This is a genomic window from Leucobacter sp. CX87, from assembly GCF_018682295.1.
Lineage (GTDB): Bacteria > Actinomycetota > Actinomycetes > Actinomycetales > Microbacteriaceae > Cx-87.
The window spans coordinates 170,599-227,555 of record NZ_JAFIRI010000004.1 but is presented as its reverse complement, the minus strand read 5'-3'; the positions used below and the strand labels follow the sequence as shown (position 1 = coordinate 227,555).

56 protein-coding genes and 1 tRNA gene (2 of these 57 only partly in view) are annotated in these 56,957 nt (G+C 67.6%); 22 read left to right on the top strand and 35 right to left on the bottom strand.

Going from position 1 to position 56,957, the window contains the following annotated elements; genetic code table 11:
* Both KOE53_RS06570 and KOE53_RS06565 read left to right on the top strand, forming a co-directional pair.
* Positions 1-701 carry the 3' portion of an MFS transporter gene (locus KOE53_RS06570; RefSeq protein WP_188057844.1) on the top strand. The gene continues 541 nt to the left of window position 1, outside the view, so only the last 701 of its 1,242 coding nucleotides appear in the window; the start codon falls outside the window, past its left edge; the stop codon is at positions 699-701.
* Positions 702-781: 80 nt separating this feature from the next.
* The gene (locus tag KOE53_RS06565) at positions 782-1,795 is read left to right on the top strand and encodes a YihY/virulence factor BrkB family protein (protein WP_188057843.1); all 1,014 of its coding nucleotides are present in this window, start codon (positions 782-784) and stop codon (positions 1,793-1,795) included.
* A gap of 27 nt (positions 1,796-1,822) precedes the next feature.
* Here KOE53_RS06565 and KOE53_RS06560 read toward each other — a convergent pair whose 3' ends face one another.
* The 5 genes from KOE53_RS06560 to dnaK all read right to left on the bottom strand — a co-directional run bounded on the left by KOE53_RS06560 (position 1,823) and on the right by dnaK (position 6,946).
* Positions 1,823-3,025: a class I SAM-dependent methyltransferase gene (locus KOE53_RS06560; protein WP_370566953.1), complete on the bottom strand. Its 1,203-nt coding sequence runs from the start codon at positions 3,023-3,025 to the stop codon at positions 1,823-1,825.
* Positions 3,022-3,450, bottom strand: coding sequence for a heat shock protein transcriptional repressor HspR (locus KOE53_RS06555; RefSeq protein ID WP_188045260.1), 429 nt, complete (start codon positions 3,448-3,450; stop codon positions 3,022-3,024). The genes KOE53_RS06560 and KOE53_RS06555 overlap by 4 nt, the downstream gene beginning before the upstream one ends.
* Positions 3,451-3,541: 91 nt before the next feature.
* Positions 3,542-4,489 (bottom strand): DnaJ C-terminal domain-containing protein, encoded by a 948-nt coding sequence (locus KOE53_RS06550; RefSeq protein ID WP_188057842.1) that lies wholly within the window; start codon positions 4,487-4,489, stop codon positions 3,542-3,544.
* A complete protein-coding gene (locus KOE53_RS06545; RefSeq protein ID WP_188057841.1) occupies positions 4,482-5,099 on the bottom strand; it encodes a nucleotide exchange factor GrpE in 618 nt (205 codons plus the stop codon). Before KOE53_RS06545 ends, KOE53_RS06550 begins: the two co-directional genes overlap by 8 nt.
* Positions 5,100-5,101: 2 nt before the next feature.
* Positions 5,102-6,946, bottom strand: coding sequence for a molecular chaperone DnaK (dnaK, locus tag KOE53_RS06540; protein WP_188057840.1), 1,845 nt, complete (start codon positions 6,944-6,946; stop codon positions 5,102-5,104).
* A 209-nt stretch (positions 6,947-7,155) separates the two neighbouring features.
* Between dnaK and KOE53_RS06535 the strand changes: the two genes are divergently transcribed.
* From KOE53_RS06535 to KOE53_RS06520, 4 genes are all read left to right on the top strand, one after another.
* The gene (locus tag KOE53_RS06535; RefSeq protein ID WP_188057839.1) at positions 7,156-7,731 is read left to right on the top strand and encodes a DUF2165 domain-containing protein; all 576 of its coding nucleotides are present in this window, start codon (positions 7,156-7,158) and stop codon (positions 7,729-7,731) included.
* A 22-nt stretch (positions 7,732-7,753) separates the two neighbouring features.
* Entirely contained in the window at positions 7,754-8,488 is a 735-nt protein-coding gene (locus KOE53_RS06530; protein WP_188045156.1) for an HAD family hydrolase, read from the top strand.
* Positions 8,489-8,512: 24 nt separating this feature from the next.
* On the top strand, positions 8,513-11,014 hold the full coding sequence (locus KOE53_RS06525) for a glycoside hydrolase family 65 protein (protein WP_188045155.1): 2,502 nt from the start codon (positions 8,513-8,515) through the stop codon (positions 11,012-11,014).
* 144 nt (positions 11,015-11,158) lie between these two features.
* Positions 11,159-12,607: an ATP-dependent DNA helicase gene (locus KOE53_RS06520; RefSeq protein ID WP_188057838.1), complete on the top strand. Its 1,449-nt coding sequence runs from the start codon at positions 11,159-11,161 to the stop codon at positions 12,605-12,607.
* 8 nt (positions 12,608-12,615) lie between these two features.
* Here the strand turns inward: KOE53_RS06520 and KOE53_RS06515 are convergent, their stop codons facing one another.
* On the bottom strand, positions 12,616-13,266 hold the full coding sequence (locus tag KOE53_RS06515) for a TetR/AcrR family transcriptional regulator (RefSeq protein ID WP_188057837.1): 651 nt from the start codon (positions 13,264-13,266) through the stop codon (positions 12,616-12,618).
* 76 nt (positions 13,267-13,342) lie between these two features.
* On the opposite strand from KOE53_RS06515, the gene KOE53_RS06510 reads away from it, so the two are divergent.
* Positions 13,343-14,734 (top strand): amidase, encoded by a 1,392-nt coding sequence (locus KOE53_RS06510; RefSeq protein WP_188057836.1) that lies wholly within the window; start codon positions 13,343-13,345, stop codon positions 14,732-14,734.
* Positions 14,701-16,188 (top strand): APC family permease, encoded by a 1,488-nt coding sequence (locus tag KOE53_RS06505; protein ID WP_188057835.1) that lies wholly within the window; start codon positions 14,701-14,703, stop codon positions 16,186-16,188. The genes KOE53_RS06510 and KOE53_RS06505 overlap by 34 nt, the downstream gene beginning before the upstream one ends.
* Before the next feature lie 74 nt (positions 16,189-16,262).
* Here KOE53_RS06505 and KOE53_RS06500 read toward each other — a convergent pair whose 3' ends face one another.
* From KOE53_RS06500 to KOE53_RS06490, 3 genes are all read right to left on the bottom strand, one after another.
* Complete coding sequence (locus tag KOE53_RS06500; RefSeq protein WP_188057834.1) at positions 16,263-17,453, bottom strand: MFS transporter; 1,191 nt, start codon at positions 17,451-17,453, stop codon at positions 16,263-16,265.
* Between the two features lie 73 nt (positions 17,454-17,526).
* Complete coding sequence (locus KOE53_RS06495; RefSeq protein ID WP_353055600.1) at positions 17,527-18,192, bottom strand: biliverdin-producing heme oxygenase; 666 nt, start codon at positions 18,190-18,192, stop codon at positions 17,527-17,529.
* 46 nt (positions 18,193-18,238) lie between these two features.
* Positions 18,239-18,538 (bottom strand): DUF2470 domain-containing protein, encoded by a 300-nt coding sequence (locus KOE53_RS06490; protein ID WP_241095465.1) that lies wholly within the window; start codon positions 18,536-18,538, stop codon positions 18,239-18,241.
* A 95-nt stretch (positions 18,539-18,633) separates the two neighbouring features.
* On the opposite strand from KOE53_RS06490, the gene KOE53_RS06485 reads away from it, so the two are divergent.
* Both KOE53_RS06485 and KOE53_RS06480 read left to right on the top strand, forming a co-directional pair.
* The gene (locus KOE53_RS06485; protein WP_353055599.1) at positions 18,634-19,944 is read left to right on the top strand and encodes a serine hydrolase domain-containing protein; all 1,311 of its coding nucleotides are present in this window, start codon (positions 18,634-18,636) and stop codon (positions 19,942-19,944) included.
* A 244-nt stretch (positions 19,945-20,188) separates the two neighbouring features.
* Positions 20,189-20,392 carry a cold-shock protein gene (locus KOE53_RS06480; RefSeq protein ID WP_188045150.1) on the top strand — a complete coding sequence of 68 codons (204 nt, stop codon included), beginning with the start codon at positions 20,189-20,191 and terminating at the stop codon, positions 20,390-20,392.
* Positions 20,393-20,461: 69 nt separating this feature from the next.
* Here KOE53_RS06480 and KOE53_RS06475 read toward each other — a convergent pair whose 3' ends face one another.
* Positions 20,462-21,412: a cation diffusion facilitator family transporter gene (locus KOE53_RS06475; protein WP_188057831.1), complete on the bottom strand. Its 951-nt coding sequence runs from the start codon at positions 21,410-21,412 to the stop codon at positions 20,462-20,464.
* Positions 21,412-21,780 carry an ArsR/SmtB family transcription factor gene (locus KOE53_RS06470; RefSeq protein ID WP_188045148.1) on the bottom strand — a complete coding sequence of 123 codons (369 nt, stop codon included), beginning with the start codon at positions 21,778-21,780 and terminating at the stop codon, positions 21,412-21,414. The genes KOE53_RS06475 and KOE53_RS06470 overlap by 1 nt, the downstream gene beginning before the upstream one ends.
* Before the next feature lie 125 nt (positions 21,781-21,905).
* On the opposite strand from KOE53_RS06470, the gene KOE53_RS06465 reads away from it, so the two are divergent.
* A tRNA-Gly gene (locus tag KOE53_RS06465) sits at positions 21,906-21,979 on the top strand.
* Positions 21,980-22,012: 33 nt separating this feature from the next.
* Here the strand turns inward: KOE53_RS06465 and KOE53_RS06460 are convergent.
* The 3 genes from KOE53_RS06460 to KOE53_RS06450 form a co-directional block, all read right to left on the bottom strand.
* Positions 22,013-22,711 (bottom strand): potassium channel family protein, encoded by a 699-nt coding sequence (locus tag KOE53_RS06460; RefSeq protein WP_215401679.1) that lies wholly within the window; start codon positions 22,709-22,711, stop codon positions 22,013-22,015.
* A complete protein-coding gene (locus KOE53_RS06455; protein WP_188057830.1) occupies positions 22,704-24,071 on the bottom strand; it encodes a TrkH family potassium uptake protein in 1,368 nt (455 codons plus the stop codon). Before KOE53_RS06455 ends, KOE53_RS06460 begins: the two co-directional genes overlap by 8 nt.
* A gap of 84 nt (positions 24,072-24,155) precedes the next feature.
* Positions 24,156-25,604, bottom strand: coding sequence for an MFS transporter (locus tag KOE53_RS06450; protein ID WP_188057829.1), 1,449 nt, complete (start codon positions 25,602-25,604; stop codon positions 24,156-24,158).
* A gap of 164 nt (positions 25,605-25,768) precedes the next feature.
* On the opposite strand from KOE53_RS06450, the gene dcd reads away from it, so the two are divergent.
* Both dcd and KOE53_RS06440 read left to right on the top strand, forming a co-directional pair.
* Positions 25,769-26,374 (top strand): dCTP deaminase, encoded by a 606-nt coding sequence (gene dcd / locus KOE53_RS06445; RefSeq protein WP_188057828.1) that lies wholly within the window; start codon positions 25,769-25,771, stop codon positions 26,372-26,374.
* A 90-nt stretch (positions 26,375-26,464) separates the two neighbouring features.
* On the top strand, positions 26,465-26,836 hold the full coding sequence (locus tag KOE53_RS06440; RefSeq protein ID WP_188045143.1) for a PGPGW domain-containing protein: 372 nt from the start codon (positions 26,465-26,467) through the stop codon (positions 26,834-26,836).
* A gap of 24 nt (positions 26,837-26,860) precedes the next feature.
* Here the strand turns inward: KOE53_RS06440 and KOE53_RS06435 are convergent, their stop codons facing one another.
* From KOE53_RS06435 to rpmB, 8 genes are all read right to left on the bottom strand, one after another.
* Entirely contained in the window at positions 26,861-27,631 is a 771-nt protein-coding gene (locus KOE53_RS06435; RefSeq protein WP_188045142.1) for an ABC transporter ATP-binding protein, read from the bottom strand.
* Positions 27,628-28,464, bottom strand: a complete 837-nt coding sequence (locus KOE53_RS06430) for an ABC transporter permease (protein ID WP_188057827.1) — start codon at positions 28,462-28,464, stop codon at positions 27,628-27,630. The genes KOE53_RS06435 and KOE53_RS06430 overlap by 4 nt, the downstream gene beginning before the upstream one ends.
* 21 nt (positions 28,465-28,485) lie before the next feature.
* Positions 28,486-29,496 carry an ABC transporter substrate-binding protein gene (locus tag KOE53_RS06425; RefSeq protein ID WP_188057826.1) on the bottom strand — a complete coding sequence of 337 codons (1,011 nt, stop codon included), beginning with the start codon at positions 29,494-29,496 and terminating at the stop codon, positions 28,486-28,488.
* Positions 29,497-29,801: 305 nt separating this feature from the next.
* Positions 29,802-31,850 carry a bifunctional copper resistance protein CopD/cytochrome c oxidase assembly protein gene (locus KOE53_RS06420; protein WP_353055598.1) on the bottom strand — a complete coding sequence of 683 codons (2,049 nt, stop codon included), beginning with the start codon at positions 31,848-31,850 and terminating at the stop codon, positions 29,802-29,804.
* 118 nt (positions 31,851-31,968) lie between these two features.
* Complete coding sequence (locus tag KOE53_RS06415; protein ID WP_188045139.1) at positions 31,969-32,247, bottom strand: HU family DNA-binding protein; 279 nt, start codon at positions 32,245-32,247, stop codon at positions 31,969-31,971.
* A 430-nt stretch (positions 32,248-32,677) separates the two neighbouring features.
* Positions 32,678-32,983 carry a 30S ribosomal protein S14 gene (gene rpsN / locus KOE53_RS06410; protein WP_188045138.1) on the bottom strand — a complete coding sequence of 102 codons (306 nt, stop codon included), beginning with the start codon at positions 32,981-32,983 and terminating at the stop codon, positions 32,678-32,680.
* Between the two features lie 2 nt (positions 32,984-32,985).
* On the bottom strand, positions 32,986-33,153 hold the full coding sequence (rpmG, locus tag KOE53_RS06405; protein WP_188045137.1) for a 50S ribosomal protein L33: 168 nt from the start codon (positions 33,151-33,153) through the stop codon (positions 32,986-32,988).
* Positions 33,153-33,389, bottom strand: a complete 237-nt coding sequence (gene rpmB, locus KOE53_RS06400; protein WP_188045136.1) for a 50S ribosomal protein L28 — start codon at positions 33,387-33,389, stop codon at positions 33,153-33,155. Before rpmB ends, rpmG begins: the two co-directional genes overlap by 1 nt.
* 246 nt (positions 33,390-33,635) lie before the next feature.
* Here rpmB and KOE53_RS06395 point away from each other — a divergent pair, with 246 nt between their 5' ends.
* Entirely contained in the window at positions 33,636-34,403 is a 768-nt protein-coding gene (locus KOE53_RS06395) for an SGNH/GDSL hydrolase family protein (protein ID WP_215401678.1), read from the top strand.
* A gap of 191 nt (positions 34,404-34,594) precedes the next feature.
* Positions 34,595-38,227: an efflux RND transporter permease subunit gene (locus KOE53_RS06390; protein ID WP_188057825.1), complete on the top strand. Its 3,633-nt coding sequence runs from the start codon at positions 34,595-34,597 to the stop codon at positions 38,225-38,227.
* 41 nt (positions 38,228-38,268) lie between these two features.
* Here the strand turns inward: KOE53_RS06390 and KOE53_RS06385 are convergent, their stop codons facing one another.
* The 10 genes from KOE53_RS06385 to KOE53_RS06340 form a co-directional block, all read right to left on the bottom strand.
* On the bottom strand, positions 38,269-39,402 hold the full coding sequence (locus tag KOE53_RS06385) for a pyridoxal-phosphate dependent enzyme (RefSeq protein ID WP_188057824.1): 1,134 nt from the start codon (positions 39,400-39,402) through the stop codon (positions 38,269-38,271).
* Entirely contained in the window at positions 39,399-40,226 is an 828-nt protein-coding gene (locus KOE53_RS06380) for an amino acid ABC transporter permease (protein WP_188045133.1), read from the bottom strand. The genes KOE53_RS06385 and KOE53_RS06380 overlap by 4 nt, the downstream gene beginning before the upstream one ends.
* The gene (locus KOE53_RS06375; protein WP_256434434.1) at positions 40,223-40,873 is read right to left on the bottom strand and encodes an amino acid ABC transporter permease; all 651 of its coding nucleotides are present in this window, start codon (positions 40,871-40,873) and stop codon (positions 40,223-40,225) included. The genes KOE53_RS06380 and KOE53_RS06375 overlap by 4 nt, the downstream gene beginning before the upstream one ends.
* A gap of 64 nt (positions 40,874-40,937) precedes the next feature.
* Positions 40,938-41,807 (bottom strand): glutamate ABC transporter substrate-binding protein, encoded by an 870-nt coding sequence (locus KOE53_RS06370; RefSeq protein ID WP_188057823.1) that lies wholly within the window; start codon positions 41,805-41,807, stop codon positions 40,938-40,940.
* A 69-nt stretch (positions 41,808-41,876) separates the two neighbouring features.
* Positions 41,877-42,653 carry an amino acid ABC transporter ATP-binding protein gene (locus tag KOE53_RS06365; RefSeq protein ID WP_188057822.1) on the bottom strand — a complete coding sequence of 259 codons (777 nt, stop codon included), beginning with the start codon at positions 42,651-42,653 and terminating at the stop codon, positions 41,877-41,879.
* 167 nt (positions 42,654-42,820) lie between these two features.
* Positions 42,821-43,222 carry a Fur family transcriptional regulator gene (locus tag KOE53_RS06360; protein WP_188045130.1) on the bottom strand — a complete coding sequence of 134 codons (402 nt, stop codon included), beginning with the start codon at positions 43,220-43,222 and terminating at the stop codon, positions 42,821-42,823.
* Positions 43,223-43,250: 28 nt separating this feature from the next.
* Positions 43,251-44,099 carry a metal ABC transporter permease gene (locus KOE53_RS06355; RefSeq protein WP_188057821.1) on the bottom strand — a complete coding sequence of 283 codons (849 nt, stop codon included), beginning with the start codon at positions 44,097-44,099 and terminating at the stop codon, positions 43,251-43,253.
* Entirely contained in the window at positions 44,096-45,016 is a 921-nt protein-coding gene (locus KOE53_RS06350; protein ID WP_353055597.1) for a metal ABC transporter permease, read from the bottom strand. Before KOE53_RS06350 ends, KOE53_RS06355 begins: the two co-directional genes overlap by 4 nt.
* Entirely contained in the window at positions 45,016-45,870 is an 855-nt protein-coding gene (locus KOE53_RS06345) for a metal ABC transporter ATP-binding protein (protein WP_188057820.1), read from the bottom strand. Before KOE53_RS06345 ends, KOE53_RS06350 begins: the two co-directional genes overlap by 1 nt.
* Positions 45,867-46,973: a metal ABC transporter substrate-binding protein gene (locus tag KOE53_RS06340; protein WP_188057819.1), complete on the bottom strand. Its 1,107-nt coding sequence runs from the start codon at positions 46,971-46,973 to the stop codon at positions 45,867-45,869. Before KOE53_RS06340 ends, KOE53_RS06345 begins: the two co-directional genes overlap by 4 nt.
* Positions 46,974-47,106: 133 nt before the next feature.
* On the opposite strand from KOE53_RS06340, the gene KOE53_RS06335 reads away from it, so the two are divergent.
* Positions 47,107-48,534, top strand: a complete 1,428-nt coding sequence (locus KOE53_RS06335; protein ID WP_353055596.1) for an amidase — start codon at positions 47,107-47,109, stop codon at positions 48,532-48,534.
* Here the strand turns inward: KOE53_RS06335 and KOE53_RS06330 are convergent.
* Complete coding sequence (locus tag KOE53_RS06330) at positions 48,531-49,751, bottom strand: glycosyltransferase (RefSeq protein ID WP_188057817.1); 1,221 nt, start codon at positions 49,749-49,751, stop codon at positions 48,531-48,533. The genes KOE53_RS06335 and KOE53_RS06330 overlap by 4 nt on opposite strands.
* Before the next feature lie 37 nt (positions 49,752-49,788).
* Complete coding sequence (locus KOE53_RS06325) at positions 49,789-50,979, bottom strand: FAD-dependent oxidoreductase (protein WP_188057816.1); 1,191 nt, start codon at positions 50,977-50,979, stop codon at positions 49,789-49,791.
* Positions 50,980-51,114: 135 nt separating this feature from the next.
* Between KOE53_RS06325 and KOE53_RS06320 the strand changes: the two genes are divergently transcribed.
* The 4 genes from KOE53_RS06320 (at position 51,115) to KOE53_RS06305 (ending at position 54,969) form a co-directional block, all read left to right on the top strand.
* Entirely contained in the window at positions 51,115-51,327 is a 213-nt protein-coding gene (locus KOE53_RS06320) for a heavy-metal-associated domain-containing protein (RefSeq protein WP_188045123.1), read from the top strand.
* Positions 51,328-51,401: 74 nt separating this feature from the next.
* Positions 51,402-52,361: a DUF8832 domain-containing protein gene (locus tag KOE53_RS06315; protein ID WP_188057815.1), complete on the top strand. Its 960-nt coding sequence runs from the start codon at positions 51,402-51,404 to the stop codon at positions 52,359-52,361.
* 50 nt (positions 52,362-52,411) lie between these two features.
* A complete protein-coding gene (locus tag KOE53_RS06310) occupies positions 52,412-54,727 on the top strand; it encodes a heavy metal translocating P-type ATPase (RefSeq protein ID WP_188057814.1) in 2,316 nt (771 codons plus the stop codon).
* A gap of 29 nt (positions 54,728-54,756) precedes the next feature.
* Positions 54,757-54,969 (top strand): YHS domain-containing protein, encoded by a 213-nt coding sequence (locus tag KOE53_RS06305; protein ID WP_188045120.1) that lies wholly within the window; start codon positions 54,757-54,759, stop codon positions 54,967-54,969.
* A 78-nt stretch (positions 54,970-55,047) separates the two neighbouring features.
* Here the strand turns inward: KOE53_RS06305 and KOE53_RS06300 are convergent, their stop codons facing one another.
* On the bottom strand, positions 55,048-55,422 hold the full coding sequence (locus KOE53_RS06300; RefSeq protein ID WP_188057813.1) for a cupin domain-containing protein: 375 nt from the start codon (positions 55,420-55,422) through the stop codon (positions 55,048-55,050).
* 123 nt (positions 55,423-55,545) lie between these two features.
* Between KOE53_RS06300 and KOE53_RS06295 the strand changes: the two genes are divergently transcribed.
* Together KOE53_RS06295 and KOE53_RS06290 are read left to right on the top strand one after the other, a co-directional pair.
* The gene (locus KOE53_RS06295) at positions 55,546-56,619 is read left to right on the top strand and encodes a cation diffusion facilitator family transporter (RefSeq protein ID WP_188057812.1); all 1,074 of its coding nucleotides are present in this window, start codon (positions 55,546-55,548) and stop codon (positions 56,617-56,619) included.
* 131 nt (positions 56,620-56,750) lie between these two features.
* A protein-coding gene (locus tag KOE53_RS06290) for a GntR family transcriptional regulator (protein ID WP_188045117.1) crosses the window boundary here: on the top strand, positions 56,751-56,957 show its 5' end (the start). It continues 519 nt past the right edge of the window; the window shows 207 of its 726 coding nt (coding positions 1-207); it begins with the start codon at positions 56,751-56,753; its stop codon lies off the right edge, out of view.

The window sequence follows — 56,957 nt, the reverse complement described above, 5'->3', positions numbered from 1 at the left end:
CGCTCGTGCTGCTCGCCCCCGACCCCGAGGGTGCGGTGGCGCTACGTTCTGCCAACGCGGGCACGCTGTCGGCCGCGGGTCATGTCCCCAGCGGGTCCGAGCGCGACGGCGTGTTTCGCACGATGCACCGCCACCGAGGGGTGCTCGTGCGACTGGGGTCTTCGGCGGCGTCGCTCTCGGCACTGCGCTCAGCACGCCAGGTGATCATTCCCGTCTGGGGTATCGCGATCGGCGCAGACGCCGGCACCATCGCCCTGGTCGCCGGGATCTCGGGGGCATGCGACTTCGCCCTGTTCTATGCGAGCGGGCAGGTGATGGACCGGTTCGGGAGGCTCTGGGCGACGATTCCCGCGGTATCGCTCATGAGCCTCGGCCTGATCGCGCTCGCGCTCACCTCGCCGCTCCCTGACGCCTTCGCCTGGTTCGTGGCGCTATCCGCGGTGCTCGGCGCCGGGAACGGACTCTCAAGCGGCATCTTGATGACTCTCGGCGCCGACCTCGCGCCGCAACACGATCCCGCCCCATTCCTGGGGTCCTGGCACACGATCTCTGACATCGGCGGAGCCGCGGCTCCGCTCATGATCGCCGCGATCGCCTCAGCGGCGTCGCTGCCGCTCGCGGCCGCGGCGATGGGGGTGATCGGCATTGCGGGCGCCGCCGGGTTTATGCGCTGGGTGCCCCGGTTCGTACCCAGGCGGTAAAGACTGCCCGTCCCGCAGCGCGACGCCGCGGCGCGGGGCGAACAGGTGCGCTCACTCCCAACCGTCAATACATTGGCAGCATGGACCATGAACCGCGGGCGAAGAACCCACAGGGACTCGGCGCTCGCGCGATCGCGTGGGCGCTGCGGCTGAGTATCGTGCGCGCGGCGCTGCACTACGCCGCGCGGCGAGGCCCGCTCCTGGCCGACAGCGTGACCTACCGCGCACTGTTCAGCGTATTCGCTGGCGTACTCTTGCTCTTCTCCGCCGCCGGGCTCTGGCTTGACGCCAATCCCGACGCCCGGCGCGCGCTCGTCGACACGGTGAACGGAGCGATTCCGGGAATCGGTGATGCCATCGATCTGGACCAGGCGCAGTTGTCGGTCGGGTTTACCCTGGTCGGCGCGGTTTCCGTGCTCGGTCTCGTGGCCGCGGCGATCGGCGCGATCGGCAGCCTTCGCGCCGCGTTTCGCAGCATCGCCGATGTCACCGTCGACGAAACCAACTTTCTCTGGATGCTGCTTCGCAACTTCCTTGTGGCGCTCGCGTTTGGCGGCCTGCTGCTGGCCGGCGCCGCAGTGAGCCTGCTGTCGTCGAGCGGTCGGTCGCTCTTGGCTGACTGGCTGGGGGTCTCCGAGGACGCTGTCGCTCTCGAGTGGGGAGCCCGGCTGGTGGGGCTCGGCGTGGTCATCGCCATCAACACCCTGGCCGTCGCGGTCGCCTTCCGGCTGCTGGCAGGCGTGCGGCCGGCACCGCGGGCGCTCTGGGCAGGGTCGGTCGCGGGCGGTGTCGGACTGCTCGTGCTGCAAGAGTTCTCCGGCCTGTTCGTGCGCGGCGCCGCCTCGAACCCTCTGCTCGCGTCGTTCGCCACGTTGATCGCACTGCTGCTTTGGATCAACCTCTCGGTGCAAGTGATCCTCATCGCGTCGAGCCTGATCGTCACCCTCGAGGCGCAGGCGCACGACCGCGTGCACGAGAAATATGGCGCCCCCACACTCGCGGACTTCCGCCGGCGCGAGGCCGAGAAGGCGGTGGCCGCGGCCACCGCAGAGCTGCGTGCGGCGCAGGGCCTGCGAGGGTCACCCCCGCGGTAGCGCAGCGTGCACGCCGAACCGCGGAATCTACGCCCGCGCCCCGCGCTTCGTCGCGACGACGACCGTGAACGTGCGGTCGCGCGCGACCTGGCGGGTCGGCCCGATCACGCGCTCGATCAGCGGCCGATAGCCAAGGTGCGTGTTAAAGACCACCCACAGCTCTCCGCCGGGCGCGAGGGCGGGGGCCGCGGCGCGGATGAGTCGGTGCGCGACGCCCGCGTGCACGGTCGCGCCCGTGTGAAACGGTGGGTTCAGCGCGATGAGGTCGGCCCATTCCGCCGGCACGCCGTCGGCCGCGTCGGCGCGATGCACGCTCACGCGATCCTCGACCCCCGCGGCGAGCGCCGTCTCGCGCGCGGCGCGCACCGCGGCGGCCGACTGGTCGGTCGCGTGTACGCTCGCCTCCGGGTGTGACAGCGCGAGCGAGACCGCGATCGTGCCGTTGCCGCAGCCCAGGTCGACGATGTTTCGGGCCTGTCGCCCCCGGGCGGACTCCCCGAGCGCGCGCAGCATCAATCGGGTGCCGTGGTCCAGCGTGGGCCCGCCGAACGTCGCGCCATATGCGGCGAGCGCAAACGGCAGGTCGGGGTCCGTGCCCCAGAGCGGGAAGCGCAGAGGGCCAGGCTCGCGGGCGGTGAGCGGCGCGCTCGCGGTGAGCACGCGCGACTTGCGCACGGCCAGCCCGGCGCTCACCTCACCGAAGGAACGACGCAGCACCTCGTTCATCGCGAGCGCCATGTGCTTCAGACGCCCGCCGGCGAGCACCACCACGTCGGGCGCGGCCCATCGAGCGATCGCAGCCGAGATCTCGTCGAGCGCGTCGAGGCCGCGCGGCAGCTGCACGAGCACGAGGCGGGCGCCCGCCAGCAGCTCCGGACCGATCGGGAGGTTTGTGTATGCGCGAGCGCCCCCGAGGCGCTCTGCGTTGCGCGCGAGCGCGAGCTCGCCGAGCAGCGGATCCTGATGGACGCGAATGCCGGTCGCCCCGTGTCCGAGGGCTGCGCCGAGGGTCAGTGCGCCATGCCGATCGCCGATGACCACCAGCTCGCCCGGGCCCAGAGAGCCGAGCGTCTCGGCCGCGGTCGACAGCAGCAGTTCGTCGGTCGCATCGTAGGCGAGCAGCGCGTCATCGTCGACGTCGGGCTCGCGGCTCAGCGCCGAGAAATCAAAGAAAGTGGGATCGGCAGGGATCGCACCACTGGCAGGATCCTGCGCGAACGCATCGCTCACGAGCCGTTGCCCGAGTGCCGCCCCGGCCGCCACACGACGACCTCTGCGCGTCGCTGTGTCCGCGTCCCGCGGCGCAGTGAAACGACTTCGCCCGCACTTCCCGCCGCAAATACCCGTCGATCGGGGCGCTTGAGCATTTCGGCGGCGAGCGCGCGCTCGAGCTCGAGAACACGTCCCTCCAACTGCTCGACGCGGTCCTGAAGCGCCAGCACCCGCCGGATCCCTTCAAGACTCAGCCCCTCCGCCGACAAGCGGGCGACCTGGCGCAACTGCGAAACGTCGTGCAACGAGTAGCGACGCGTGTTTCCGCGGGTGCGCTGAGGTGACACGAGCCCGATGCGGTCGTACTGCCGCAGAGTTTGCGGGTGCATTTCGGCGAGTTCGGCGGCAGCGGCAATCGCAAACACCGGGGTGTACTGGTCCATCTCCGTCATCTCAAGCTCCTTCCCACTCTGGCTGTACTGCAGTTGACGCGCGAAGGCGAGGCCATTGCTGGCCCCGCCTACGCAGGTGATGCTACCCGCGGGCCCGTGCGAGGAGATCCTCGCGCGGGTTGTCCTGCGGTTCGACTTCCCGGAACGTCTCGAGCGCCGCCTTCGCGTCGTCCGAGAGGTGCGCCGGAACGACGACCTGGACCTCAGCGAGCAAGTCGCCGGTGCCCTTGGCGGATCTGATGCCGCGCCCCTTGACGCGCAGCACGCGGCCGCTCGGGGTGCCCGGCTGCACTTTCAGCTTCACCGGGGGGCCGCCCAGTGTGGGGACCTCAACGGTCGCGCCCAGCGCGGCCTCGACGAACGTCACCGGCAGCGTGAGCCGCAAGTTCAGCCCGTCGCGTTCGAACACGGGGTGCTTTCGAACATTCACGGTCAGGATCAGGTTCCCTGCCGGTCCGCCGTTCGGGCTTTGCTGCCCGCGCCCGCGCACCTTGATTTTTTGGCCGTCCGAGACGCCCGCGGGAATCTTCACCTTGACGGTGCTCCCATCCGGGGTCTGCAGCGTGACGGTGTTCCCGGCCGCCGCAGTCTCGAAGTCGAGCGTGGTCGAGGCGGTGATGTCGCGCCCGGGCTGGGGGCCGCGGGCACGCCCGCCACCCCCGCCGAACATGCTGAAGATATCTTCGTAGCTCTGGCCGCCGCCCTGCTGGTAGGAACCAGCCTGGCCGCCGCCAAACATGCCGCCGAAGACGTCCTCGAAGCCCTGACCGCCCTGCGTGAAGCGGGCGTGGCCCGGCCCCATCGATCGCATCTGGTCGTACTCGGCGCGCTGCTCTGTGTCAGAGAGCACCGAGTAGGCCTCGCTGATCTCCTTGAACTTCGCCTCGGCTTTTGCATCGCCCGAGTTGGAATCGGGGTGGTAGGTGCGCGCCAGCTTCCGATAGGTCTTCTTCAGCTCGGCCTCGCTGACGTCCTTTGAGACGCCAAGAATTCCGTAGAAGTCCTTCTCGAACCAGTCTTGACTAGCCATCTGCCCCCACCGCCACCGCTACCTTCGCGGCGCGCAACTCGACACCGCCAATCCGGTATCCCCGCTCAACGACGTCGAGCACCGTGTGCGCCTCGGTCCCGGGAACCGGAACCTGGGCGATCGCCTCGTGCAGTGCGGGGTCAAAGAGGTCGCCGACCTGTCCGAAGCTCTCGAGCCCGAAGCGCTCGAGGCTGCCGCGCAGCTTCTGCGCGATCGCGTGGAAGGGGGTGCCCTCCACGAGGTCGCCATGGGCGTCGGCCCGATCCAGATCGTCCAGCACGCCAAGCAGCGGGGTGAGCACGGCCGCGGTCGCCCGCTGCTGCTCAATCACCCGGTTCTCCTCGGTGCGCTTGCGGTAGTTCGCGTACTCGGCATTGACGCGACGCAGGTCCTCGAGGTACTCATTCGCGACGTCGGTGGCCTCAGCGGGGGAATCGCCATCCTCCGCCGAACGCGCGTCGTCGTTCTGCTCCTGGCCGAGGATGTCCTCAACCGTCAGATCCGCGTCGCCCTCCGCCTGCGGCGCAGGGCCGGAGGTTGCATCCTCCGGCCCTGCCGCGGCGGGAACCTCGTCGCCCATGCCGGGCGTGCGCTGTTCCTCATTCGCCATGATTACTTCTTCTCCTCGTCGTCTTCTACGACCTCGGCGTCGATGACGTCGTCATCATTCGCCTCTGCGGTCGTGTCCGCAGCCTCGGGGGTCTCCTGCGCGGCGGCATAGATAGCCTCGCCCAGCTTGCCCTGGCTCTCGTTCAGCTTGTCGAAGGCCGACTTCACCGCAGCCTCGTCCTCACCGGCGAGCGCCTGCTTCAGCGCGTCGAGATCGCCCTGCACCTCGGACTTGACGTCCGCGGGCAGCTTGTCCTCGTTGTCCGAGATGAGCTTCTCCACCGAGTATGCGAGCTGCTCGGCGTTGTTCCGGGCATCCGCAGCCTCGCGGCGCTGCTTGTCCTCGGCAGCGTGCTCTTCTGCATCGCGCACCATGCGCTCGATGTCTTCCTTCGAGAGCGAGGAACCACCCGAGATGGTGATCGTCTGCTCCTTACCGGTGCCCTTGTCCTTTGCGTGAACCTGGACGATGCCGTTGGCATCAATATCGAAGGTGACCTCAACCTGCGGCACGCCACGGGGAGCGGGCGCGATGCCGGTCAGCTCGAAGGTGCCGAGGTTCTTGTTGTCACGGGTGAACTCGCGCTCGCCCTGGAACACCTGGATCGACACGGACGGCTGGTTGTCGTCAGCAGTCGTGAAAGTCTCACTGCGCTTGGTCGGGATGGCCGTGTTGCGCTCGATGAGCTTCGTCATGATGCCGCCCTTCGTCTCGATACCGAGCGAGAGGGGGGTCACGTCGATGAGCAGAACGTCCTTGCGCTCGCCCTTCAGCACGCCAGCCTGGAGGGCTGCGCCCACGGCGACGACCTCGTCAGGGTTGACACCCTTGTTCGGCTCGCGGCCGCCGGAGAGCTGCTTGACCAGCTCGGTGACGGCGGGCATGCGGGTCGAGCCACCGACGAGCACGACGTGCGCGATGTCGGAAACCTTGACGCCCGCCTCAGCGACGACGTCGAGGAACGGCTTGCGGGTGCGCTCAAGGAGATCCTTGGTGAGCTCCTCGAACTTCGCGCGGGTCAGCGTCTCTTCGAGGTTCGCGGGACCGTTCTCGGTCATCGAGAGGTACGGCAGCTGAATCTGCGTGCTCATCGAGTTCGACAGTTCCTTCTTCGCCTGCTCGGCGGCTTCCTTCATGCGCTGGAGCGCAATCTTGTCGCCCGAGACGTCAACGCCAGTGGTGGCCTTGAACTGCGAGATCAGCCACTGCACAACGCGCTGATCCCAGTCGTCGCCACCGAGGCGGTTGTCGCCAGCGGTCGCACGGACCTGAATCGTCGAGAAGTCGTCGTCCTTGCCCACCTCAAGGAGGGACACGTCGAACGTGCCGCCACCCAGGTCGAAGACCAGGATGAGCTCGTCTTCCTTGCCCTTGTCGAGGCCGTAGGCGAGCGCCGCCGCCGTGGGCTCGTTGATGATGCGCAGAACGTTGAGGCCCGCGATCTCACCGGCCTCCTTCGTGGCCTGGCGCTCGGCGTCGTTGAAGTAGGCGGGCACCGTGATGACCGCGTCGGTGACGGTGTCACCGAGGTAGGTCTCGGCGTCGCGCTTCAGCTTCATCAGCGTGCGCGCGCTGATCTCCTGCGCGGTGTACTTCTTGCCGTCAATTTCCTGGGTCCAGTCGGTGCCCATGTGACGCTTCACCGAAGCGATGGTGCGGTCCACGTTCGTGACGGCCTGGCGCTTCGCGGTCTCGCCGACGAGCACCTCGCCGTCCTTCGTGAAGGCGACGATCGAGGGGGTCGTGCGGAAGCCCTCTGCGTTCGCGATGACGGTGGGCTCGCCACCCTCGAGGACGGCCACCACAGAGTTGGTGGTACCGAGGTCGATTCCTACTGCACGTGCCATGTTGTTTGCTCTCCTTGCATCAGGGTCGAAGTCCGAATGCCAACGGCCTCGGATCAAATTCGTGACGGGTTGAGCCGTCTGCACTCAAGTTTACTGAGTCGCCCTCGGGTGTCAAGTCAAGTCGAGTAAACTTGAGCCACTCTCACTCAACATTCAGATTTCATCCAGTGAGCCTATGGTTTTCCTGGCCGCAGTCCTATGGTGAGGGCATGAACAACTCCACTCAGCCCGCAGCGCCGCGCGGCTGGAGAGTGCTCGGCACCCTTCCGGTAGCGGCCGCCAGCCTGGTCATCGTCAACGCCCTCTACATCTTCCTCGTCGCCCTCGGCAACATCACCGACTACGACACCAACTTCGCCTTCGTGCAGCACGTCCTCGCAATGGACACCACCAACTTCGGTGGCGAGCCCGGCACGGGCCTCGACCCCGACGTCATGTGGCGCGCGATCACCGACCCGGTGATTTGGAACATCGGCTACATCGGGGTCATCGTGTGGGAATCGCTCGCCGCCCTCGTGCTGATCGCGGCGAGCGTCCAGTTCTTCCGCGGCTTCGCGGGCAAGGGATTCGCGAGCGCACGCACCCTTTCCACCATCGGCCTCGTCATGATCATCCTGCTCTTCGTGGGCGGCTTCATCACGGTCGGCGGCGAGTGGTTCCAGATGTGGCGCTCGAGCTCCTGGAACGGCCTCGATCCAGCGTTCCGAAACTCGGTCATCGCGGGCATCGGGCTCGTGCTGCTGCACCTGCCAAGCAAGGCCTGGGGGCCGGATCAGTCCAACTAGCGCGGCCCACCGAAAGGACAGTATGACGGAACAGGTGAGCGGCGCCCTCGCCGAGATCAGTGCGTTTCTTTTCGACCTCGACGGGGTGCTCACGCCTACCGCTGAGCTGCACATGCTCGCCTGGCAACGCACCTTCGACCAGGCCTTTTCCGAACTTGGGATCGAGCCGCCCTATACCGACGCCGACTACTTCGCGCACGTAGACGGGAAGAAGCGGGCGGACGGCGTCGACACGCTGCTGCGTTCTCGCGGGGTCACGCTGCCGCTCGGCACCCCGCAGGATCCGCCCGATGCCGTCACCGTGAACGGCATCGGTAACCGCAAGAACATCGCCTTTGGGCTCTTGCTGCGGGAGGACGGCATCACCCCCTTCCCCGGATCCCTGCAGCTGCTTGATGCGCTGCGCGGCCGTCCGCTCGCCGTCGTCTCCAGCTCGAAGAACGCGGAGGAGGTGCTGCGCTCGGCCGGGATCCGGGACCGCTTTTCGGTGGTCGTGGACGGGATGACCGCGGAGCGCGAGCACCTGCCCTCGAAGCCCGCGCCAGACGTGTTTCTGCGTGGCGCCGAGCTGCTGGGGGCGGACCCAGCCCGCGCCGCCGCATTCGAGGACGCCGTGAGCGGGGTCGCGTCGGCGGCGGCCGGGGGCTTCGGGCTCGTGGTGGGCGTCGACCGCGGCGCCGGCGCAGACGCGCTCCGCAAAGCTGGAGCGCATATGATCGTGTCCGATCTCTCCGAGTTCCTTGCCGCACGGGCGTAGCCCAGCAACAGAAGAAGGATCCGCATGCTCGATCGCGACCGCTTCCCCGTAGACCCGTGGCGCCTCGTCGAGCGGCGCCTGTCGTCTGAAGACGCCGGCGTTGCCGAAACACTCTTCGCCCTCGGCAATGGGTATCTCGGCATGCGCGGCAACCACCCCGAGGGCCGGCAGGCGCACGAGCACGGCACCTTCATCAACGGCTTTCACGAAACCTGGCCCATTCAGCATCCCGAGCAGGCCTACGGCTTCGCCGAGGTGGGGCAGACCATCGTGAACGCGCCGGACGCCAAGGTGATGCGGGTCTACGTCGACGACGAGCCGTTGGCGCTCGATTTCGCGGAGCTCACGGACTACTCGCGGGAGCTCGACCTGCAAAGCGGCGTGCTGCGCCGAGACCTGACCTGGGAGACGCCCTCGGGGAAGCGAGTGCGGGTGGAGATGGAGCGCCTCGTCTCCTTCGACGAGCGGCACTTCGCGTTGCAGCGCATGACCGTGACGATGCTCGACTCCGACGCCCCCGTCACCATCAGCAGCCAACTCGTGAACCGCCAGGACGGGGAGGACGTCTACGGCGGCGTCCCCCGCGCCGCGCGCGCCTCGTTCGACCCCCGCCAAAGCGAGCAAATCGCTACCCGCGTCCTGCAGCCGCAGGAACACTGGCAGGAGGAGTACCGGTCGATCCTCGCGTACCGCACGAGCTCGTCAGGCATGACGCTGGCCGTAGCCGCCGACCACATCGTCGAGACGGAAAACGAGGTGTCGGCGCGTCGACTCGTCGAGCCGGACATTGCCAAGAACGTGTTCCGCGTGCGCGCGAAGGCCGGGGTGCCCATCCGCGTCACCAAGCTGATCAGCTACCACACCTCCCCCACGGCACCGGCCCGCGAGCTCGTTGATCGCTGCCGCCGCACCCTCGATCGGGTGCTGGGCGAGAGCATCGACGACGTCTTCACGGCGCAACGGGCCTGGCTCGACGACTTTTGGAAGCGCAGCGACGTGGTGATCGGCGGTCAGCCCGAGCTGCAGCAATCGGTGCGGTGGTGCCTGTTCCAGATCGCGCAGGCCGCGGCCCGAGCTGACGGCGCTGGCATCGCGGCCAAGGGCGTCACCGGGTCGGGTTACAGCGGGCATTACTTCTGGGACACCGAGATCTACGTACTCCCCTTCCTCGCCGCGACGTCGCCGCGGCTCGCCCGCAATGCCCTCAGAATGCGCGCCCTCATGCTGCCGGCCGCGCGGCGCCGCGCGCACATGCTCAACGAGGCGGGCGCGCTCTTCCCCTGGCGCACGATCAACGGCGAGGAGGCCTCGGCCTACTACGCTGCCGGCACGGCGCAGTACCACATCAACGCGGACGTCACCTCGGCCCTCGCGAAGTACGTGAACGTCACCGGCGACGAGTCCTTCCTGCAGCAAGAGGGCATCGATATCGCCGTCGAGACGGCACGGCTGTGGGAGACCCTGGGCTTTTGGCGCCGCATCAACGACGTCGACACGTTCCATATCCACGGCGTTACCGGCCCGGACGAGTACACGACCGTGGTCAATGACAACCTCTATACCAACGTGATGGCACGGTTTAACCTGCGCTTCGCGGCAGACGCGCTCGACGACCTCGAGGTGACGAACCCGCCCGCGCACGCCAGCGCGGTACGCCGGCTGCACATCGAACCCCACGAGTCGGGGGCCTGGCGGCGCGCGGCAGAGGCGATGGCCATACCCTTCTCCGAATCGGCTGGGATCCACCCGCAGGACTCGCTCTTCCTCGACCGCGAGGTGTGGGACCTGGCGCACACCCCGCCCGAAAAACGACCCCTGCTGCTGCATTTCCACCCCCTCGTGATCTACCGCTTCCAGGTGCTCAAGCAGGCGGACGTGGTGCTCGCGCTGTTCCTGCGCGGCGACGAGTTCACCCCGGAAGAAAAGCTCGCGGACTTCACCTACTACGACCCGCTGACCACCGGCGACTCGACCCTTTCGGCGGTCGTGCAGTCCATCATGGCGGCCGAGGTCGGCTACCAGGATCTCGCCCTCGAGTACTTCTCCGAGGCCGTCGCCGTCGACCTCGCCGACCTGCACCACAACGCGGCGGACGGCGTGCATATCGCCTCTGCCGGAGGGGTCTGGTCGGCACTCGTCAGCGGCTTCGGCGGCATGCGCGACACCGACGGGAGTCTGAGCTTCGATCCACGACTGCCCGAGAGCTGGCCCAGCCTCGACTACCCGATCCTCTGGCGCGGGCACACGATTCGCGTCACCGTGCTCCCTCGCGAGCTGCGCCTGAGCCTCGAGTCCGGCGGCCCCATCACCGTAAGAGTCCGCGGAGAGCACCACGAGCTCACGACCGCGGCGGTGCTCGCGGTGCCGCTCGCTGACCAGGGCCCCGTCCGGAAGGGGCGCCCGGGCGTCGGTCAGTACGAGAACGTCCTCCGCGCGGACGGCACTCAGATGTCACCCATGGTGCCGAGCACAGAATCCGCCGCGCGGACGGCGCCGATTACGACGATTCCTGGGCCAGCGCTCTAGGCCGGGCGTGGACGAGCGACCGCCGCTGGCGCACTGAGGGAACCCCAGGACGGGGTGGCACCTCTCCTCACCGCCTGGCGCGGATAGCATGGTGGGGCGCCAATTCTCTGGCGCCCCACCATCCGAGCCGGCCGAGGAGGCACCGTGGCGCGCACCTTCGCCGGACGGCCGAAACTCAGCACCGAGCAGCAGGCCGTCTACGACCGCATCGAGCACACGCGGGAGCACGTCTTCGTGACGGGCCGCGCCGGCACCGGCAAATCAACCCTGCTCAATCATCTGTCGTGGAACACAAGCAAGCAGATTGTGGTGTGTGCGCCCACAGGCGTCGCGGCGCTTGGGGTCGGCGGCCAGACGATCCACTCCCTCTTCCGGCTGCCCACGGGGGTCATTGCCGACCACGCGATCGAGCAGACCGCGGAGCTCAAGAAGCTGCTCGGCGCGATCGACACGCTCGTGATCGACGAGGTGTCGATGGTGAACGCTGACCTGATGGACGGCATCGACCGGGCACTGCGCCAGGCGCGGGCCCGCAGGCACGACCCCTTCGGCGGGGTGCAGGTGATCCTGTTTGGCGATCCGTACCAGCTGCCGCCCGTGCCACCGCGCGACCCCGATGAGCGCGCGTACTTCGCCGACATGTACCGTTCGCCCTGGTTCTTCGACGCGAAGGTGTGGGAGGGCGCGGACCTCTCGATCATCGAGCTCACCGAGATCCACCGGCAGAACGACGACCGCTTCAAGCAGCTGCTCAACGGGATCCGGCACGGCGTGGTGACGGCTGAGATGGCCGGCGAACTCAACGACGCTGGCGCGCGGCCCGCACCGAAGGACGGTGTGATCACGCTCGCCACCACCAACGCAATCGTCAACCGGATCAACCAGACGCGCATCAAATCGCTCGCGGGTCAGTCGCTACGCGCCGAGGCCGAGGTGACGGGCGAGTTCAATCAGAGCAGCTTCCCGGCCGACGAAGTGCTCGAGCTGAAGATCGGCGCGCAGGTGATGTTCCTGCGCAACGACCCGGACGGGCGATGGGTCAACGGCACCCTCGGCACCGTGACCAAAGTTGCCGGCACGGTCTGGGTCGAGGTCGACCAGGGGGGCGGACTCGAGGAGTTCGAGGTCGAGCCCGCGACCTGGGAACGCTACAAGTACCGCTACGACGCCGTCACCAAGACGCTGACGAAGGACGTCGTTGCGGAGTTCGAGCAGTTCCCGCTGCGCCTCGCCTGGGCCGTGACCATTCACAAGGCCCAAGGCCAGACGTACGAGTCGGCGATTATCGACCTCGGGCCGCGGGCGTTCAGCGCCGGCCAAACGTATGTGGCCTTCAGCCGCGTGACCTCGATGGATGGGCTGTACCTGGCCCGGCCGTTGCGCCCGAACGACATCATCGTCGACGCCGACGTGGCGCGGTTTATGCGCGGGCGCCGCGCGGCCGCGGCGCCGATCGCGGCGGTTGAGTCGGCCACAGACGGCGATGAGGCAGGATCCGGCGCAGCAGCAGAGGTCGCCCCAGCACCAAAGTCAGCCGCAAAGAAGGCAGCACCCAAGAAGGCGAAGCGAGCGCCCAAGAAGTCAGCTCAGTAGCGGCGCGCTCACTCTCCCTGCAGTGCCAACTTCGCTGCAATACCGAGGACGACCGCCTCGACACCCAAGTCAAACATTTCCGCGGAATGCAGCGCCGCGATCCCACGGTATTCGCCCCCGGAGTCGGAGGCGAGGATGCCCGTCGATGCCCTGGTCTCCGTCCGGGCCCGGACCACCAGGAAGCCAGTCGCGAAGGCGTCCGCTGTGCTGAGCGCCCATCGAGCGGCGTCCGCGGTGAGCCCCGCCCGCTCAACGAGCGCGACGACCGCAGCCAGGTGCGGCGCAATCGGCAGCTGGTCGTAGGGCGCGAGCGCGAGCAGCTCGAACGAACGCGGGTAGCGCTCGGCGATCTGGCGGTACTCGCGAAGCGTCGCCACGAGAACCCCCTGCCAGGTGTCGGCCTTCCGCTCCGCCGCCCCGACGATGTCCATCTCAGCAATGAGCTGCTCGACGACCGCGGCCAGCAGGTCGTCCCGGTTGCGCACGTGTGTGTAGAGCGTCATCGTGCCACTGTCGAGCCGAGCGGCGAGCGAGCGCATCGTCAGCTGCTCAATTCCGCCTGCTTCGATCATCTCGATGGCCGTATCGGCGATCAACGTGCGGCTCAGCGATCCACGCTTTGCGGCCGCCCCACGCGCGGGCTGTTGTCGAGAGTCCATACCGAGTAGAGTAGCGGATCGTACACCGTACCGTACGCTGTACGATCCGCAACGAAGCCGATCCGATTGGAGCAGTGTGGACCTGCATTACATCACCGCAACCGAGGCCATCCGCAGATTCCAGGCCCGTGAGCTCTCCCCCGTCGAACTTCTCGACGCGGTCATCGCCCGCACCGCGCAGACCGAGCCTCAGGTCGGAGCTGTCACTGAAGAGATGCTCGATACCGCACGCATCGCGGCGCGCGAATCAGAGGCCCGCTATCACGCTGGCACGGCGCGTCGCCTCGAAGGCGTCCCGCTCATGCTCAAGGAGGAACAGCCGATCGCCGGGAAGCTGGCTGAGGACGGTTCCTTGCTCGAGAAGGGGAACATCGCCGAGGCCAGTCACCCGATCGTTGACCGAATCTTCAACGCTGGCGCTGTCGTGCACGGGCGCACCACCACTCCCGAGTTTTGCTGCGCGCCCGTGACCCACACGAAGCTTTGGGGAGTGACGCGCAACCCGCACAACACGGAAATGAGCCCCGGCGGATCTTCCGGCGGGTCAGGAGCAGTGCTCGCCGCCGGCTCGACGATCCTCGCGACCGGCTCAGACATCGGTGGGTCCATTCGCATTCCTGCCTCCTACTGCGGCGTCGTGGGTTTCAAGCCGCCGTTTGGCCGCGTGCCCGGCCTCGCACCGTTCAATAGCGACACCTACTGCGCCGATGGCCCCATGGGCCGAAGCGTCGCCGACGTCGCCGCGCTCCAGAATGTGATCGCTGGGCCCTGGTCTGGGGATCCGGCCTCGCTGCGCCCTGCAGTGCAGGTCTCTGGCGCGACAGGCAGCCTCGCTGGCATGCGGATCGCGTTGAGCTATACGCTCGGCGGGTACGCGCCGGATCCTGCCGTCATCGCGAACACCCGAACCTTCGCCGATGCGCTTCGAGCCGCTGGGGCAACCGTCGATGAAGTTGACCTGCCCTGGACGCCGCAGAGCGTACTCGACATCGCTTGGACGCATTTCGGCCAGGTCATGGGGCCCTTCATCGAGAGCATCGGCAACGGCGAGCCCGAGCTGCTCGAGCAGTTGATGCCCTACACCCGGGCCTTCGTCGCATCGGCTTCTAACAGCGGGAGCTACGTCGAGGGGCTCACGGCAGAGGCCGCGTTCTATCGGCCACTCGGTGAGCTGCTCGAGGGCTACGACGCGCTCGTGTGCCCGACCATCGCGAACACCGGCATGGCGGCGGACGAGCCGAGCATCGACACACGGGCCGCGTTCAGCGAGCTCATGACACTTCCCTTCAACATCGTGGGCCGCGTTCCAGTGCTCGCGGTGCCTTCGGGTCGCGCGCCCAATGGGGTGCCCACCGGCGTGCAGATCGTCGGCCGCACCTTTGACGATGCCACCGTTTTCCGCATTGGCGCAGCCGTTGAGCAGGAGCTCGCACTGTGGACCGCACAGAACTGGTGGCCCGGGCTGTGAGCGTGAAGGAAGCGCCAACCGCGCTCAAGGGTGGATCGCTCGGCGTATTTGACATCGTCTTCTTTGTGATCGCGGCAGCGGCCCCGCTCGCCGTAGTCGCCGGGGCGGCCCCGCTCGCGTTCAGGCTCGGCGGAGTGGGTGCCCCTGGCGCCTACCTGTTCTCGGGCCTCGTCTATATTCTCTGTGCCGCGGGACTTACCGCCTTCGCCAGCCATGTGCGCAACGCGGGAGCCTTCTACGCCTTCGTCGGCAGCGGCCTCGGCCGACCCCCTGCGGCCGGCGCCGCCATCATCGCGTTGGTCTCGTACGCCCTCATCTGCTTCGGCTTCTACGGATTCTTTGGGTACTACGCGGCCTCCTCAATGCGCGAACTGTTCGGCATCGAACTGCACTGGTCTGTGTATGCACTCTTCGCGATCGCGATCATCGCGGTGCTCGGCTATCGTCAGATCACCGTCGGAGCCCGCATTCTTGGGGTGCTCATGGTCGCCGAGGTCGCCATCCTGGCGATACTTGCAATCGCGGTGCTCGCTACCGAAGGCACGACGCACTTTTCGGTCGAGCCCTTCGCCCCGAATCGTGTCTTTGACCTGACCAGCGGCGGCATGTTTGTCCTCGCGCTCGGCGCGTTCCTCGGCTTCGAAAGCACGGCCATTTACTCGGAGGAGGCAAAGAACCCGAAGCGCACGATTCCCCGCGCGACCTACATCGCGGTGGGATTCCTGGCCCTCTTCTACGCTTTCGTCACCTGGGTCGCGGTCGCCGCTCTCGGCGTGGACGGCCTCACGGAAGTTTCGCTCTCAGACACGTTCCAGGGCATGTATTTCATGCTCGCCGACTCGTATCTGGGCCCGTGGGCGACGATCGCGATGAACGTGCTCATGGTGACCAGCCTCTTTGCTGCGACGCTCGCCTTCCACAACGCCACCTCGCGGTACCTCTTCGCGCTGGGGCGTGACCGCATCGCTCCGCGGAGATTCGGCGCGACCCACCCTCGGTTCGGATCACCCCATCGCGCGAGCCTCGCGGTGAGCGTTGGCGCTATCGTCCCAGTGCTCATCACGGTCGTGCTCTCAGGCGATCCGTATCTGCACCTGCTGCTCTGGACGAACGGCGTTGGCATCGTCGGAATCGTTTTCCTGCAGCTGCTCTGCATGGTCGCGGTGCTGCGGTACTTCTGGAAGGACCGTCGTGGGCATGGCGCCTTCCGCGTAGTCATCGCGCCCGCGCTCGGCGCGATCGGCTTGACGATTGGGCTGTGGCTCATGCTCGTCAACTTCGAGCTGTTGACCGGCATCCAAGGCTGGATGAACGGGGCCCTCGTTGGGCCCCTGCTCATCCTGGGCATTGCGGGCGTCGTGTGGGCGATCCGGGCCAAGAAACGGGATCCCGGGACGTATGGCGGCATTGGCCAAGGAACCCGCACCATCACGGTACCGAGCGAAGACAACTAGTCGGGGCACGGAAATGGGGCGAGGCACGGGTGAAGACCGGCCTCGCCCCTCTCGTTTGCCCGGAAACCGCTCCGTCAGAGCCGACTGACGCCCCGAGGCTGCGATCGTCCCTCCGCCGCGTAGGCGAGCACGGCGATGAGCAGGCCGCCGGCCGCGAGCACTGCGCCCGCCCAGGCCGGGGCGGCGAAGCCCCATCCGGCCGCGATCACAGCGCCGCCCAGGAATGCGCCGAGGCTGTTCCCGACGTTCAGCGCGGAGTGGTTCAGGGCCGCTGCGATTGCCTGGTAGTCACCGGCGACGTCCATAAGTCGGGTCTGAATGGCGGGGCTCATGACGAACGAGACGAAGCCCACCGCGAAGACGAGGATGCACACCGCCACCAGCGAAGACGAAAGCAGTGCGAGTAGCACCAACACCCCCGCCATAGCCGCCAGGCTGAACAGCAGGGTGCGTTTGATCTCGATGTCCGCCAGATGCCCACCGACGATGTTGCCCACGGTCATGCCCAGTCCGATCAGTACGAGCACGATGGGGACGACCCAGGTCGGAGCGCCGACAACCTCGGTGACGACCGGCGCGATGTAGCTGTACATCGCGAAGAACCCGCCGAAGCCGACCGCCCCGATCGCGAGGGCGAACCACACCTGCGTCACGCGGAAGACGCCGAGCTCCGCTCGCAGCGTGCGCCCGGGGGATCCTGCCTGGTGGGGCACAAATCGCGCAATGGCGACAGTCGCGAGCGCGAACACGAGCGTGACGACCAGGAAGGCCGTCCGCCAGCCCCACTGCTGCCCAAGGAACGTGCCGAGCGGCACCCCCACGACGTTGGCGAGGGTCAGGCCGGTCAGGATGAAGGCGACGCCCTTTGCCCGGTTTCCCGGCCCCATCACTTCGGCGGCGACGAGCGCCCCGAGTCCGAAGTAGGCGCCGTGCGGCAGGCCGGCGAGGAACCGCGAGACGCCGATCAGCTCGAAGGTCGGCAGCACGACCGTGAGCGCATTGAAGACCGTGAGCGCGAGCGCCAGCACGACCATGACGCGATGTCGCGGATACTTTGCCGCGAAGCCGGCAATCGTGGGCGCTCCGACGACGACGCCGAGCGCATAGAGCGAGATCAGCCAGCCGGCCTTACCGAGGGCGTCCTCCTGGCTCGACGCCCACACAGCGGGCATGACGTCTCGCGCGATGTCGGGCAGCAGCCCCATCGCGACGAATTCGGTCATGCCGATGCCGAAACTGCCGATGGCCAGAGAGAGGAGCGCCATCTTCGCCGCACCCCTCGAAATGTTCGAGGGATTCACTCGTTCAGCGTAGTCGGCTTTTCGGCCGACGCGCGGGCTACGCTGCGGCGGCGGCCTTCGCGCGGGCCAGGTCGATGAAGACCTCGGTGTTGAAGCGGTACGCAGCACGGACCTCGTCGATCGCGCGGGCGCGCTCGTCGTCGTTCAGGCCAGCGCCGAGAGCGTCGAGCTCGGCACGGTAGCCGGTCTTGAACTCAGCGAGGTCGCCCAGCGAGCTGAAATCGTAGAACTCGGCCCCCGTGCCCGCGAACTCGTGCTGCTTGGCGACGCGGCGAGCGATCATCTGGCCGCCCGAGAGGTCGCCGAGGTAGCGCGTGTAGTGGTGGGCGACGAAGCCGGCAGCCCAGCCCTCAGCCCCGACTTCGCGGATCCGGGCCGCGTAGGCCTCGGTCGCGGGCACCGCGGTGATCTGCTCGCGCCAATCGGCGCCGACCAGGAACTCGAGGTCGCGTTCGAGCGCGGGCATCCGAATCAGTGCCTCGTTCAGGAAGGGGTGCACCGCGGGATCCTGCGCTAGATCGGCAGCAACCGCCTCGAGCGCCTCGTACATGTAGAAGTGCTGCACGACGAGCGCGACGTAGTCCTCGCGGGTCGCGGTTCCCCGCATGATTCCCTCCATGAAGCCGGCGCCCTCGCTGTCGGAGTGGTCCGACCAGGTGCCCTCGCGGAGGGCCTGGGAGAAGGGAATGGCAGTGCTGGTCACAGTGGGGCTCCTATGGGGGCGGAAGAGTGGAAACGAGTGGGGCGAGCTAGTGCTCGCGCGGGGTGAGGCCGAGGCGCGCGCACGCCTCGCGGTAGACGAGCACGACCGAGCCGCGCACCTGCGGCCGCTCCGAGATCGGCGCATCGGGCCACGGCACGACGAGTTCGTGCTCGCCAGCGGGGTCGGTCACACTCCAGCGAGCGACGTCGCCGTCAAAGCCGGTCATGACGCTCGCTGTCACCTCGGGGTAGCCAAATGCGCGCGCGATCAGCACATTGTCCGCCAGGTGGTCGTCGTTCATGTGGTGCAGCACACCTGCAACGGCCTGTTCATCAAATACGCTCACTCCTCCAGTCTACGCGGGGCACCCAATCCCATGGCTCTCAGGCGGCACCCGGTAGACTCACCGGGTACTTCTTCCCTCGGCGAATAGGTGGTTCTGTGATCCCGAAGTTCGGCGCGCGCGTCTCTGCCGCCTCCATTGGACTGCTGACCGTGGTCGCCCTCGGGCTCACCGGCTGCACGGGATCCGACGCCGACGCGGGATCCGCCGCACTGTCGACCATGCCAACTGAGACGAGCGAACAGGTCAGCGCCGCCGTTGCGAACGCGCTGGGAGCAAGCCGGTCCACCGAAGCCGTCATCGGCGTGTGGGCGCCGTGGAGTGGCGACCTCGTTCAGGCATACGCCACCGAAGGCGATCCGCAGGCGAACGCCGACTCCGCCATTCGTGGCGCCCAGGCCTCACAGCCCGTCGTCTGCGCACTGCTGCTCGCAATGGTCGAGGACGGCCAGGTCACGCTCGACCGCGAGGTCAGTAAGGACCTCACGCGCCAGGTCGGCATCGACGGCCTCACCTACCGGCAGCTGTGCGACGGCACCTCCGGCCTCGCCGACTTCAAGGGCCCCTTCGCGGACATCTTCGTGAACAACCCGACGCGGCCGTGGCCGATCCGCGAGCTCCTCGCGCAGGGAATCGCGACCTCGCCGCTGTCTTGGCCCGGACTGGACGTCCACATCAGCGACACTGACGCAGCGATGTTGGGCCGCGCGCTGAGCGTGCGCAGCGGCGTCGACCTGGCCGACCTGCTCGAGCAGTACGTCTATGAGCCCGCAGGTATGGCGCACTCGTCGCTCCCCGGGACCGACGACGTCACGCTCAGCGGGAACCACCTCGAGGGCATCAGCTTCCCGAGCGCCGGCGGCGCCCCCGTTTGCGACGTGGAACCTGCCCCGGTCGAGAAGGTCTCCCCCTCGATGTTGTCGGGCGCGGGCGCGACCGTCACCACGGTCACGGACCTCAAGAACTTCTACGCCTCCTATCTCGGCGGCGATTTCGAGTCGGAGAAGACCCAGGGCGTCACCACTGAGGTCCGCCCCACGAAGAACCCCGAGCGCGACGCCGAGGGCAACCCGATCGCCGAGGTGACCGATTCGCCCAGCAACTGGGGCTTTGGCGTCGAGCAGGTCGGCCCGCTCTGGGGTCGCAGCGGCTCAATGCCGGGCAGCTCGACCGCCGCGTTCCACGACCCGTCCTCGGGCTTCACCGTCGTGGTCGCGCTGAACAACGCGGGCTCGGGTCAGAGCATTGCGCGCGCCCTGGCCTTCCAGATCGCGGCCATTGTGGCTGCCGGGCAACCAGGCGAGCTCGAAATTCCCTGGACCGCCGAGGAGCGTGCCGCCCAGATCGCCGAGGCCGCTATTTGCCCCGTCGTCGTGGAGGCCCCGGCCGAGGAAGCCCCCGCCGAATAGCCCTGTTCCGGTCGGATCCGCAGCTCAGCCCGCGGAACCGTTCACCGCGGCGTGCCCGAATTGTGACAATTTGGTGACCTACGCGCGTATTCATTCGGATACTGTGGCGAATGGAGTTGCCATCCTGCGCTGTCTGCGCGGGTCACCCCGTACGGGGACGATCCGGTGTTGTGCGTGTGATCCGGCGACGACCGGGCCCGGATTCTCTGGCCCGAAGCGCTATCAGAAGGAAACACACGAAGTTATGGCTACCGGTACCGTGAAGTGGTTCAACGCCGAAAAGGGTTATGGATTCATCGCCCCTGACGACGGCAGCGCCGACGTGTTCGCTCACTACTCGGCAATCGAGTCGTCGGGCTTCCGCACGCTCGAGGAAAACCAGAAGGTTGAGTACGAACCGGCTCAGGGCCCCAAGGGTCCCCAGGCCGAGAAGATCCAGGCGATCTAGTCTCAATCATTAGTGCGAACGGGGTGGTCCAGCGTTGGACCGCCCCGTTCGTTGTTTCTCGGGCCCGGGCTACGCGGGATCCCGGGGCCCGGGCTCCCCGTGCAGCGCGTTATGCCCGCCGTGCCCCTCGGGCTCGAGCTGGAACGTCGCGTGGTCGATCCTGACGGGGAAGTGCTCGGCGACGCAGGTCTGCAGTGAGGCGAGAATCTCTGGGGCATGACCATCGGTGAAGCACTCCGCCTCGACCGTGACGTGCGCCGTCAGAATGGGCAGGTCGCTTGAAATGCGCGTGATGTGCAGGTCGTGCACGGCGAGCACGTGCGGCAGACCCAGAATGTGGGTGCGCACGTCGGCGAGGTCGAGCCCCTTTGGCGTCTGCTCGAGCAGGACACTCAGCGAGCTGCGCAGCAGTGAGATGGTGCGGGGCACAATCAACACGGCGATCAGGATCGCGGCGATCGAGTCTGCCCGCTCCCAGCCGAACCAGGCGATGAGCAGCGCGCTCACGATGACCGCAACCGAGCCGAGGGCGTCGTTCACGACCTCGAGGAACGCGGCGCGCATATTCAGGTTGGCGCCCCGCCCGCCCGCGAGGATCGCCATCGCGATGACGTTCGCAACGAGGCCGACGATCCCGAAGATGAGCATCGTGCCGGAGGCCAGCTCAGCGGGCTCGAAGAGCCGCCGCACGCCCTCGATCATCGCGTAGACTCCGACCGCCAGCAGGATCAGCGCTTGCAGGCTCGCGCTGAGCGCTTCGGCCCGGCGGAACCCCCAGGTGTGGGTGTCGGTGGCGGGACGTTCCATGAGGCGCGCGGCCGTGAGCGCGAGCAGGAGACCGATCACATCGGTGAGCATGTGCGCGGTGTCGACGAGCAGCGCAAGACTGCCCGTGATGATCGATCCCACGAGCTGGGAGAGGAAGACGAGGAATGTCAGACAGAACGCGAGGGTGAGCCTGCGGCGATTGCTCGCGCCCCCGGTCGCGGCAGCGGCGCCGTGGTGGTGGCCCGCGCCCACTAGCCGGCCTCGGTCAACGCTGCCGCGTGCTGGGCGGGGTGCGGGTGGCGCACCTCGGCCCCGACTGCGTGCTCTGCTTGGTAGAGCGCAACGCGCACGAGCTCGATCGCGTGCTCGCCGGCGAGCCGGTAGTACACCCGCACCCCCTCCTGACGGGTCACGACGATGCGGCTCATGCGGAGCTTCGCGAGGTGCTGGGAGACAGTGGCCTGAGGCTTGCCGACGACCTCTGCCAGCTCCCCAACCGAGCGTTCGCCATCTTCAAGCGCCAGAATCAGTCGGACGCGGGTCGCATCGGCGAGCAGCGAAAAGATCTCAACCGCGACGGGAATCGAGCCGTTGACAAGTTCTTCGTTATCTGCGTACATACGAATATATTTACACACGCAGAGACTTCCCACAACGTTCCAGGGTGCCGACAGGTTGGCGAGCAGCGAAGCCGCACCGCGATTCTGCTAGTGTTGAGCGGTCGGGATCGTTGAGATTCCGCCACGGGGCTGTAGTTCAATGGTAGAACTTCTGCTTCCCAAGCAGACAGCGCGGGTTCGATTCCCGTCAGCCCCTCCACTCAGGGCTTCCCCGCGCACTCGCCGCGCCCGTTTAGAGCAGCGAGGCGAACCGCTCGGTCGCCGACGTTGAGCCCGCGACGATGATCTCATCGTCCTCGCTAAGGACCGTGTCGAGCGTCGTGTGCCCCCAGTCCGCACCCGGGTGCTTGACCGCGACGACCGTGACATGGTGACGCGCGCGCATGCCAGTCTCGCCAAGGGGCTTACCCAAGGCTTCTCGCGGCGGGCTGGTCTTGACCATGGCAAATCCATCCGCGAACTCGACATAATCGAGCATTGCCCCTCGGACGAGGTGAGCAACTCGGCGACCCATGTCATGCTCCGGGCGAATCACGTGCTCCACCCCGAGCTGTTCAAGGATCTGCCCGTGGGCCGGGCTCACCGCCTTCGCCCAGATCGTCGGCTTCTTGAACCGCAGCAAGTGGGAGGTCGTGAGGATGCTGGCTTCCAGGTCGCTGCCGATGCCGACCACGGCCCGGTCAAACTCGTGCACCGACAGCTGGCGCAGCACTTCTTCCTTCGTCGAGTCGGCACGCACGACGTGAGTGAGCAGACCGTTGAAGGACTGAACAACTTCCTCGTCCGAATCGATGCCCAGAACTTCGGTCCCCGCGGCCTCGAGCTCCAAGGCCAACGCACCACCAAAGCGGCCGAGTCCGATCACGACGACCGCGTCCGCGTCCGCGATCCGCTCGGTCCGCTTGCCGGCAAAGATGGGGTGCTTAACCAATGAGTGGCCTTTCCTTGGGGAATTCGTAGAGGAGCTTGCTCGAACGGAGGGCAAGAGCGGACGCAAGAGTGACGGGGCCGAGTCGTCCGACGAACATGAGCAGTACGAGCAACAGTTGGCCGGCCGGGGGCAGGCTCGCGGTGATCCCCGTTGAGAGCCCCACCGTGGCGAACGCCGAGATCGTCTCGAACAGCAACCGATCGAAGCCGAAGTCCGTCATCAGCATGAGCGCCATCGTCGAGCCAATGACCAGCGCGACGGCGAGCAGCACGATAGTGATGGCCTGACGGTGCACTGATCGTGAGAGCCGCTTTCCGAAGACGTTGACCGCGGTACCCCCGCGAATCTCGGTCAGGAGAATGAACAGCAAAACCGCAAAGGTGGTGATCTTGAGGCCGCCGGCGGTACCGGCCGGGCCGCCGCCGATAAACATCAGGATGTCCATCCCCAACCAGGTAGCCGGGTCCATCTGACCGATGTCGAGCGAGTTGAAGCCGGCGGTGCGCGTCATGACGGACTGAAAGAACCCGGCCAGCACCCGATCCGCAATGCCCAGCGCGCCCAACGTCCTGGGGTTGGTCCACTCGAGGATGCAGATGAACAGCGTCCCCAGCACCAGCAGCACTGCAGTTCCGCTCAGCACGAGCTTCAGGTTCATGCTCCAGTGCACCGGCGTGCGGTACCGATGACGCAGCTCGAACAGCACCGGGAAGCCCAATCCGCCGGTGATGATGGCGGCGGCGATCGGCAGGCAGATCCAGGGGTCGCCGACGAAGGCCATGAGGTTGTCGGTGAAGAGCGCAAAGCCCGCGTTGTTGAACGCCGAAATCGAGTGGAAGAACCCCATCCAGATCGCTTTCCCCGGGGAGTATCCGTATCCCACGCCGAAGCGCAATGCGAGCAAGGTCGCGACGACGAGCTCAACGATAACGGTGATGCGCAAGATGCCGAGCAGGATCGAACGCACGTCCCCAAACCCGGTGCTCTTCGTCTCGACGGCCGCCTGGATGCGCGACTTGAGCCCCAAGCGGCGGGCCAGCAAGACGCCGAGGAGCGCGGCAAACGACATGATGCCGAAACCGCCCAGCTGAATCAGCACCAGGATCACGACCTGCCCGAACGGGGTCCAGTACTGGGCGGTGTCGACCACCGCCAGGCCGGTGACGCACACCGCCGAGGTGGCGGTGAAGAGGGCATCCAGGAAGCTCGCCCCTCCCGGGCCGGTCTTCGCGATCGGGAGCATCAACGCTGCCGTCCCCGCCAGGATCCCCACCCCAAAGCCTGCAGCGATGCCCTGAGCTGGGTGGCGAGGAGTCAGGTACCGGGCGCTGGCCCTGACTCTGTCGGCGACGACGTGCATGAACGCAAGCGTAATGCGAAGTTCGCCCGACAAATGAACGCAATCGCTTGTGCGCCCCCGCTGGGGACTCGGGGCCCGGGTCCCCTACCCGACGTGCGCCAACACCGGCGCCTCGTTCTGCGGCAGGAGCTCCGATTTGGGCACGCGAATCAGCACTGCCGCGATGATCGACGCGAGCACCATTGCAACGGCGGCCGTCACGAAGATCGCCGAGTAACCCTCGGCGAAGGCATCGAGCAACGCGTTCCCGCGAAGCCCCGCCGTGGGCCCCGCGACCTGGACATAGACCGCGGTGAACACGGAGACGCCGATCGATCCACCGATCTGCATAGCCGAGTTCGCGGTCGCCGATGCGGCTCCAGCGTCGTGCGCGGCGACGCCGCTCAGGGCGAGGTTCTGCAGGGGAACGAAGATGAAGCCCATGCCGAGCCCCATCACTACGAGCGCGGGCAGCACCTGCACCAAGTAGTTTCCGTCGGCGGTGATTTGGCTGAGGTAGCCAAGCCCCACCGCCGCGAGCAGCGGACCGCCAATCATCATGAGCCGGGGTCCGACTGCCGTGAGCATCTTCGTGGCGATCGGCGCGACGACCATGATGGCGAGGGTCAAGGGCAAGCTCGCGAGCCCGGCCTGGAAGGGCGCCATTCCCAGCACGATCTGGAGGTGGAAGGCCAGATAGAGCGTGGCACCAATCATCACGCTGCCGGTGACGGCCTGAATGAGCAACGCACCGCCGCGCACGCGGTTGGCAAGGATCCGCAGGGGAAGCAGGGGCTCCGCAACCTTCGTCTCGATCCACACGAACAGCGCGAGCAGCAGGACACCCGCGGCCAGGAACCCGATCGTTTCGGGCGCGCCCCAGCCATGCTCGGCGAGGCTAAAGCCGTACACCAGCGACCCAAGCCCGAGCGTCACCGTGATCGCGCCCCACACGTCATAGCGGTTGTTTCCTTCGGCCTTGCTCTCCGTCAGGAAGAAGGCCCCGCCGATCATGCCGACAGCGACGAAGAACACGTTGACCAAGAGGCACCAGCGCCAGTCGGCGAATTCGGTGAGCAGGCCGCCCAGGAGCAGTCCGACTGCCGCGCCGGCGCCGGCGATAATGCCAAATACCGCGAACGCCGTGTTCCGGTCCTTCCCCCGCGGGAAGGCCACCGTCAGCAGCGCGAGCGCAGCCGGCGCGAGCAGCGCAGCAAAGATTCCCTGCAGGCCTCGCGCAAGAATGAGTTCGGCGCCGGATCCTGCCAGGCCGCCGTACACCGACGCCAGGCCGAAACCGATCATGCCCACCATGAAGGCGCGCTTGCGACCCCAGTAGTCAGCGACTCTGCCGCCGAGCAGCAGCAACGCCCCGAACGCGAGCGCATAGGCAGTGACGACCCATTGCCGTTGGCTGTCCGAGAGATCCAACTCTAGCTGGGCCTGCGGCAGCGCAATGTTGACGATCGTGCCGTCGAGCACGACGACGAGTTGCGTCAGCGAGAGCACGGCCAGCGCCCACCAACGATTGGGTGAGCGTCGGGAAATAGACATAAAAAAGACCTCCGGGATCTCTGTGAGTGCCGGAGGTTTCAAGCCTCGGACCGATGTCGCTTTCGCGCTGCTCGACCACACCGGCCGTTGGGCCAGTCAGATCTCTAGGTTACCAGAGGCGATCATTGGGGCGGGCTGGGAGCCCTCGCCGCTAGAATCGACACGTGCTGCTTTCAGATCGTGACCTCAATGCTGAACTCGCCTCCGGCCGGATCCGTCTGGATCCCTCGTCCGACGACATGGTCCAGCCGTCGAGCATCGACGTGCGTATTGACCGCTACTTCCGTCTCTTCGACAACCACAAGTACCCCGTGATCGATCCGGCAGAGGACCAGCCCGAACTCACGCGCCTCATCGAGGTTGACCCCGCGGAGGGCTTCATCCTGCACCCGGGCGAGTTCGTCCTCGGTTCGACGTTCGAACAGGTCACCCTGCCCGACGACATCTCGGCCCGCCTCGAGGGAAAGAGCTCCCTCGGCCGACTCGGCCTCATGACGCACTCAACCGCCGGCTTCATTGACCCCGGCTTCACGGGTCACGTCACGCTCGAGCTCTCGAACGTCGCGACGCTGCCGATTCGCCTGTGGCCCGGAATGAAGATCGGGCAGCTGTGCTTCTTCCAGCTCAGCTCACCCGCCGACCACCCGTACGGCTCGGGCGAGTACAAGTCGCGCTACCTCGGGCAGCGCGGCCCCACCGCCTCGCGCTCGTTCGTGAACTTCCACCGCAGTGATGTGACCGCGACCGACGCGGGCGCAAACGGCGGCTAGGGCGTTTTGCAGGGGCGCTTGGCCTGCGGCTCCAGACGTGAAACAGCAGAGGCACACCTGCTACTCAGCACACGCTCGTACACTCCCCTCATGAGCGACACACCCTCGACTGCTGCACGCGCCGCTTCCGCCTTCGCTCGAGCGGCTGGCTCCGCGGGCCGAGAGACACGCGCCGCTATTCGACGCAACCCGATGACCGACCGCGTCTACCGCACCACGATCGGCGTCGTGGGTGGCACAACGTTCGTCGTCGGGCTCGCCCTGATTCCGCTGCCTGGGCCGGGGAGCTTGATCGCGATCGGCGGGCTTGCGTTGCTCGGCACCGAGTTCGAGCGGGCGCAGCGAGCACACGCCCGAGCGAACGAGGTCGCGCGCAAGGCGGTCGCCCGTGCGAACGAGGCGCGCCTCAGACGGGCAGCTCGGCGAAGCGATGCCCAGGCGGCATACTCGCCCCCAGCCTGACGCCTGGCCTTCGGCCGAACGCGCCTACCCCTCGTGAATCAGGCGCAGGATCTGGGCTGCACGCGTGCGAAACTCGGGCGCCTCGGCGTCGGCACGGTGCCGAGGCCGGGCGATCGGGACGGCGATTTCCTCGCGGACCCGTCCGGGACGCGGACTCATGACGACCACGCGGTCGCTCGTGAGCACCGCCTCCTCGATGTCGTGCGTCACGAGCACGACGGTGAGCTTGTGGCGTTCCCAGACCTCGAGCAGGAGTTCTTGCATGGTGCGCCGCGTAAGCGCGTCCAGCGCGCCAAACGGCTCGTCCATGAGGAGCACATCGGGGCCGTAGCTGAGTGACCGCGCGAGGGCCACGCGCTGCTGCATGCCGCCCGAGAGCTGAGCCGGGTGCGCCTGCTCGAACCCGTCGAGGCCCACGAGCGAGATGAACTCGCGCGCACGCTCGGTGCGCTCTGCAGCCGACAGGCCCGCCTCGCCGCGCAGGGCGAACTCGATGTTGCCGCGCACGGTAAGCCACGGCATCAGGGTGGCCTGCTGGAACACCATTCCGCGGTCGCGACCGGGGCCGAGCACCGGTGTTCCGCTGACCTCGATCGAGCCCTCGGAAGGGTCTTCCAGGCCCGCGATGAGTGACAGCAGCGTCGACTTGCCGCAGCCAGATGCGCCGACGACCGAGACAAACTCGTTCTCGGCAACCTCGAGATCCACCCCCTCGAGCGCCGTTACGTCGCCAAAGCGCTTCGTGAGGCCGCTGATGCGGATCTTCGGGGTCAGCGTGGAAGCAGGCGTCGTCATGCGCGGCCCTCCTGGTAGGCGAACATGCGGCGGCCCAGCCAGCGCATCGTTTGATCGAGCACCAACCCGAGCACGCCCAAGACCAACACGTACGCGATGATCGTGTCGGTCGCGAAGTAGCGCTGGGCAACCGTGATCCGGTAGCCCATCCCGCTCGAAGCGGCCACGAGCTCGGCCACCACGAGCCAGGTCCAGGCCCAGCCGAGGGTGATGCGCAGCGCATCCCAGATGCGCGGCATCGCCGAAGGAACGACGATGCGGGCGAGCATGGCGATGCGGCCCAGCCCGAGCGTCTCGCCGAGACGCACCAGTCCCACCGGGACTCGGCGCACCGCGTCGGCCACCATCAGCAACTGCTGGAAGAACGTGCCCATCCAGATGATGAGGAACTTCTGACCGTCGTCGATGCCGGCCCACACGATCGTGAGCGGCACGAATGCCACGACCGGCATATAGCGGATGAAGTCCATGAGCGGCTCGAGCGCCGCCTCGACGCGGGCATTCACACCCATGAGCGTGCCGATCGGCACCGCAAGCACCGTCGCGAGCACGAAGCCGACGAAGATGCGGTAGACGCTGACCGCGATGTCCGACCACAGCTCGCCATTGCCCGACTGCTCGACGAGCGCGCCGACCACGGCCTCGGGGCTCGGCAGAAACATCGGGTCGACGAGTCCCAGTTTCGTCGCCAGCCACCACACCGCAATGAGCACCACGAAGGTGCTGACCGAGGTGGTGAGGGCGGCTCGCCGGCTCAGGCGCTCGCCGATCCGCCGCCGGCGAGGGCGGCGGACGGCGGGCACGGCAGAAGTCACTGCGGTGGTCTCAGGCATATGCGGCTCGGATCTGCGCGACTACGGCTGGGGCAGGAAGCTGGCGTCGACAATCGACTTCGGGTCGGCCGTGCCCTCGATCATGCCGATGCGCGAGGCCACCTTGATGATCGCCGGCAGGGTCTCGTCGCGGTACGAGCCGTCCAGCATCTCGGCATTCTCGGCGAGGGTGAAGTAGTGCACGCCGTCAAACGCCGATGCGAGCTCTTCCACGTTGCTGCCGACGCCGGCCGCAATGATCGCGCGGGCCTCGTCGGTGTTTGCCTCGTAGAAGTCGAGCGAGTCGCCCCATGCCGCGATGACGGCCCGGACGGCCTCGGGCTCAGCCTCGAGCACGTCGTTGCGCACGACGAGTACGTCGGAGATGAGGCCTTCGTGCTCGGCGGCCGTCACGAGGGTCTCGATGCCCTTGCCGGCGCCGAGCGCCGAGCTGACGTAGGGCTCGTAGGTGACGGCGGCGGGCACGCTGCCGGCGATCAGCGCCGTTCCTGCCTCGTCGGCGCCCATCGGCACGCGCTCGATGTCGTCGAACGTGAGGCCGGCCCGGTCGAGCGCGTCGCCGAGCAGTAGTTCGCTCGTCGCACCCTCCTCGTAGGCAACCTTCTGGCCCTTGAGTCCCTCGACGGAGCTGATGCTGCCGTCGGTCAGGATCGCGTCGGCGCCGGTGGCGGTGTCGAGCATCAGCACGATCGATACGTCGACGCCGTTCTCGACGAACTGCAGGGCGGTGTGGCTGGCGACGCTCGCCATATCCAGCTTCTTCGCCGCGAGGGCGGCATTCACATCAGCATCGGCGCTGAAGCTCGTCAGCTCTACCTCGACGCCCTGATCGGCGAAGAATCCCTGATCCTCCGCGACATACCACTGGCCGTAGCCGAGCCAGGGCTGCGTGCCCATGCGGAGCTGCGTCGCGCCGTCGGCACCTCCCTCAGACTCGCCGGCCTGCGGCGATGCGCAGCCACTCAACACGAGCGTTGCTGCAGCAACCAGCCCTGCGGCTGCGGTCATCTGGCGGAACATGCGTCGGTTCACGGCAGTGAATCCTTCCTCGCGTCTGGCGCGATGCGTCGGCCGCGGCAGGCGCCGGGCATCCCACAAGACACTGGGGGACCGAACCAGTCTATCCAGCGCCGCCAGCGATTTCTGCCTGGGTACAGCCTGGCTCTGCCGGGATCCTGCGCGAAGTCGCCTGGGTGAACCCGGCCCGCGACCCGCAGCCACGCCCCCATCTAGTGAGCGCAAAGTGCTGCTTCACGATTCGTGAAAGCACCTATTGCGCTCACTAGATGCGCGAACGAGGTGAAGTAATCAGGGCGAGAGAGAAACGCAGTGCAGGATCAACCCTCCCGCTTGCCCATTCGCTCGTCGCGGGCGGCGATCTTGCCCAGGCGCGCGTTGTACGCCTCGAGCTCGGCCTCGCCGGAGCGATCGGCGGCTCGGTCGCGGCGCTTCGTCTCGCGCTCGTCGCTGCGTGCCCACTGCACCGCCACGATGAGCGCGAGCGCAAAGGTCGGCAGCTCGCCGATGCCCCAGGCGATGCCGCCGCCGGCGGATTGATCCTCGAGCGGGGTCGCCCCCCAGGTGCGGCCCATCGCGCCGTACCAATCGGCGAGCAACAGCCCGGTCGAGCCCATGATCATGACGCCAAAGAAGGCGTGGAAGCCCATCGAGGCGAACAGCGTGACCAGGCGCAACGCGTACGGGAAGCGGTAGGGAACCGGATCGACGCCGATCATCGACAGGCAGAACAGGTACCCCGAGATGAGGAAGTGCACGATCATCCACTGGTGCCCCAGGTGTTCTTCCATCGACCAGCGGAAGAGGCCAGAGAAGTAGAACACCCAGAGCGAACCGACGAAGATGACCGAAGCCACGAGCGGGTGCGTGATGAACTTCGAGTACGGGGTCTGCACCATCCACATGACCCACTCGCGGGCACCCCAGGAGCCGTCCTGTCGCTTCTTCGTCGCGCGCAGCAAAAGGGTGATCGGGGCGCCGAGCACGAGCAGCAGCGGGATCATCATCATGAGCAGCATGTGCATGAGCATGTGCATGCTGAAGAGCACCTGCTCGTAGGCGTTCAGGGCACCGTTGGTCGCGTAGAACAGGCCGACCATGCCGGCCACCCAGAGGATCGTGCGACCGATGGGCCAGGTGTCCCCGCGGCGGTGCAGGCGAATCACGCCAGCCAGGTAGAGGCCAACGGCGAAAACGCACACGAGCGTCCACGCGAGATCGAACTTCCAGACCGTCAGGAAGCTCGAAGGCAGCAGCTCGGGCGGCAGCGGGTCCCCCGTAAGCCATTCGGCGGGAGAGACGAGGCCGTTGCTGCCACGCGCCGGTTCGAGCGCGACCGGCGTCTCGCTGCGTCCGAGCGCACCCGCGATTCCCGAGGCGATCCCCATGACGGCGAGCTCGAGCACAACGAACCAGGTGAAAATACGCGCTCCCGCGGCGCCCGGGCGGTCGATCCTCCGCAGCAAGAACTGCCGTTGCAGCGCACCGAAGACGCCCAGAACGATGAGCGTGCCGGTCTTGATGAGCAGCAGGATCCCGTAGCCGGTGCCGAAGAGCGCTTCGAGGGAGCCGACGCGGATCCAGCCGCTGACCACGCCCGAGGCGGCTACCCCGATGAACGCGAACAGGGCGATCGACGAGTAGCGGCTGGCAAGCACGGCGAGGCGGGGGCGGTCGACGAAGCGCGAGACGAGCACGAGGCTCACGAGGCCGCCGATCCAGGCGCCTGCGCCGACGAGGTGTACCAGCAGCGCGTTCACGGCCTGGCTGTGCCCTGAAGCCCCTGCGGCGTGGCCCTGGGCGGCAAGGGGGAACATGGCGACGCCGGCAGCAATCAGCGGCAGCAACGCCAACCGCCGGTCGCGGACCGCGAAACACAGCACTGAGGTCGCCGCAGCGACGAGCACGACCTGCAGCCAGAGTCGCCCGAGCTCAATCTCGGTGACGAACTGGGCGAGACCGGCGCCAAACGCCTCGCTCGACGAGAAAGCCAGGCCCGAGACGTCGACATACGTGACGATGAGCGTCGTCGCGGCCGATACCGTGAGCAGTGCGGCGGCACCGGCGGCGAGGTCGAGCCCGAGCTGCCATTCGCGCCTCTCGGTCGAGTACGACCAGAGCTGGAAGATCAGGGCACCGAGCAGAATCCCGCCCGAGAGATTCACCAGGGTGCGCGCCAGGGGGCCCGCGAAGCGGACGAACGCCCCGGGGTCGAGCAGCTGGCGCTCCGCACCGGCTCCGCCGATCTGCAGGCCAACGGCGAGCGCCGCGACGCTGAATACGAGGAGGGCCGCGGGGCCGAGGATCAGCGCGAGGCGCGCGGGACCGGAGGCGGCACCGAACGAGCGGGTGCGAGACGAAGAGGGCACCCGCCAAGCCTACGCGTTGCCGGTGGCAGGATCCTGGCCGTCGCCCGTCGTGCGGGAGATGCAGCGATGCCCCCGGAGGCTGAGCCTGCCGGGGGCATCACACAAGATGCGGGGTGAGCTACTTGACTGCAGCCTTCAGCTTGCTGCCAACCGAGACCTTGACGCGCTTGCCTGCGGGGATGTTGATGGTGTCGCCGGTCTGGGGGTTGCGGCCCGTACGTGCAGCGGTGTCCGCCGACTCGAACGCGATCCAGCCGGGGATCGAGACCTTGTCGCCCTTGGCAACGGTCTCGGAAACAGCGGCGAAGAAGCCGTCAACTACGCTCGCGACAGCGGCCTGGCTCTGACCGGTGTCAGCAGCGATCTTGGCAACGAGCTCAGTCTTGTTAAGTGACATGTTCTGTCCTCCCAGGGCACCGGACTCGAGAGCCGAGCCCCTGATCGTGTTCAGGTATCCCCGTCGCCGGGGTTTCGATCAAGTGATCGCTAAGAATCTACAACACATCGGCGGAAATCCGCGGAACTTTGCGGCTGATCTTTTCAGATTCGCGCCGTGGCCCTGCGCTAGCAGCCCTGCCCCGATCGGGGCAGCCGCGGCAGAGCGCTCGGATCCTTAGCAGGTTTCCCCAGATCAGCACTGGGTTCTGTGCGCGCTCCGTGTGGCGACGGTGGGGGGCCGGGGCAGCAAGTGCGCCTGGGAGAAGAATCCCGGAATTCCGGGGTTTCTCTGCGCGCGAAACCGCACTGTGCGGGTTTCGCCGGATCCGGAAACGCAAAAACGGGCGCGAACCCCGAAGGATTCGCGCCCGTTTTTGATAGACGAGAAGTTACCAGCTCGACTTGGTGATGCCCGGAAGCTCACCGCGGTGGGCCATGTCGCGGAAGCGAACACGGCTGACACCGAACTTCGACAGGACACCACGGGGGCGGCCGTCGATGACGTCGCGGCTGCGCACGCGCACCGGCGAAGCGTTGCGGGGCAGCTTCTGGAGGCCCACGCGTGCAGCCTCGCGGCTCTCGTCGGTCCCGTTGGGATCGATGAGCGCCTTCTTCAGCTCGGCGCGCTTCTCTGCGTAGCGCGCGACGATGACCTGACGCTGCTTGTTCTTCGCAATCATGCTCTTCTTAGCCATGTTTAGCGCTCCTCTCGGAATTCGACGTGCTTGCGGACCACCGGGTCGTACTTCTTGAGTACGAGACGGTCGGGGTTGTTGCGGCGGTTCTTACGGGTCACATACGTGAACCCGGTGCCTGCCGTCGACTTCAGCTTGATGATCGGACGGACGTCCTGCTGCTTCGCCACTAGATCTTCACCCCGCGCTTCTGGAGGTCTGCGACCACTGACTCAATGCCACGAACGTCGATCAGCTTGATGGCCTTGACCGAGAGGGTCAGGGTCACCTTGCGGCCGAGCGAAGGCACGAAGTAGGTCTTCTTCTGGATGTTCGGATCGAACCGACGCTTGGTGCGACGGTGCGAGTGCGAGATGTTGTGTCCGAAGCCGGGAACGGCTCCAGTCACCTGGCACACTGCTGCCATGATGTATTCCTCCTGAGTACCGTAACGCGGGACCGCGTTACCCAAGATCACTTGTCGGCATGTGTTTCACGAACCGTTCGGGGCCAAAACCCAGTACGACGCGAGGCTCACATACGATCTGGACGGGGAAATCCGCCCAGCCAAAGATCAAGCTTACGACGCGCCCGGGCAGTCGGTCAAATCAGGATCGCCGAGGTGCCGCCCCGGTCGGTACCGTCGGGCCCTATTCGGTCGTAGGCTACGAGCGTGACTGACATCAAGTTCGTAGCCATCGGCGACAGCTTTACCGAGGGCGTGGGCGACGAACTCGCTGATGGATCGGTGCGGGGCTGGGCCGACCTCACGGCGGAGGGCATCGCCCGCGCGACCGGCGCACCCGTGCAGTACGCGAATCTCGCCATCCGCGGGCGCCTGATCGCCCCGATCCTGGCGGAGCAGCTGGAGCCGGCCCTCGAGCTCGGCCCCACGCTCGTGTCCTTCAACGGCGGCGGGAACGACATGCTGCGCCCGGGAACCAATATGGCGAGCATCCTCGCGCAGACCGAGCGGGCGCTGACACGGATCGTGGAGTCGGGCGCCACACCCATCCTGCTATTCGGCGCAGACCCCACCGGCGGCCTTCCCGGCGGCTCCCGCTTCCGGGCGAAGGCGGAAGCCCTCGGAGAGGGAACGCAGCGCATCACCGACCGGCTCGGTGTCGTGTTGGTGGACAACTGGCATGACCCAGAACTCCCGAAGGCGCAGTACTGGTCGACCGACCGCCTTCACATGGCCCCCGTCGGGCATCACCGCGTCGCCGCCAATGTGCTTCGCGCCCTCGGCTACGAGCCCCCTGCAGACTGGACCCTGCTGGCCGATCCGGTCCCGAAACCCGGCACGAGGGAGCAGCTGCGCTACACCCGTGAGCACATGCTGCCGTGGATCGGGCGACGCCTGACCGGCCGCTCGAGCGGCGACGGTCGCAGCGCGAAGCACCCCACCTGGGTCGAGGTCTCTCCCACACGGTCCCGCTAATGCGCGACTCGGCGCCTCGGGGAATCATCCCGTAGGACGACACCGGTCATACCCAGGGCTGATGCCCGGCGACGCGGCTCACGCCAGAGTGAGAGAAGTAGTCGTCACCGCCATCGTGCGTCGGTGCGCCGTTTCCGCGCACATCTGCGGTGACCCGGCGCCGAGCGCCGAAGCATCACCCGAAAGGCCCCATGACCTTCCTCACACGCGCGAGCCTCAAGAATCGCCTCATCGTTGGCCTCTTGACCCTCGCGGTCGCGGCCATGGGCCTCTTCTCCATGTCGGCGCTCAAGCAAGAGCTGATGCCGTCGATGCAGGTGCCGATGGCATTTGTGTCGGCGCAGTCGCCCGGTCTCGCGCCCGAGGAGATGGCGCGCACCGTGACGGAGCCGGTCGAGCAGGCGCTACAAGCGGTTCCCGGCATCAAGAGCGTGGTTTCCGACACGTCGAGCGGCTTCGCCTCGATCACCGTCGAGTGGCCGTTCAGCACGGATGACGAGGACACGCTCCGCGCGATCCGGGCGGCCGCAGATGCACTGAAGCCGACGTTCCCGCGGGGCACCGAACTGACCGTCTTCTCGGGCGGCTCCGACGAGATGCCCGCGATGGTGTTGAGCGCTGGCACGAGCGGCGACGAGGCCGTGTTTGCCGACAAGATGGCGCAGACCGTGGTCCCAGCGCTCCAGGGCGTCGCCGGCGTTCAGAAGGCCGAGCTCGCCGGGCGCGAGGACGAGAAGATCGTCATCGACATTCGTCCGGCCGACGCCGCTCGCCTGAAGGTCGACCCCAATCTCATCGCCCCGGCACTCGAATCGCACGGCGCAGCCCTCCCCGCCGGTCAGGCGGAGTCGGAAAACGGCGCGCTCTCGATCACCGTCGGTTCCGCGCTCACCTCGGTCGAGGAGATCGCCGCCCTGCCCATCACTGCGGGGGACGGCGTGGTGCGCATCTCGGACTTCGCGGACGTGCACGTGGAGACGGTCCCCGCGACCTCCATTTCGCGCGTCAATGGCAAGCCCGCGCTGACCCTGCAGATCACTCCCGCCCAGGGCGCGAACGTCGTCGACATCTCGCACGCCGTGACCGCAGAGCTCGACCGCCTCGCGCCCGAGCTCAAAGCGGAGTTCGTCACGATCTTCGACCAGGCCCCCTACATCGAGCAGTCAATCCACGACCTCTCGGTCGAGGGCGGGCTGGGACTCCTCTTCGCGGTTCTCGTCATCCTGGCATTCCTCGGCTCATGGCGCTCCACGCTGATCGCCGCGGTGTCGATCCCGCTCTCCCTGCTGATCACCCTGGTGGGACTATGGTGGAGCGGCAATACCCTCAACATCCTGACCCTCGGCGCGCTGACCATCGCGATCGGCCGCGTCGTCGACGACTCCATTGTGGTCATCGAGAACATCAGTCGCCGCCGCGGTCCGGGCGAGCTGACCCCCGAGAGCGTCATCGCCTCGGTGCGCCAGGTCGCCGGCGCCATCACGGCCTCGACGCTCACCACCGTCGCGGTGTTCCTGCCCATCGCCTTCGTCTCGGGCATCGCCGGACAGCTGTTCCGGCCCTTCGCCATCACTGTCACGATCGCGCTGCTCGCCTCACTGCTCGTCGCGCTCACGATCGTCCCGGTGCTGGCGTACCTCTTCATGCGAGGTCGCGCGCCGCAGGCTGCGGCAACGATGCCGGCCGAGCAGGATCCTGCCGGTGACCTGCCGACTGCCGAGCTCGAGGCCGCCGCACCGGCCGCCGTGGCCGAGACGTCCGACCTCGACGAGATCCACACCCCGCCGGATCGGCTCCAGCGCGCCATCATGCCGGCGCTGAACACGACTCGACGCCACCCGGTCATCACCCTCGTCGCCTCGGGCGTGATCCTGCTCTGCACGCTCGGACTCAGCGTCCTCATCCCCACCGACTTCCTCGGTTCCTCCGGGAACGAGAGCCTGCAGCTGACCCAGTCGCCGAAGGGCACGAAGAACGCGGACGACCTCATCAAGGCTGCCGAGCCGGTCGAGAAGGCCCTTGCCAAGGTCGACGGGGTGCGCGACATCATGACGTCGATTCCCCTCGACGTCAGCGACGCCCCGCCGACCATCTCCTACGACGTCCAGCTGGAGACTGGGGCGAAAGTCGACGAGGTTGATGCCGCGGTCAGCAAGGCGCTCGAACGCCTCGGGAACGCCGACGACTTCCAGACCCTGACGCAGGACGCGTTTGTCGGCGGCGCGGGCGGCGGCGGCATCTCACTGCAGATCCGCGGCAACGATCCGGTCGCGCTGCGCAAGGCCAGCGACCTGCTCGAAGCGAAGCTGTCGGACGCCAAGGGTGTGCAGTCGGTGCGCAGCGAGCTCGCCGGCGAACAGCCGGTCGTGCGCGTGAAGCTCGACGAGGTGAAGGCCGCAAAGCTCGGCTTCGACCGGGCGATGGTCGCGCGGGCCATCCAGGAGGCCCTCGAGGGACAGACCGTCGGGCAGCTCATGCTCGACGGACAAGAGCGCACCATCATGGTGCGCACCCCGGGGACCGAGCGCACGGTCGAAAAGCTGGGCGAGATCCTGCTGCCGGTGACCCCGCAGCAGTCGGCGGAGGCCCAGAAGATCGCCTCCGACGCGCTGCAGGATAAGGCCAAGGCTGAGGCCGAGGCAGCGCGCATCAAGGGGAACAACGAGCTCGCGAACCAGATGCGTGAGGCCGCCAATCAGCGCGCCGAACTCGTCGGCCAGGTCGGCGAACTGAACGCGCAGTTGGCCGCGCTCAGCGCCGCACCCGTGGTGCCCGGCCCGCCCCTCACGCCCGACGAGGACGCCATGCAGCGCGCCCAGCTCGAGCGTGCCGAGCAGATTGCCGCGCTGCAAGGCGCCCTCTCGGGGACCCAGAGCGGGATCGCGGCGATGGACGAGCAGCTCGTGGCGCTGCGGCAGGCGCAGGCCGACTCGGCCACGCAGCTCGCTGAGCAGCAGCGCGCCGAGGCCGAGCAGGAACAGGCCATGGAGGTCTCGGGGACCGCGCTCCCGCTGTCCGCGATCGCGACGATCGAGGAGGAACTCACCGCCCCGTCCATCACCCGGTCCGGCGGCGAGCGCCAGGTCGCGCTCACCGTGACCCCGCGCAAGGGGCAACTCGACGCCGCGAACGCCGCGGTCGAGCGGGCCATCGCAACGGTGGACCTGCCCGCCGGCGTCAGCTTCGAGCTCGGCGGGGTGAGCGCCGAGCAGGACGAGGCGTTCGCTCAGCTGGGCGCGGCGATGCTCGGCGCGATCCTGCTCGTGTTGCTCGTGATGGTCGCGACGTTCCGCAGCTTCCGCGGGCCGTTCGTCCTCCTCGTCTCGATTCCGTTCGCGGCGACGGGAGCGATCCTGGGCCTGCTCATCACCGGCACGCCCCTCGGCCTGCCGGCGCTGATTGGCCTGCTCATGCTCATCGGCATCGTGGTCACCAACGCGATCGTGCTCATGGACCTCGTCAACCGGCTGCGCGCCGACGGAGCCTCGCTCGCCGAGGCGGTCGAGCACGGTACTCGACTGCGGTTGCGGCCCATCCTCATGACCGCTGCGGCGACTATCTTCGCGCTGATCCCGATGTCGCTCGGGCTCACCGGCGGCGGCGTCTTCATCTCGAAGCCCCTCGCGATTGTCGTGATCGGCGGGCTCATCTCCTCGACCCTGCTCACGCTGATCCTCGTGCCAATTCTCTACACGCTGGTCGAGCGGCGACGCGAGAGGCGCATCGAGCGGCGCGAGAAGCGCCGTGCGACGCGTGCCGAACGCCGTGCCGAGCAGCGCGGCGAGGGCCCCGCGGCCGACATCGAGGCGCTGACCGAGGCGTAGTCCGAGGAAAAACCGAATGCTCGCGGCCGGGTGGCGATTCGCTACCCGGCCGCCGGCGTCTTGAGCCCCGACCCGGTCAACACGACGACTGTGGTCTCTCCCGGCAGGATCGCGCCGCGCGCCCGGAGCTGGGTGAGCGCCGCCGCCGCGGTCGCGCTGGTGGGCTCGACGAACATTCCGGTGCGGGCGAGCGCGTCTCGGGCGCGCAGGATCCCGTCCTCCGGAACCGCGATGCTCTGGCCCCGGGACTCGCGCAGCGCCTCGACCATGAGGGCGAGACGAAGCGGGCTCCGGATCGCCGTGCCCTCCGCCGCGGTGGGGCGGACTGGCCGCTCGTCGCGCTCGCCCCGGAAGGCGGCGTCGACGGGCGAGCAGTTCAGCGGCTGCGCCGCGTGTAACCGTGGCAGCCGGTCGATCGCCCCGGCGCGCAGCAGCTCGCGGAAGCCGAGCGCGCAGCCGAGCAGGCTGCTGCCCGCGCCGACCGGCACGATCACGTGGTCGGGCGCCGTGAAGCCGAGGTCCTCCCAGATCTCGTACGCCAGGGTCTTCGTGCCTTCGAGAAAGAACGCCTGCCAGTTGTGGCTCGCATAGAACCCCTGGCCGCACGCGAACGCCTCGATGGCCGCCTGCTGGGACGCCTCGCGCGGCCCGTCGACGAGGCGCACCTCGGCCCCGTACGCGCGGGCTTGTGCGAGTTTGGCGGGCGACGTCGTGGCCGGCGCAAACACCGTGACCCCCAGCCCGCCGGCCGCGGCGTAGCCGGCGACCGAGGCCCCGCCGTTGCCCGAGCTGTCCTCGAGCACCCGCGTGATGCCCTGCTGGCGCAGGACCGAAAGCATCACGCTCGATCCGCGGTCCTTGAAGCTCCCGGTAGGCGAGAACCATTCGAGTTTGAAGCGCGCGGGTGCGCCCTCCCAGTCGCGCTCCACGAGCGGCGTGCACCCCTCGCCGAGGCTGATCGGGCGCGCGACTGCGAGCGGCAGGGCCGCCCGGTAACGCCAGAGGCTGCGCTCGGCGCTGTCGATCTCACTTCGACCGATGCCGCCCCCCGGGGTGACGAGCAGCGGTCGCCCCCCGTCCGAGCGCCATCGCGGCACCCCGATCGGGGAGCGGGCGCCGTCGAACGGGTCGACGTACGCGGGCTCCGGTGCCCCCGTGGGTGCGCCCGCCGTCACGCCTTCTTCGCCTCGACCAGCCGGGCCGCGCGCCTCCCGACCCAAGAGAGCGTGAGGTTGATCGCCAGGTAGATCACCACCGCCACGACCCAGAAGCTGAAGAGATAGGCGTTGCCGTAGTAGTTACCCATGTCCTTGATCGTCTTTGACAGCTCCGAGTAGGCCACGATGTAGCCCAGCGAGGTGTCCTTGAGCAGCACGATCATCTGTGCGATGAGAATGGGCAACATCTGGGTGAACGCCTGGGGAAACTCGATGAGCATGCGGGTGCGAATCGGCGTGAGCCCGATTGACAGCCCCGCCTCGCGCTGGCCCTTGTTCAGGGACACGATGCCGGCGCGCAGCGCCTCGCCCACGATCGCGCCGTTGTAGACGGCGAGCGCGATTACGACGGCCCAGAAGGCGCCGGTCGAGGCGACGAGCAGGATGAAGAGCATCATGAGCAGCACGGGCATGCCGCGGAAGAACTCGAGCACGACGGCGACGGGCACCCGGATCCACATCGACTTTGCCAGCCGGCCGAAGGTGAAGAGAATGCCAATCATGAATGCGCCGACCATCGCGGTGACGGCGGCCAGCAGCGTAGCGACGACGCCCTTGCCGATCGCGCCCCAGACCTCGCCGTAGGCGAGCACGTCCCAGCGGGAGGCGTCGAACATGCCGGGAGTGACGTTGCCGTTGACCGCCACCTGCGGCTGGGCGAGCCGCCAGATGGCCCAGCCGAGCACTGCGGCGACGGCGATCAAGCCGACGACGGAGATGAGGACCGAGCGCTGCCTGGCCTTGGGGCCGGGGGCGTCGTAGAGAACCGTTGCCGTGCTCATCGCAGCACCCGAACCTTCTTCTCAATCTGCCCGGCGATGAGGCCGAGCGGAACGGTGATCACGAGGTAGCAGAGCGCGATGCCCACGAGGATGGGGATGACCGCCTGCCCGTTCTCGTTCGTGAGGCTTCGTGCGACCGCAAAGAGCTCAACCACGAAGAACCCGCCGGCGACCGAGCTGTTCTTCGTGAGCGCGATAAACACGTTGATGAGCGGCGGCACGACCATGCGCAGCGCCTGCGGCAGCACGATCAGCGTGAGCGTCTGCCCAAAGTTCAGCCCGATCGAGCGGGCCGCCTCAGCCTGCCCGACGTGGACGCCGTTGATCCCTGACCGCAACGCCTCTGCCACGAACGGTGAGGTGTAGATCGCCAGGGTAATCATCGCGAGGATCGGGTACGACGGTTTGTCCGGCGCAATGAGCGGCAGGACGAACACCATGAAGATGAAGAGCATGACGAGCGGGGTATTCCGGATGATCTCGGTGTACACCGTCGCGAAGCCGCGCAGCGAGGCGACCGGCGAGATCCGCATCGTCACCACGACGAGACCGATCGCCATCGCCCCGAGGCCGCCAAAGATGAGCAGGCGCAGGGTCATCCAAAACCCGGTGCCGACTGCGCCGATGTTTTCGAAGAACACGTCCACTGGGGCCGCCTCTCATGTCGGGGTGTGGTGGCCGGGGCGTCTCGCCCCGGCCACCAGTGGGTCATTACCGGTCGATCGTCGGCGGGGTCGGCGTCGCGAGCACCTTGCCCGCGGTCGACTCCCAGGCCTTCGCCCAGGCGCCGTCTTCGAACGACTCCTCGAGGGTGTCGTTGATGAAGGTGCGGAAGTCCTCATCGCCGAGCTTCAGGCCGATGCCGTACGGCTCTTCCGTGAAGGGGTTGTCGATGACCTCGAACTGGCCGGCGTTCTGGTCGGCCAGACCGGCGAGGATCACGTTGTCCGTGGAGACCGCGACGACCTCACCCGCGCGCAGCGGCTCGAGGCAGTTCGAGTAGGTGTCGGTCGCGAGGACCTCGACGCCGGCGTCCTTCAGGTTCTGCTCCGAGGTCGATCCGGTGACCGAACAGACCTTCTTACCCTTGACGTCGTCGATTCCCGTGATGCCGTCGGGGTTACCGCTGAGCACCAGCAGGTCCTGGCCAGCGACGTAGTACGGGCCGGCGAAGTCGACGACTTCCTTGCGCTTGTCGTTGATCGTGTAGGTCGCGATCACGAGATCAACCTCGCCGTTCTCGATAAACGGCTCGCGGTTGGCCGAGACGGCCTCTTTCCACTCGATCTTGTCCGCGGGAATGCCGAGCTTGCCGGCAATCAGCTTGCCGATCTCGACGTCAAAGCCCTCAGGCCCGTTCGGGCCCTTCAGGCCGAAGAGCGGCTGATCAAACTTCGTGCCGATCGTGATTTTGCCCGCCTCGTTGAGCTTCGCCATCGTGGTGCCGGCCTCAAAGGTCGTCTCGGCAGCCACCTCGGGAGCGGCTGTTTCGCCGCCTCCCCCGGGAGAGCCGGACGCGCAGGCCGAGAGCGCCAATGCTCCGACCGCAGCAATCACGAGTGCGTACTTGGTAATTCGCATGGGTGCCTACCTTCGTTGGTGTGCGGGCGGGGTTGTGCCCGCCCTATGGGTCCCGCGAGCGATCATCGACTAGTGGCCGAGAATCTTGGAGAGGAAGTCCTTGGCGCGGGAGGTCTGTGGGTTGTCAAAGAACTGCTCGGGAGTCGCTTCCTCGACGATCTGGCCATCCGCCATGAAGACGATGCGGTCGGCCGCGCGACGGGCAAATCCCATCTCGTGCGTGACCGCCACCATCGTCATGCCGTCGTTGGCCAGGCCGATCATGGTGTCGAGCACCTCGTTGATCATCTCGGGGTCGAGCGCCGAGGTTGGCTCGTCGAGCAGGATGAGCTTGGGCTCCATCGCGAGCGAGCGAGCGATCGCGGCCCGCTGCTGCTGCCCGCCAGACAGCTGAGAGGGCAATTTCTTTGCCTGATTGGCGATGCCGACGCGCTCGAGCAGGCGCATCGCGCGTTCCTCTGCCTCCTTCTTCGAGAGGCCGAGGACCTTAATGGGGCCGAGCGTCACGTTCTCGAGGATGGTCTTGTGCGCGAAGAGGTTGAATGACTGGAACACCATGCCGACGTCTGCGCGCAGCTTGGCGAGTTCCTTGCCCTCTTCGGGAAGCGCGACGCCGTCGATCGTGATCGTTCCCGAGTCAATCGTCTCGAGCCGGTTGATCGCGCGGCAGAGGGTCGACTTTCCCGACCCCGAGGGCCCGAGCACGACCACTACCTCGCCGCGGCCGACCTGCGTATTGATGTCCTTGAGCACGTGGAGTTCGCCGAAGTGTTTATTCACATCGGTGATCGTCACGAGCGCATCTTCTCGATCGCGGACCACTCTGACCGCCGTCGTTTCTCCCATGCCCGTATCTTGGGCCCCTGCTGTGGTCGGCACAAGGGGTGTGGATAACTCGCGTGTTCGCGATCAGTGGCGCTGACAACCAGGGAATTCCCCGTGTTCCCGTGCCAGAACTCGGTGCGATCCCCTCACGGGCGGCAGCGGCGGCCGCGGGGATTGTTATGTTTCCGTCACCCGCGCGCGGCTCGGCAGGACTCGCACACCCCGAACAGGTCGACGACGTGCTCGATCTCCGCAAAGCCGTACTCGGCGGCGACCTGCCGCGACCACGTCTCGACGGCCTCGGCCGCCAGCTCGCGGGTGTCCCCGCAGCTTCGGCAGATGAGGTGGTGGTGGTGACCCTCCATCGCGCACGATCGGAAGAGGTTCTCGCCCTCGGGCGCTTGCACCGAGTCCGCCTCGCCCGATTCGGTCAGCCCCGACAGCGCGCGATAGACCGTCGCGAGCCCGATCGTGGAGCCCTGCTCGCGCAGTCGCTGGTGGAGCTCCTGCGCGCTGACGAACCCGCGCGCCTCGGCGAGAGCTGCCCGCACCGCCTCGCGCTGCCAAGTGTTGCGTCGAGCGCCGCTCACGAGTGCCTCCCTGTGGCCTGGTTGATGGTTATGCCTGTGCCCCACGGTATCGAACCCGGCGCGCTCCCGCGCGAGCGCTCACCCGGTGCACACCGAGCGCGACGAGAAACAGCAACGCGACGGCGACACCCACCGCGCCCCCGGCCGCAACGCCGAAGGCGGCGGATCCCCACAGCCCGAGCAGCCCCGCGAGCACGCCGATGCCGGCGGCAATCGGGGGGATCCAGCCGATGGACGGCGCGACCAGCCGGGCGGCCGCGGCCGGCCCGATCAGGACGGCGACGCCCAGGATCGCGCCGACCGCCGGCATGGCGGCGACGACTGCGGCTGCGATCATCGCGGTGGCCACGAGCTCCATCGGCCAGGACCGGTAGCCCGCGGCGCGAAAGCCCGCCGGGTCAAACGTGTGGAACAGGAGGCGCCGGCCGAAGATCGCAAGCAGCAGCAGCGAGGCGACGAGCACCGCCGCGGTCGTAACGACGTCGGACACGCTCACTCCCAGTGGCGAGCCGATCAGCAGGGCGTCGACCCCCACGACGTCGGCTCCACCCGGCAGCGCGATCGAGGGGGCCAGGCTCGCAAGCAACGCCCCGAGCGCGAAGCCAAACGAGAGTACGACCCCGCTCACGACCTGGCGTCCCTGCCCGGGCACCCGGGTGAGCAGGGTCATGAGGAGGACCAGTACGACCGCGAAGGCGGCCTGGCCCGCGAGCACGCTCCACCCCAGGATCGCGAACAGCACGCCGCCGGGGAAGGTGGCGTGGCTGAGCGCGACCGCGAAGAACGAGCGTCGTCGCAGCACGATGAGCGTGCCGGCGAGGCCCGCGAGCAGGCCGAGCAGCGTGAGTTCGAGGGCGGCAAGGGCGAGGTAGCTCACGCGGCGACCTCCGTGCCCTCGGGCCGGATCCTGCGCAACCGCGCCCGCAGCAGCCGAGGTGCCAGCAGCCGGAAGCCGACCGCGAGGGCGTAAGCCCCGACGAGCACGAGCACGACTACCGCGCCGGGCGAGACCGCCACCCCAGCGCCGACCGAGCTGGAAAACGACACCCAGAGCCCAATGACCCCCGCGGCGAAGGGCACGAGGATCGCGATGGGGATGAGCCAGGCGAGGCGGCGCGTGAGCAGGCGCGCGGTCGCCATGGGCACGGTCAGGATCGCGAGGACCATGAGCGTGCCGAGCGCCTGCACGCCCGCGACGACGAGCAGCGCGACGGCGGCGCCGAGCGCGAGATCGGTGGGGGTGGTGCGAAATCCCGCCGCAGCGAAGCCCGCGGGGTCGAAGGCGCGCAGCAGCTGGGCACGCCAGGTGAACGCGATCACGGCGACGGCGACGATGGCCACCACGACGACCTGGACGAGCTGTTCCTGCGTCACGGTGAGCAGGCGGCCGAAGAGGAGTTCCTCCAGTTGGCTGACGTAGTTCTGCTGACGCGAGACGAGGACGATGCCGATGCTGAAGAGGCTCGTGAGCACGACGGCGATCGCGGCGTCCGAGCCCACGCCCCGTCGCTCCAGCACTGTGAGCAGCACGACGGCGGCGAGCGCCGCGATCAGGGCGCCGGGGAGGAGGGCGGCGGTCCCGCCGACGATCGAACCGATGACGAGGCCGGGGAAGACCGCGTGGATCAGACCGTCACTCATGAACTCGAGATCGCGGAGGCTGATGAACAGGCCAACGACGCCCGCCGCGACCGCGAGCACGGCGACGGTGATGAGCGCCCGGGACATGAACGGCAGCGCGAAGACGTCGAGCGGCCCGAACGCGGCCTGCAGCTCGAAGATTCCCGGGGTCACTACGCGGCGCTCCAGGGCGAGGTGGGCTCGTCCGGCCGTTCGGTTTCGCGCGTGGTGGTGACCGTGTGGTGGTCCAGTTCGACGGTCGAGCCGGCGAAGGCGCGCTCGACGGCGTCGAGCGTCAGCGCCTCGTCGATCGGCCCGTATGCGACGAGGCATCCGGTCGGCCGGGCCCCGGGGTCGCCGTGGTGGCCGTCGAGGAGGAGTACGTGACTGCAGGTCTCTCGGGCGATCTCGAGGTCGTGCGTCGACACGAGAATGGTGCGCCCCTCGGCGCGGAGCTCGCGAATGGTGGCGAGCAGCATGTCGCGGTTGGCGCGATCCAGTCCGTTGAAGGGCTCGTCGAGCAGCAGGATCTGCGGGTCGACGACGAGCGCGCGGGCAAGGATCACGCGCTGCTGCTGCCCACCTGAGAGCTCGCCGAAGCGGCGGCGGGCGAGGTGGGCGAGGCCGACGCGCTCGAGGGCGGCGTCAACGCGGCGGCGGCCGTCGCGACCGACCGGGCGCACCGGGCCGAGCGCACGGTAGAGCCCCATCGTGACGGCCTGGCGCACCGTGATTGGCAGCTCGTTGTCGCGGCGGTCGGCCTGCGGCAGCGACCCGACGCGCGCGAGCGCCGCCCGGGGAGATCCGCCGAGCACGCGGAGGCTTCCGCCGGTGAGCTCGGCGAGCCCCAGGAGGCCCCGCAGCAGGGTCGACTTCCCCGCCCCGTTCGGCCCGATCAGCGCGACGGCCGATCCTGCCTCGATCGTCGCCGTGATGTCCGCAAGCGTGGTGACCCCGCGATACCCGAAGGAGGCGCCGAGGAGCTCAATCACCGGGGTGCCCGGTGCAGCGGCCTGGTCGGTGTTCATTGCAGGGCCTCCTGGAGGGATTCGGGCAGGGGGTCCGGCGTGAAGCCCCAAGCCTCCAGGATGACACGAACGTTGTGCTCGGTCGCCGCGAGATACGTGTCGGTGTCGCTGCCGGGCACACCCAGGGCGTCCACCGCGAGCGTGTCGCTGTCGATCACGGTGGCCCCCGACTCGCGAGCGATCGTGCGGGCGAGCTTCGGGTTCATCGTGGACTCGACGAAGATCGCCCGAACGCCCTGTTCCTGAATCTTCGCGACGAGGGCGTCGATCTCGGCGACGCTCGGCTCCGCGTTGTCCTCGAAACTCGGCAGGATCGACCCGGCAAACGCGATCTCGTACGCGTCGAGGAAGTAGCGGAGCGAGTCGTGCCCGCTGACCAGGATCCGCTCGCTCGGGGGTACCCGCGCGAACTGGGCGGCGGCCCAGTCGTCGAGATCGGCGAGCAGCTGCTGGTATGCCTCGGCGCGATCTTGGAAGCCTGTCGCGTGCTCGGGATCGGCGGCCGCAAGACCGTCGGCGACCGCGTCGACCATGCCAGCCGCCATCATCGGGGCGGTCCAGAGGTGCGGGTTGACGTCGCTCTCGCCGTGGTCGTGGCCGTCGTGCCCCTCCTCCGCGGTTTCCTCCGCGGCGTGCTCGTCGGCATGCTCATCCTCGTGCGCGTGCTCGGCGTGCTCAGTCGCATCTTCCGCCTCGTGCGCGGCGCGCTCGGTCGCGGCGCGAGCGGCCACAAGGTCGACCCCGCTGCTCGCGTCGATGATCTCACCGGCGAACCCAGAGGCCTCGATGGCGCCATCGATGTAGGTGTCGAGGCCTTGCCCGTTCACGATCAAGACATCGGCGCGGGAGAGCTCGAGCAGTTCGGCCGGGCTCGGGTCGAAGTGGTGCGCTGAGCTGCCGGGCGCCATGAGTCCGCTGATCGTCACGTCGTCCCCGCCGACGATGCGCGCAAAGTCGGTGAGCTGCGTCGTGGTCGTGACGACGCGCAGATGCCCGCCATCCCCGTCGTCGGGGGTCACGGCACATCCCGCGAGGGCGAGCGAGCCGGCGGCGAGCGCCGCGACGGCCGCGCTGAGGGTGAATCGGTGTGATGCAGTGCGCATGAGTGCTTCCTAGTTGAGAACGACTCTCAGTCTAGGGGTAATGAGAATCGTTCGCAACAACACGCGGCCCCGATCATCGCCGAGGAATTCGCCGCTCGTTAGGCTGGCACGAGACAGAGTGAATGGGGATCGCGTGCTCGAATTACCAACCAGCGCCGTCGAGTTGCGCGACGCGCTCCGCACCGGCAGCCTCACCGCCAGAGAGGTCACCGAGCACTTTCTCGGCCGCATCGAGGCCGAAAACCCGAGAATCGGCGCTTTCGTCAGCGTAAACACCGACTCCGCACTTGCCGAGGCCGATGCCGCCGACCGCCACGTTGCCGCCACCCCCGCCGGCGATCGCCACGGCCTTCCGTCGCTACTCGGCATGCCGATTGCGCATAAGGACATCGTCGATGTCGCCGGCGCCCCGACGACACACGGTTCGCGCGCGCTGCCGCACCGCGTGGCAGACACCGACTCCGCCATCGCCCAACAACTGCGCGCCAGCGGCGCGATCTCACTCGGCAAGACCCAGGTCCCCGAGCTCGGCCTCTCCTCCTACTCCGAGAACGACGTCGCACCGCCCGCGCGCAACCCACTTGACCCCGAACGCACCCCCGGCGGTTCCTCAGGCGGCGCGGCCGCCGCGGTCGCCGCCGGCATGCTGCCCCTGTCCCCGGGCAGCGACGGGGGCGGATCCGTGCGCATCCCGGCCCTCGCCTGCGGGCTCATCGGCCTCAAGCCCGGGTTCGGCGCCGTGCGCGCGGACACGCTCCTCGGCGACACCGACCCGTTTGGGGCCCCGCGCCTGGTCACCTCGGGCCCGCTCGCGCATTCGGCGGCGGACGCGGCGCTGCTCTACGACGCCATGACCCGGGTCTCCGGCACGACGAGCGAACCCGCGCTCGAGGCCGTCGTGCGGGCTGAAGACCTCGGGCCCTTGCGCATCGGCGTGAGCCTACGCTCACCGTTCGAGTCGGCGATGGATGTTGCCCTCAGCCCCGAGACGCTGTCGGCCCTCGAGTCGGGGATCGCCGCGCTGAGCGCTTCCGGGCACCGGGTCGAGGAGGCCCCCTTCAGCTACGACCCCCGCTACACCGACGCCTTCACGACCGCGTGGACTTCGGCGCTCGCGCTGCTCGATTTCGACGCCGGGGCAGAGGAGCGCTTGGGCGCGCTGGCGCGGTCCTTCCGCGTACGCTCGATCGCGCGCGACCCCGGGCGCATCCGAGAAGCCGGCGCGATCCTGCAGCAATTTGCCGCCGACGCCGACGCTCAGTGGGGGAAGTACGACGTCGTCCTCACGCCCGGCCTCGCGTTCCTGCCGCCTCGCATCGGGTCAAACCTCGCGCTCACCCCCGACGAGGACTACCGCCAGCAGTGCCTCTTCACCCCCTTCACGTCGATGGTGAACGTGTCGGGATTGCCCGCCATCGCGGTACCGACCATCGAGGTCCCGGCAACGAACCCCCAGGCCGCCCGCCCGCTCTCGATGGGCGTGCAGCTCATCGCACCCCGCGGCGGCGAGATCCGGCTGTTGCAGCTCGCGGCGCAGATGGAGGCGCGGCTCGCCCGCTAACGGCGGGGCAGGATCCCGGCATACGCCACGAGCAGGCGGTCCGTCGAGGCGGACCAGCTCCGCCGCTCGGCGAACGCTCGCGCGGACTCGCCCATGCGGATCCAGCCCGCCTCGTCACTCAGCACCTCGCGGATCGCTGCCGCCCAGGTCGCCGGATCGCGCCCATCAATGAGCAGTCCCGTTTCGCCGTCGAGGACGGCTTCGCGCAGGCCCCCGGCGTCGGCGGCGGCAATGACCGGGACCCCTGACGCGGCGGCCTCGAGGGCGATCAGCCCGAACGTTTCTGAGTGCGAGGGCACGAGCACCAGGTCGGCGTGCCGCAGCCGGTCGGCCAGCTCGTCGCGATGCAGGGCCCCGTCGAAGCGGACCGCGCCGTTCAGGCGCTCGGCCGCGGCGTGGAGGCGCGCGGTGTACCCGTCGTCGTCGGGCGGGGGTGCGCCGACGATCCGCAGCACCGGTCGCTCGCGTGACGAAATCGCCGCGACGGCGTCGATCGCGAGGTCGAAGCCCTTCAGCGGGTGCAGGCGGCCGGCGACTAAGACCTCAGCGGGTTCGCCGGCGCGCCGGCGCTGCAGGTGGGCGGCGCGCTCGCCCGCGCCGAGGGGGTAGAAGTCGGCAGCGTTGACGCCGAGGGGCACGACGGCCACTCGCTCGCCGCCCAGGCGCGCGCGCACCGTCGCCGCCTCGGCCTCGCTCACCGCGATGACGAGGTCGGCGTCGCGCGCCAGCGTCTGCTCACCCACCAGGCGGCCCGGCGACTCGGCCCGCTCACCCGACGCGAGTGGCGTGTCCGACCCGGCGGCGATGCTGTGGAAGCTCTGCGCGAGCGGGATCCCGAGGCGACGGGCGACGGGCAGCGCCGCGATGCCCGAGAACCAGTGCTCGGCGTGGAGCAGGTCGAGGGGGAGCCGCCCCAGGAGCGCGGCGAGCGCCGCCGTGAATGCGGGCATCAGAGTCTCGTGCGCACCCTTGTCGAGCAGACGCTGGGGCCCGGCGTCGAGGTGATGCAGCCGCAGCCCCTCGGCGAGCTGGAGCGAGGCGGGCTGCTCCGCTGCGCTGCGCCGGGTGATGAGCTCAACTTGGTGGCCCCTACGCGCGAGCTCACGGGCCTGCGCCAGCACGACGACGTTCATCCCGCCGGCGTCCTTCGTCCCAGGCTCATCGAGCGGCGAGGTGTGCAGCACGACGAAGCCGATGCGCAGCGGGAGAACAGACATGGATCGAACGTATCTCACGATTCGGCACTGACCGACATTAGGCCCCGCTCCCGATTCCTGCCGCGAGACGGACAAGCGCCGCCCCGGCGTTGTACCCCGCAACCCCGGCACGCGAGCCGTCGCGGTGCAGGTGTTCAGTGAGCAGCCCTTCTGGCCGGAACGAGGGTTCGAGCTCGAGCGCAGCGGCGGCGTCCCGCTCACTCCCCTGAGCCGGCCGGATCCCTCGCGCCGCGATGACCGTGCCATACACCTGCAGCGTGAACCCCGACCGAGGCAGATAGGCGCCCGGATCTTCCGCTCCCTGCAGATCATGCAGGATGGTGCGCGCGGCGTGCGCGCCCTGCGCTGCGGCGTCGTCCCAGTGGTCGATGCGCATCGGCGACCCATCGATCGACAGCACCGCGGCGCTCCCCGCGGCGTAGACCGAGGTGGCGCCTACGACGCGCAACGCCAGGTCCACCCGAATCCCGCCTGCCACTTGGGCCCAGTCTGTGGCCGGCACGGTTCCCTGCGCGACGACAAGCGCATCGACATCCTCTCGAGTCCCGTCACCCAGCGTCAGCGTCACGGCCCGCGCACCGCGCCCGGGTTCAACCGCGACAAGGTCACTGCCAAAGCGTGCGTCGACCCGATCGCGGTGCAGCTCTGCAAGTTGCTCCGCAATACGCCTGCCGACCGCGGCCCGAAGCGGCTGGGCGGAACGTCCGAGCAGCAGGACTTGGGAGCCGGCCGCACTGAAGTGGCTGGCGACCTCGGCACCGATGAACCCCGAGCCGAGGATCGCGATGCGCGTCCGTGCAGGGTCGGGAAGCGCTGCACGCAGGGCCAGTGCGTCAGCCGCGGTGTGGAGCTGGTAGACCCGGCTGCCGCGAGCGACCGTTGTCGCCGGGCCGAGGCCGCGCGGCACGCTTCCACTCGCCAGCACGAGTGCGTCGGCGCGAAGCTCGCGGCCGTCGGCGAGCGTCACGTTGCGCCGAGCCATGTTGAGGCCGACCGCGCGACCGGCGATGAGGTCGACCCCGGCCACAGGATGCAACTGAATCTGCTCGGGGGTCAGTAATCCCGGGAGCACGCCGGTGTCGACCAGAGTGCGGTTGATCGGTCGATCCGGCTCGGCGTCCAGCACGCGCACGGGTCCGTCGAATCCCTGCGTGCGCAGCTTCGCCGCACACGCGTGCCCGGCGGCGCCGCCGCCCACGATGAGCACCCCAGTTGCTGAATCTGACATTTTGCTCCTTCTGCATATTGGCTGGCAGTCACTCTTGCCAGGGATACCCCCCATGGGTATATAGTGACTGTAGCAATACCCCACTGGGGTATAAACCATCGCCGAAATATCGGCCCACACGCAGGAGGAACCATCATGGCAACCACTGAATTCCAGGTCACGGGTATGACGTGCGGCCACTGCGAAGGATCAATTCGCAGCGAAGTGAGCCAGATCCCCGGCGTCTCGAACATCGAGGTCAGCGCCGCCACCGGCCACCTCTCGGTCACCACGACCGGCGATCCCGTCGATACCGCGGCAGTGTTCGCGGCCGTCGAAGAGGCCGGCTACGAGGCCGCTACACGCTAATTGCCCACCCGCCGAGCGAGGCGCCTGGGAACCCCACCCAAGCGCCCCGCGGCACCAGATTGAGGATCCACCCCGTGAACACTCCCCTGCGACTCAGCCTCTATGGGATCGGCCTGGTCGCCGCCTTCGGCGCCGCTTTTGCCCTGTCAGGCGCGTTGACACCCGAGGCGGCCGTTGCCGATCGCGCGGCGGCCACCGAGGCCGCACACGGGACGGCCACCGAACACGGCGAGACCGCTACCGCAGTGACTGCGACCACCGAGTCCACCCGGGGGGTGACGCTCGCCTCAAATGGGCTGCAGCTCAGCCCCGTCGCCGCGCCCCACGCGATCGGCGAGGATGGAAAGCTCAGCTTCTCAGTCACGGACGCGAGCGGCGAGCCGGTGCTCGAGTACGTCGAAGAACACGAGAAAGAACTGCACCTCATCGTGGTCCGCTCAGACGGGGCGGAATTCCGGCACGTCCACCCGACGCTTGACACGGCTGGCACCTGGTCGCTGCCGTGGAGCTGGGACGCCGCCGGCAGTTACCGCGTCTTCGCCGACTTCGTTCCCGCCGGCTCGGAGAACCCCGTCACCCTGACCCGCACGGTAGAGGTGGCTGGCGAGTTCGCCCCAGCAGACTCCCACGACACCTCACGCGAGGCCAAGGTTTCGGGCTTCGACGTCAGCCTCGAGGGCGACCTCCTCGTGGGGTCTGCCTCCACGCTGACGCTCTCCGTTTCGCGCGACGGAAAGCCCGTCACCACGATGGAGCCCTACCTCGGCGCGTTCGGCCACTTGGTCGCCCTCCGCGAGGGAGACCTTGCCTATCTGCACGTGCACCCCGAGGGCGCAGAGCCCACCCCGGGTGAGAATTCCGGCCCCGAGGTCGTCTTCGCGAGCGAAGCTCCCACTGCCGGCCGGTACTTCCTGTACTTCGACTTCCAGGTCGACGGAAAGGTGTATTCGGCTCCGTTCATCGTTGACGCCGCCCCAGCGGCCGCGGGTGCGAGCGAACCAGTCGAAGAGGAAGCTCACGACGAGGGTCATTAGCAACTCCCGGTCACTTACCCCTGCACTCTTCAGCGACAAGGACACCACTGATGTCGACGACTCAGACACCCGATACCCCGACCCACAGCTATGACCTTGAGATCGGCGGCATGACCTGCGCGTCATGTGCGCTGCGCATCGAGAAAAAGCTCAACAAGCTCGACGGCGTCGAGGCCTCCGTCAACTACGCAACGGAGAAGGCGAAAATTGTCGCTCCGGAGGGGTTCGATCCGAACTTGCTCATCGCGGAAGTCGAGAAGACCGGCTATTCGGCCGCCCTGCCCCAGCCGAAGGCGTCCGCAGCAGGCGACGCGATCGCTACCGATGAGGGCGAGGCTCCAGACACCGAGCTGATCGCACTGCGCCAGCGCCTGATCGGGTCAATCGTGCTGTCGGTACCCGTCATCTTGATGGCGATGATCCCTGCGCTGCAGTTCGACTATTGGCAGTGGGCCTCACTCACTCTTGCGGCACCCGTCATCGTCTGGGCCGCATGGCCGTTCCACCGTGCTGCCTGGACGAATCTCAAGCACGGCACCGCGACGATGGACACACTGGTGTCCGTCGGCACGGGCGCCGCGTTCCTGTGGTCGCTCTACGCGCTCTTCCTCGGCACTGCGGGCGAACCCGGCATGACACACGCATTCGAGCTCTCGATCAGCCCCACGGACGGGGCCGGCAACATCTACCTCGAGGTCGCCGCCGGCGTCACCATGTTCATCCTCGCCGGCCGCTACTTCGAAAAGCGCTCCAAGCGTCAGGCCGGGGCGGCACTGCGCGCCCTCCTCGAGCTCGGCGCGAAAGATGTCGCGGTGATGCAAGACGGCAGCGAGGTGCGGATCCCGATCGAGCAGCTTGCCGTGGGCGACGAGTTCATCGTCCGACCTGGGGAGAAGATCGCGACGGACGGCGTCATCGTCTCGGGTATGTCAGCGATTGACGCCTCTATGCTCACCGGCGAGTCGGTTCCCGTCGAGGCTGGACCGGGCGACGCCGTCACCGGCGCCACCGTCAACGCGAGCGGCCGCATCGTGGTGCGCGCCACCCGAGTCGGCACCGACACGCAGCTCGCCCAGATGGCACAGCTGGTCGAGGACGCGCAATCAGGCAAGGCCGACGTGCAGCGCCTCGCTGACCGAGTGTCAGGAATCTTTGTCCCGATCGCGATCGCCATCGCCGTTGTCACCCTCGGCGCCTGGCTCGGCGCCGGGTTCCCCGTCGCCTCGGCATTCACGGCGGCAGTCGCAGTTCTCATCATCGCGTGCCCCTGCGCCCTCGGCCTCGCGACCCCGACCGCCCTCTTGGTCGGCACCGGTCGCGGCGCGCAGCTCGGCATCCTTATCAAGGGGCCCGAGGTCCTGGAATCGACCCGTAAGGTCGACACCATCGTGCTCGACAAGACCGGCACCGTCACGACCGGCAAGATGACGCTGATCGACGCGATCCCCGCCGTGGGGACGTCGCGCGAGGACCTGCTGCGCCTGGCAGGCGCGATCGAGGACGCCTCGGAGCACCCGATCGCGCAGGCCATCGCCAAGGGCGCCACCGAGGCCCTCGACATCGTCCTCCCCGCCATCGAAGACTTCCGCAACGTCGAGGGCAAGGGGGTCACGGGTATCGTGGACGGACACGCCGTCCTCGTCGGACGCCAATCGCTGCTCGACGACTGGTCGGTTGCGGCCGATCCCGAGCTGCAGGCAGCGAAGGACGCCGCCGAGCAGCAGGGCCGCACCGCCGTACTCGTGGCGTGGGACGGCGAGATCCGGGGCCTCATCACTGTCGCCGACCGGGTGAAGCCGACGAGCGCCGAGGCGATCCGCCAGTTCCACGCACTCGGCCTCACGCCGATCCTGCTCACCGGCGACAATGAGACGGTGGCTCGCCAGATCGCCGCAGAGGTGGGCATCGAGCGCGTCGTTGCCGAGGTGCTGCCGAGTGACAAGGCAGACGTTATTCGGAAGCTGCAGGCAGAAGGTCGCGTCGTCGCGATGGTGGGCGACGGCGTGAACGATGCCGCAGCTCTCGCCCAGGCCGATCTTGGCCTTGCGATGGGTACGGGCACGGACGCCGCCATCGAGGCGTCCGACATCACCCTGGTGCGCGGCGATCTCCGCAGCGCGGCCGACTCGATCCGGCTCTCTCGCCGCACCCTCGGAACCATCAAGGGAAACCTGTTTTGGGCCTTCGCCTACAACGTTGCCGCGATTCCGCTGGCGGCACTTGGCCTGCTCAACCCCATGCTCGCCGGCGCGGCGATGGCGTTCTCGAGCGTCTTCGTTGTCGGTAACAGCCTCCGCCTGCGCTCCTTCAAGAGCCACGCGGTGGATTCGCAGTCGTCGAAGACGACAGTCCACGTCGGCGCATAGCCGCATCGACACCCACGAAAGGAATCACCATGTGCGAGGCACACAACCACGCGTCCACCACCGAGGCCGAGGTCTCAGACACCGCCGAATGTCCCGTGATGCGCGGGAACTTCGTGAACAAGGAGGAAGCGGTCGCGCAGAATCTCTTCCGCGACTACCAGGGTGAGCGCTACTACCTGTGCTGCGCCGCCTGCGGACCGCTCTTTGATGCGGACCCCGAGAAGTACCTGGCCAAGGCGTAAGTATCGGTAAAAAATGAGGTCGGCCCCGGAGTGTGCGCTCCGGGGCCGACCTCATTTCCGCATGCCTGCGCGTGAGGTCTATTCTGCGTGAGCCGCGAGCGCCGCGAACGGGATGGTGACCCAACTCTTGCGCAGCGTCTCATGGACCTCCCACGAACCGGTCCAGCCCTCGGGCGTCACGAACAGCGACCCAGGGCCGACCTCGAAGGTCGTGCCGTCGGGCTCGGTGATCGTCGCCCGGCCCATCACGATCTGGCACATCTCGTGGTAACGCGGCCGCGTGCTGGCGAACGTTCCGGGAGTGACCTCCCAGACGCCCGACCGGATTCCCTCGGGCGACTCCCACACGGTCCGCGACGATTCGGTCTGCCCGGCAATCTCGGCGGTCGCCTTTGCCTTGTGCTCGCCAGCCTCGCAGGTCGTCACATCGTTGATCACAATCGCCTTGGTCATACGCTCTGTCTCCTTTGAATTCGCACGGCACCGTCGCCGAGCGTGGCGGAACTCCGCCCGATTCAATGATCCCAACACGATTGAAGGATTGTCAACAATTTACAATCCTGTTATCGTGGGCACATGACCTCCAAAAATTCCGTGGGCACTCCGCAGGATCGCAATGACGCGCACTCCCTCGACGATCACAGCCACGAGCACGACCACAGCCACGGCGCCGAGTTCAGCGACGGCCACCCCGCCCGCCCCGAGGCGCAAGACGGCGGCGGTCACGGCCACGACCACAGCCACGGCCTGGACGGCCACGCGACGTCAGGCGGCAAGCACCGCAAGAAGCTGGTGATCGTCCTCAGCATCACCGCAACGATCTTCATCGTGCAACTCATCGGCGCGTACATCTCGGGATCGCTTGCGCTGCTCGCCGACGCGGGTCACATGCTCACCGACGCGACCGGCGTACTCATCGCCCTGATCGCGACATTTGTTGCCGCGCTACCCGCGACCTCGAAGCGCACCTTCGGCCTGATGCGCATCGAGGTCCTCTCCGCGATGATTAACGGCATCGTCCTCAGCGTCATCTGCGTCGTGATCGTCTACAGCGCGATCCAGCGCATCGGAAGCGACGTTGAAATCGAGACCGGCCCAATGCTCATCGCCGCCATTATCGGCGCGGTCGCGAACGTCATCTCTCTCTTGATCCTGCAGTCGGGCCAAAAGGAGAGCATCAATATCCGCGGCGCCTACCTGGAGGTTCTGGGCGACCTCATCGGCTCGGGTGCGGTCATTGTGGCCGGATTCATCATCATGTTCACCGGGTGGAACTGGGTTGACCAGGTGGCCGCCTTCGCGATCGCGCTCCTCATCGCCCCCCGCGCCTACAGCCTTCTCAAGGACGTCGTCCACATCCTGATGGAAAGCACGCCGAAGGACGTCGACCTCGACCAGACCCGCGAACACCTGCTCTCGGTGCCCGGCGTGCAAGAGGTGCATGACCTGCACGCTTGGACGATTACCTCCGGCGTCAACGCCCTCTCGGCGCACGTCGTTATTGACGAGCAGGATCTCGACTCTCGCGGCTACCACAAAATTCTCGACGAGCTCCACACCTGCATCAGCGAGCATTTCGACACCAGTCACTGCACGCTGCAACTCGAACCGGTTCCACACGCCGAACACGAGCACAGCCTGCACCCGTAGGCCCAAATATTCCCGTCACTTCGTAGGTCTTGCACAGCATCCACCACAGTGGCGGGAATATTGTCTACAATGCGACAATAATCACTGTGGTGGAATGGCACCATCCTCACTGAAGCTTCTCGGAGGCACCCATGAATGGCGTAAACGCACTGTCCGCGATCACGAGTCGGCCCACGGCCGTGGTGATTGCCGATCAGCTTCGCGAGAGCATCATTGAGGGCGCCTTCGCGCCGGGCGATCAGATCAACGAAGCCCAGGTCGCGAGCCAGCTGAATGTCTCGCGCGGTCCGGTCCGTGAGGCCCTGCACCGTCTCGTCCAAGAGGGACTGCTGCTCGCG

Coding starts and splice junctions, on each gene's coding strand:
- KOE53_RS06450 (WP_188057829.1), bottom strand. CDS start 25,604: ATGTCTATTTCCCGACGCTCACCCAATCGTTGGTGGGCGCTGGCCGTG.
- KOE53_RS06470 (WP_188045148.1), bottom strand. CDS start 21,780: ATGTACGCAGATAACGAAGAACTTGTCAACGGCTCGATTCCCGTCGCG.
- KOE53_RS06325 (WP_188057816.1), bottom strand. CDS start 50,979: ATGTCAGATTCAGCAACTGGGGTGCTCATCGTGGGCGGCGGCGCCGCC.
- KOE53_RS06295 (WP_188057812.1), top strand. CDS start 55,546: ATGACCTCCAAAAATTCCGTGGGCACTCCGCAGGATCGCAATGACGCG.
- dnaK (WP_188057840.1), bottom strand. CDS start 6,946: ATGGCACGTGCAGTAGGAATCGACCTCGGTACCACCAACTCTGTGGTG.
- KOE53_RS06345 (WP_188057820.1), bottom strand. CDS start 45,870: ATGAACACCGACCAGGCCGCTGCACCGGGCACCCCGGTGATTGAGCTC.
- KOE53_RS06320 (WP_188045123.1), top strand. CDS start 51,115: ATGGCAACCACTGAATTCCAGGTCACGGGTATGACGTGCGGCCACTGC.
- KOE53_RS06440 (WP_188045143.1), top strand. CDS start 26,465: ATGAGCGACACACCCTCGACTGCTGCACGCGCCGCTTCCGCCTTCGCT.
- KOE53_RS06535 (WP_188057839.1), top strand. CDS start 7,156: ATGAACAACTCCACTCAGCCCGCAGCGCCGCGCGGCTGGAGAGTGCTC.
- KOE53_RS06430 (WP_188057827.1), bottom strand. CDS start 28,464: ATGCCTGAGACCACCGCAGTGACTTCTGCCGTGCCCGCCGTCCGCCGC.
- KOE53_RS06390 (WP_188057825.1), top strand. CDS start 34,595: ATGACCTTCCTCACACGCGCGAGCCTCAAGAATCGCCTCATCGTTGGC.
- KOE53_RS06455 (WP_188057830.1), bottom strand. CDS start 24,071: ATGCACGTCGTCGCCGACAGAGTCAGGGCCAGCGCCCGGTACCTGACT.
- KOE53_RS06530 (WP_188045156.1), top strand. CDS start 7,754: ATGACGGAACAGGTGAGCGGCGCCCTCGCCGAGATCAGTGCGTTTCTT.
- KOE53_RS06480 (WP_188045150.1), top strand. CDS start 20,189: ATGGCTACCGGTACCGTGAAGTGGTTCAACGCCGAAAAGGGTTATGGA.
- KOE53_RS06300 (WP_188057813.1), bottom strand. CDS start 55,422: ATGACCAAGGCGATTGTGATCAACGATGTGACGACCTGCGAGGCTGGC.
- rpsN (WP_188045138.1), bottom strand. CDS start 32,983: ATGGCTAAGAAGAGCATGATTGCGAAGAACAAGCAGCGTCAGGTCATC.
- KOE53_RS06365 (WP_188057822.1), bottom strand. CDS start 42,653: ATGGGAGAAACGACGGCGGTCAGAGTGGTCCGCGATCGAGAAGATGCG.
- KOE53_RS06435 (WP_188045142.1), bottom strand. CDS start 27,631: ATGACGACGCCTGCTTCCACGCTGACCCCGAAGATCCGCATCAGCGGC.
- KOE53_RS06330 (WP_188057817.1), bottom strand. CDS start 49,751: ATGTCTGTTCTCCCGCTGCGCATCGGCTTCGTCGTGCTGCACACCTCG.
- KOE53_RS06415 (WP_188045139.1), bottom strand. CDS start 32,247: ATGTCACTTAACAAGACTGAGCTCGTTGCCAAGATCGCTGCTGACACC.
- KOE53_RS06545 (WP_188057841.1), bottom strand. CDS start 5,099: ATGGCGAATGAGGAACAGCGCACGCCCGGCATGGGCGACGAGGTTCCC.
- KOE53_RS06565 (WP_188057843.1), top strand. CDS start 782: ATGGACCATGAACCGCGGGCGAAGAACCCACAGGGACTCGGCGCTCGC.
- KOE53_RS06525 (WP_188045155.1), top strand. CDS start 8,513: ATGCTCGATCGCGACCGCTTCCCCGTAGACCCGTGGCGCCTCGTCGAG.
- KOE53_RS06380 (WP_188045133.1), bottom strand. CDS start 40,226: ATGAGCACGGCAACGGTTCTCTACGACGCCCCCGGCCCCAAGGCCAGG.
- rpmB (WP_188045136.1), bottom strand. CDS start 33,389: ATGGCAGCAGTGTGCCAGGTGACTGGAGCCGTTCCCGGCTTCGGACAC.
- KOE53_RS06500 (WP_188057834.1), bottom strand. CDS start 17,453: ATGGCGCTCCTCTCTCTGGCCATCGGCAGTTTCGGCATCGGCATGACC.
- KOE53_RS06305 (WP_188045120.1), top strand. CDS start 54,757: ATGTGCGAGGCACACAACCACGCGTCCACCACCGAGGCCGAGGTCTCA.
- KOE53_RS06340 (WP_188057819.1), bottom strand. CDS start 46,973: ATGCGCACTGCATCACACCGATTCACCCTCAGCGCGGCCGTCGCGGCG.
- KOE53_RS06550 (WP_188057842.1), bottom strand. CDS start 4,489: ATGGCTAGTCAAGACTGGTTCGAGAAGGACTTCTACGGAATTCTTGGC.
- KOE53_RS06370 (WP_188057823.1), bottom strand. CDS start 41,807: ATGCGAATTACCAAGTACGCACTCGTGATTGCTGCGGTCGGAGCATTG.
- KOE53_RS06555 (WP_188045260.1), bottom strand. CDS start 3,450: ATGGACCAGTACACCCCGGTGTTTGCGATTGCCGCTGCCGCCGAACTC.
- KOE53_RS06515 (WP_188057837.1), bottom strand. CDS start 13,266: ATGGACTCTCGACAACAGCCCGCGCGTGGGGCGGCCGCAAAGCGTGGA.
- KOE53_RS06310 (WP_188057814.1), top strand. CDS start 52,412: ATGTCGACGACTCAGACACCCGATACCCCGACCCACAGCTATGACCTT.